Annotated in this window: 57 protein-coding genes and 4 pseudogenes (1 of these 61 running past the window's edge); 27 read left to right on the forward strand and 34 right to left on the reverse strand. The window is 64.3% G+C overall.

The genetic code is table 11. The features are described from left to right. A pseudogene (locus tag IVA82_RS24505) lies at nucleotides 1–325 on the forward strand (hypothetical protein); the annotation flags it as partial. 3 nt (nucleotides 326–328) lie between these two features. On the opposite strand, the pseudogene IVA82_RS24510 reads toward IVA82_RS24505, so the two are convergent. The 3 genes and pseudogenes from IVA82_RS24510 to IVA82_RS24520 all read right to left on the reverse strand — a co-directional run. Next, nucleotides 329–1459, reverse strand: a pseudogene (locus IVA82_RS24510) (MFS transporter); the annotation flags it as partial. 318 nt (nucleotides 1460–1777) lie between these two features. Then, nucleotides 1778–3121, reverse strand: coding sequence for a phosphoglucosamine mutase (gene glmM, locus IVA82_RS24515; protein ID WP_247389623.1), 1344 nt, complete (start codon nucleotides 3119–3121; stop codon nucleotides 1778–1780). A 224-nt stretch (nucleotides 3122–3345) separates the two neighbouring features. Continuing rightward, the gene (locus IVA82_RS24520) at nucleotides 3346–3513 is read right to left on the reverse strand and encodes a hypothetical protein (protein ID WP_247389624.1); all 168 of its coding nucleotides are present in this window, start codon (nucleotides 3511–3513) and stop codon (nucleotides 3346–3348) included. 101 nt (nucleotides 3514–3614) lie between these two features. Between IVA82_RS24520 and IVA82_RS24525 the strand changes: the two genes are divergently transcribed. After that, a complete protein-coding gene (locus tag IVA82_RS24525; RefSeq protein WP_247389625.1) occupies nucleotides 3615–4751 on the forward strand; it encodes an alpha-hydroxy acid oxidase in 1137 nt (378 codons plus the stop codon). A gap of 267 nt (nucleotides 4752–5018) precedes the next feature. On the opposite strand, the gene IVA82_RS24530 is transcribed toward IVA82_RS24525, so the two are convergent. The 5 genes from IVA82_RS24530 to IVA82_RS24550 all read right to left on the reverse strand — a co-directional run bounded on the left by IVA82_RS24530 (nucleotide 5019) and on the right by IVA82_RS24550 (nucleotide 11064). Continuing rightward, nucleotides 5019–5645, reverse strand: a complete 627-nt coding sequence (locus IVA82_RS24530; RefSeq protein ID WP_247389626.1) for a hypothetical protein — start codon at nucleotides 5643–5645, stop codon at nucleotides 5019–5021. A gap of 56 nt (nucleotides 5646–5701) precedes the next feature. Next, nucleotides 5702–6541 (reverse strand): shikimate dehydrogenase, encoded by an 840-nt coding sequence (locus tag IVA82_RS24535; protein WP_247389627.1) that lies wholly within the window; start codon nucleotides 6539–6541, stop codon nucleotides 5702–5704. Between the two features lie 272 nt (nucleotides 6542–6813). Further along, nucleotides 6814–8862 (reverse strand): elongation factor G, encoded by a 2049-nt coding sequence (locus tag IVA82_RS24540; RefSeq protein ID WP_247389628.1) that lies wholly within the window; start codon nucleotides 8860–8862, stop codon nucleotides 6814–6816. Between the two features lie 155 nt (nucleotides 8863–9017). Then, a complete protein-coding gene (locus tag IVA82_RS24545) occupies nucleotides 9018–9497 on the reverse strand; it encodes a DUF992 domain-containing protein (RefSeq protein WP_247389629.1) in 480 nt (159 codons plus the stop codon). A gap of 364 nt (nucleotides 9498–9861) precedes the next feature. Then, nucleotides 9862–11064, reverse strand: coding sequence for a pyridoxal phosphate-dependent aminotransferase (locus IVA82_RS24550; RefSeq protein ID WP_247389630.1), 1203 nt, complete (start codon nucleotides 11062–11064; stop codon nucleotides 9862–9864). A 581-nt stretch (nucleotides 11065–11645) separates the two neighbouring features. Between IVA82_RS24550 and IVA82_RS24555 the strand changes: the two genes are divergently transcribed. The 5 genes from IVA82_RS24555 (at nucleotide 11646) to IVA82_RS24575 (ending at nucleotide 14417) form a co-directional block, all read left to right on the forward strand. Further along, nucleotides 11646–12296, forward strand: a complete 651-nt coding sequence (locus IVA82_RS24555) for a glutathione S-transferase family protein (protein ID WP_247389631.1) — start codon at nucleotides 11646–11648, stop codon at nucleotides 12294–12296. A 156-nt stretch (nucleotides 12297–12452) separates the two neighbouring features. Beyond that, nucleotides 12453–12629, forward strand: a complete 177-nt coding sequence (locus tag IVA82_RS24560; protein WP_187436259.1) for a hypothetical protein — start codon at nucleotides 12453–12455, stop codon at nucleotides 12627–12629. 85 nt (nucleotides 12630–12714) lie between these two features. Beyond that, entirely contained in the window at nucleotides 12715–12858 is a 144-nt protein-coding gene (locus IVA82_RS24565) for a hypothetical protein (RefSeq protein ID WP_247389686.1), read from the forward strand. Nucleotides 12859–12986: 128 nt separating this feature from the next. Then, nucleotides 12987–13799, forward strand: coding sequence for a PAS-domain containing protein (locus IVA82_RS24570; protein WP_247389632.1), 813 nt, complete (start codon nucleotides 12987–12989; stop codon nucleotides 13797–13799). Nucleotides 13800–14009: 210 nt separating this feature from the next. Then, on the forward strand, nucleotides 14010–14417 hold the full coding sequence (locus tag IVA82_RS24575; RefSeq protein WP_247389684.1) for a GNAT family N-acetyltransferase: 408 nt from the start codon (nucleotides 14010–14012) through the stop codon (nucleotides 14415–14417). A 266-nt stretch (nucleotides 14418–14683) separates the two neighbouring features. Here IVA82_RS24575 and IVA82_RS24580 read toward each other — a convergent pair whose 3' ends face one another. The 3 genes from IVA82_RS24580 to IVA82_RS24590 all read right to left on the reverse strand — a co-directional run bounded on the left by IVA82_RS24580 (nucleotide 14684) and on the right by IVA82_RS24590 (nucleotide 17937). After that, nucleotides 14684–15007: an antibiotic biosynthesis monooxygenase gene (locus IVA82_RS24580; protein ID WP_247389633.1), complete on the reverse strand. Its 324-nt coding sequence runs from the start codon at nucleotides 15005–15007 to the stop codon at nucleotides 14684–14686. Between the two features lie 147 nt (nucleotides 15008–15154). After that, the gene (locus IVA82_RS24585; RefSeq protein WP_247389634.1) at nucleotides 15155–16375 is read right to left on the reverse strand and encodes a DUF1501 domain-containing protein; all 1221 of its coding nucleotides are present in this window, start codon (nucleotides 16373–16375) and stop codon (nucleotides 15155–15157) included. Beyond that, the gene (locus IVA82_RS24590; protein WP_247389635.1) at nucleotides 16372–17937 is read right to left on the reverse strand and encodes a DUF1800 family protein; all 1566 of its coding nucleotides are present in this window, start codon (nucleotides 17935–17937) and stop codon (nucleotides 16372–16374) included. The genes IVA82_RS24585 and IVA82_RS24590 overlap by 4 nt, the downstream gene beginning before the upstream one ends. A gap of 114 nt (nucleotides 17938–18051) precedes the next feature. Here IVA82_RS24590 and IVA82_RS24595 point away from each other — a divergent pair, with 114 nt between their 5' ends. Continuing rightward, nucleotides 18052–18282 carry a cysteine-rich CWC family protein gene (locus IVA82_RS24595; RefSeq protein ID WP_247389636.1) on the forward strand — a complete coding sequence of 77 codons (231 nt, stop codon included), beginning with the start codon at nucleotides 18052–18054 and terminating at the stop codon, nucleotides 18280–18282. Nucleotides 18283–18326: 44 nt separating this feature from the next. On the opposite strand, the gene IVA82_RS24600 is transcribed toward IVA82_RS24595, so the two are convergent. The 3 genes from IVA82_RS24600 to IVA82_RS24610 form a co-directional block, all read right to left on the reverse strand. After that, a complete protein-coding gene (locus tag IVA82_RS24600; RefSeq protein WP_247389637.1) occupies nucleotides 18327–19025 on the reverse strand; it encodes a glutathione S-transferase family protein in 699 nt (232 codons plus the stop codon). Nucleotides 19026–19155: 130 nt separating this feature from the next. Then, a complete protein-coding gene (locus IVA82_RS24605; RefSeq protein WP_247389638.1) occupies nucleotides 19156–19386 on the reverse strand; it encodes a hypothetical protein in 231 nt (76 codons plus the stop codon). After that, nucleotides 19383–20162, reverse strand: coding sequence for a sulfite exporter TauE/SafE family protein (locus IVA82_RS24610; RefSeq protein WP_247389639.1), 780 nt, complete (start codon nucleotides 20160–20162; stop codon nucleotides 19383–19385). Before IVA82_RS24610 ends, IVA82_RS24605 begins: the two co-directional genes overlap by 4 nt. A gap of 314 nt (nucleotides 20163–20476) precedes the next feature. On the opposite strand from IVA82_RS24610, the gene IVA82_RS24615 reads away from it, so the two are divergent. The 4 genes from IVA82_RS24615 to uvrB all read left to right on the forward strand — a co-directional run bounded on the left by IVA82_RS24615 (nucleotide 20477) and on the right by uvrB (nucleotide 25169). After that, complete coding sequence (locus IVA82_RS24615) at nucleotides 20477–21394, forward strand: LysR substrate-binding domain-containing protein (protein WP_148743177.1); 918 nt, start codon at nucleotides 20477–20479, stop codon at nucleotides 21392–21394. 122 nt (nucleotides 21395–21516) lie between these two features. After that, nucleotides 21517–21741: a hypothetical protein gene (locus tag IVA82_RS24620; protein WP_247389640.1), complete on the forward strand. Its 225-nt coding sequence runs from the start codon at nucleotides 21517–21519 to the stop codon at nucleotides 21739–21741. A 51-nt stretch (nucleotides 21742–21792) separates the two neighbouring features. Continuing rightward, nucleotides 21793–22023, forward strand: coding sequence for a hypothetical protein (locus IVA82_RS24625; protein WP_247389641.1), 231 nt, complete (start codon nucleotides 21793–21795; stop codon nucleotides 22021–22023). Between the two features lie 104 nt (nucleotides 22024–22127). Further along, the gene (gene uvrB, locus IVA82_RS24630; RefSeq protein WP_247493594.1) at nucleotides 22128–25169 is read left to right on the forward strand and encodes an excinuclease ABC subunit UvrB; all 3042 of its coding nucleotides are present in this window, start codon (nucleotides 22128–22130) and stop codon (nucleotides 25167–25169) included. 79 nt (nucleotides 25170–25248) lie between these two features. On the opposite strand, the gene IVA82_RS24635 is transcribed toward uvrB, so the two are convergent. Further along, complete coding sequence (locus IVA82_RS24635; RefSeq protein WP_247389643.1) at nucleotides 25249–25635, reverse strand: hypothetical protein; 387 nt, start codon at nucleotides 25633–25635, stop codon at nucleotides 25249–25251. Between the two features lie 493 nt (nucleotides 25636–26128). On the opposite strand from IVA82_RS24635, the gene IVA82_RS24640 reads away from it, so the two are divergent. Continuing rightward, nucleotides 26129–26581, forward strand: a complete 453-nt coding sequence (locus tag IVA82_RS24640) for a nuclear transport factor 2 family protein (RefSeq protein ID WP_247389644.1) — start codon at nucleotides 26129–26131, stop codon at nucleotides 26579–26581. A gap of 187 nt (nucleotides 26582–26768) precedes the next feature. After that, nucleotides 26769–27917, forward strand: coding sequence for a M20 family metallopeptidase (locus tag IVA82_RS24645; RefSeq protein WP_247389645.1), 1149 nt, complete (start codon nucleotides 26769–26771; stop codon nucleotides 27915–27917). A gap of 116 nt (nucleotides 27918–28033) precedes the next feature. Here IVA82_RS24645 and IVA82_RS24650 read toward each other — a convergent pair whose 3' ends face one another. The 16 genes and pseudogenes from IVA82_RS24650 to IVA82_RS24730 form a co-directional block, all read right to left on the reverse strand. Further along, complete coding sequence (locus IVA82_RS24650; protein WP_247493595.1) at nucleotides 28034–28192, reverse strand: hypothetical protein; 159 nt, start codon at nucleotides 28190–28192, stop codon at nucleotides 28034–28036. A gap of 97 nt (nucleotides 28193–28289) precedes the next feature. Further along, complete coding sequence (locus IVA82_RS24655; protein ID WP_247389647.1) at nucleotides 28290–28871, reverse strand: flavin reductase family protein; 582 nt, start codon at nucleotides 28869–28871, stop codon at nucleotides 28290–28292. 33 nt (nucleotides 28872–28904) lie between these two features. Next, nucleotides 28905–29741 carry an ATP-binding cassette domain-containing protein gene (locus IVA82_RS24660; protein ID WP_247389648.1) on the reverse strand — a complete coding sequence of 279 codons (837 nt, stop codon included), beginning with the start codon at nucleotides 29739–29741 and terminating at the stop codon, nucleotides 28905–28907. Nucleotides 29742–29748: 7 nt separating this feature from the next. Continuing rightward, complete coding sequence (gene ssuC / locus IVA82_RS24665) at nucleotides 29749–30555, reverse strand: aliphatic sulfonate ABC transporter permease SsuC (RefSeq protein ID WP_247389649.1); 807 nt, start codon at nucleotides 30553–30555, stop codon at nucleotides 29749–29751. Further along, the gene (ssuD, locus tag IVA82_RS24670; RefSeq protein ID WP_247389650.1) at nucleotides 30552–31730 is read right to left on the reverse strand and encodes an FMNH2-dependent alkanesulfonate monooxygenase; all 1179 of its coding nucleotides are present in this window, start codon (nucleotides 31728–31730) and stop codon (nucleotides 30552–30554) included. Before ssuD ends, ssuC begins: the two co-directional genes overlap by 4 nt. Then, nucleotides 31727–32680: a sulfonate ABC transporter substrate-binding protein gene (locus tag IVA82_RS24675; RefSeq protein ID WP_247389651.1), complete on the reverse strand. Its 954-nt coding sequence runs from the start codon at nucleotides 32678–32680 to the stop codon at nucleotides 31727–31729. The genes ssuD and IVA82_RS24675 overlap by 4 nt, the downstream gene beginning before the upstream one ends. Nucleotides 32681–32718: 38 nt before the next feature. Then, nucleotides 32719–33669, reverse strand: coding sequence for a sulfonate ABC transporter substrate-binding protein (locus IVA82_RS24680; protein ID WP_247389652.1), 951 nt, complete (start codon nucleotides 33667–33669; stop codon nucleotides 32719–32721). A gap of 458 nt (nucleotides 33670–34127) precedes the next feature. Continuing rightward, entirely contained in the window at nucleotides 34128–35291 is a 1164-nt protein-coding gene (locus IVA82_RS24685; RefSeq protein WP_247389653.1) for a cytochrome P450, read from the reverse strand. A 118-nt stretch (nucleotides 35292–35409) separates the two neighbouring features. Continuing rightward, nucleotides 35410–36264 carry a L,D-transpeptidase gene (locus tag IVA82_RS24690; RefSeq protein WP_247389685.1) on the reverse strand — a complete coding sequence of 285 codons (855 nt, stop codon included), beginning with the start codon at nucleotides 36262–36264 and terminating at the stop codon, nucleotides 35410–35412. An 803-nt stretch (nucleotides 36265–37067) separates the two neighbouring features. Beyond that, nucleotides 37068–37856, reverse strand: a complete 789-nt coding sequence (locus IVA82_RS24695; protein WP_247389654.1) for a helix-turn-helix transcriptional regulator — start codon at nucleotides 37854–37856, stop codon at nucleotides 37068–37070. A 117-nt stretch (nucleotides 37857–37973) separates the two neighbouring features. Next, nucleotides 37974–38333 carry a DUF2200 domain-containing protein gene (locus IVA82_RS24700; protein ID WP_247389655.1) on the reverse strand — a complete coding sequence of 120 codons (360 nt, stop codon included), beginning with the start codon at nucleotides 38331–38333 and terminating at the stop codon, nucleotides 37974–37976. Between the two features lie 130 nt (nucleotides 38334–38463). Further along, the gene (locus IVA82_RS24705) at nucleotides 38464–39555 is read right to left on the reverse strand and encodes an ABC transporter substrate-binding protein (protein ID WP_247389656.1); all 1092 of its coding nucleotides are present in this window, start codon (nucleotides 39553–39555) and stop codon (nucleotides 38464–38466) included. Between the two features lie 660 nt (nucleotides 39556–40215). Next, nucleotides 40216–40707, reverse strand: coding sequence for a septal ring lytic transglycosylase RlpA family protein (locus IVA82_RS24715; RefSeq protein WP_247389657.1), 492 nt, complete (start codon nucleotides 40705–40707; stop codon nucleotides 40216–40218). A gap of 389 nt (nucleotides 40708–41096) precedes the next feature. Continuing rightward, nucleotides 41097–41362, reverse strand: a pseudogene (locus IVA82_RS49060) (LLM class flavin-dependent oxidoreductase); the annotation flags it as partial. 105 nt (nucleotides 41363–41467) lie between these two features. Next, nucleotides 41468–42715: an acyltransferase family protein gene (locus tag IVA82_RS24725; protein ID WP_247389659.1), complete on the reverse strand. Its 1248-nt coding sequence runs from the start codon at nucleotides 42713–42715 to the stop codon at nucleotides 41468–41470. Between the two features lie 86 nt (nucleotides 42716–42801). Continuing rightward, nucleotides 42802–43907: pseudogene (locus IVA82_RS24730) on the reverse strand (helix-turn-helix domain-containing protein). Between the two features lie 228 nt (nucleotides 43908–44135). Here IVA82_RS24730 and napE point away from each other — a divergent pair. The 10 genes from napE (at nucleotide 44136) to IVA82_RS24780 (ending at nucleotide 51855) form a co-directional block, all read left to right on the forward strand. Then, nucleotides 44136–44318: a periplasmic nitrate reductase, NapE protein gene (napE, locus tag IVA82_RS24735; RefSeq protein ID WP_247389660.1), complete on the forward strand. Its 183-nt coding sequence runs from the start codon at nucleotides 44136–44138 to the stop codon at nucleotides 44316–44318. A 26-nt stretch (nucleotides 44319–44344) separates the two neighbouring features. Next, the gene (locus IVA82_RS24740) at nucleotides 44345–44674 is read left to right on the forward strand and encodes a chaperone NapD (protein ID WP_247389661.1); all 330 of its coding nucleotides are present in this window, start codon (nucleotides 44345–44347) and stop codon (nucleotides 44672–44674) included. Between the two features lie 16 nt (nucleotides 44675–44690). After that, the gene (gene napA, locus IVA82_RS24745; protein ID WP_247389662.1) at nucleotides 44691–47204 is read left to right on the forward strand and encodes a nitrate reductase catalytic subunit NapA; all 2514 of its coding nucleotides are present in this window, start codon (nucleotides 44691–44693) and stop codon (nucleotides 47202–47204) included. Then, complete coding sequence (locus IVA82_RS24750; RefSeq protein WP_247389663.1) at nucleotides 47201–47671, forward strand: nitrate reductase cytochrome c-type subunit; 471 nt, start codon at nucleotides 47201–47203, stop codon at nucleotides 47669–47671. The genes napA and IVA82_RS24750 overlap by 4 nt, the downstream gene beginning before the upstream one ends. Then, nucleotides 47668–48321, forward strand: coding sequence for a NapC/NirT family cytochrome c (locus IVA82_RS24755; protein WP_247389664.1), 654 nt, complete (start codon nucleotides 47668–47670; stop codon nucleotides 48319–48321). Before IVA82_RS24750 ends, IVA82_RS24755 begins: the two co-directional genes overlap by 4 nt. A 304-nt stretch (nucleotides 48322–48625) precedes the next feature. Further along, on the forward strand, nucleotides 48626–49741 hold the full coding sequence (locus tag IVA82_RS24760) for an ATP-dependent RecD-like DNA helicase (protein WP_247389665.1): 1116 nt from the start codon (nucleotides 48626–48628) through the stop codon (nucleotides 49739–49741). A gap of 181 nt (nucleotides 49742–49922) precedes the next feature. Then, the gene (gene msrA / locus IVA82_RS24765; RefSeq protein ID WP_247389666.1) at nucleotides 49923–50627 is read left to right on the forward strand and encodes a peptide-methionine (S)-S-oxide reductase MsrA; all 705 of its coding nucleotides are present in this window, start codon (nucleotides 49923–49925) and stop codon (nucleotides 50625–50627) included. Nucleotides 50628–50656: 29 nt separating this feature from the next. After that, nucleotides 50657–51076: a peptide-methionine (R)-S-oxide reductase MsrB gene (gene msrB, locus IVA82_RS24770; RefSeq protein ID WP_247389667.1), complete on the forward strand. Its 420-nt coding sequence runs from the start codon at nucleotides 50657–50659 to the stop codon at nucleotides 51074–51076. A 109-nt stretch (nucleotides 51077–51185) separates the two neighbouring features. Continuing rightward, nucleotides 51186–51350 carry a DUF3309 family protein gene (locus IVA82_RS24775; RefSeq protein ID WP_187436214.1) on the forward strand — a complete coding sequence of 55 codons (165 nt, stop codon included), beginning with the start codon at nucleotides 51186–51188 and terminating at the stop codon, nucleotides 51348–51350. 214 nt (nucleotides 51351–51564) lie between these two features. Continuing rightward, nucleotides 51565–51855, forward strand: coding sequence for a hypothetical protein (locus IVA82_RS24780; protein ID WP_247389668.1), 291 nt, complete (start codon nucleotides 51565–51567; stop codon nucleotides 51853–51855). Nucleotides 51856–52116: 261 nt separating this feature from the next. Here the strand turns inward: IVA82_RS24780 and IVA82_RS24785 are convergent, their stop codons facing one another. Beyond that, nucleotides 52117–52659, reverse strand: a complete 543-nt coding sequence (locus IVA82_RS24785) for a DUF4112 domain-containing protein (RefSeq protein WP_247389669.1) — start codon at nucleotides 52657–52659, stop codon at nucleotides 52117–52119. Nucleotides 52660–52720: 61 nt separating this feature from the next. Then, on the reverse strand, nucleotides 52721–53146 hold the full coding sequence (locus IVA82_RS24790; RefSeq protein ID WP_247389670.1) for a DUF5413 family protein: 426 nt from the start codon (nucleotides 53144–53146) through the stop codon (nucleotides 52721–52723). A 140-nt stretch (nucleotides 53147–53286) separates the two neighbouring features. Here IVA82_RS24790 and IVA82_RS24795 point away from each other — a divergent pair, with 140 nt between their 5' ends. From IVA82_RS24795 to IVA82_RS24805, 3 genes are all read left to right on the forward strand, one after another. Then, nucleotides 53287–53532, forward strand: coding sequence for a hypothetical protein (locus IVA82_RS24795; protein WP_247389671.1), 246 nt, complete (start codon nucleotides 53287–53289; stop codon nucleotides 53530–53532). 52 nt (nucleotides 53533–53584) lie between these two features. Next, nucleotides 53585–53806: a hypothetical protein gene (locus tag IVA82_RS24800; RefSeq protein WP_247389672.1), complete on the forward strand. Its 222-nt coding sequence runs from the start codon at nucleotides 53585–53587 to the stop codon at nucleotides 53804–53806. A gap of 256 nt (nucleotides 53807–54062) precedes the next feature. Further along, complete coding sequence (locus IVA82_RS24805) at nucleotides 54063–54329, forward strand: hypothetical protein (protein WP_247389673.1); 267 nt, start codon at nucleotides 54063–54065, stop codon at nucleotides 54327–54329. Nucleotides 54330–54401: 72 nt separating this feature from the next. Here the strand turns inward: IVA82_RS24805 and IVA82_RS24810 are convergent, their stop codons facing one another. Next, a protein-coding gene (locus tag IVA82_RS24810) for a hypothetical protein (RefSeq protein ID WP_247389674.1) crosses the window boundary here: on the reverse strand, nucleotides 54402–55331 show its 3' portion. The gene runs 672 nt beyond the window's last position; 930 of the gene's 1602 nt are visible here — the last part of the coding sequence; its start codon lies beyond the right edge, outside the window — the gene reads right to left on this strand; the stop codon is at nucleotides 54402–54404.

Raw genomic sequence — 55331 nt, forward strand, 5'->3', positions numbered from 1 at the left:
GCTCGGCCACTTCGAAGGGCGCGGTTGGCGCGGCTTCCACCACCATGCCACACTATGCATAGCGGCTTACGGATTCCTCATCTCCGAAAGGGAGACGATTCCCCCCTCAGCGCCTCGTTCAGCCGGGCTGTTCCAAACGCCTGCCCTTCCCGAAGGTTACAAACCCAGAGGCTCCGCCGCTGCGCACCGAACGGCACATTCCAAACTCGATTGCGACGATGCGTCGACGGCTCGTTCTCGCCCTCGTCAGAAGTCTGTCGCGATGTCCATGTTGCGCAAGAGCGATCCTGCGTCCGCGATCGCGCAAAAATTTATGACGCAGTAAGACTAAGCCCCCGATGCCGAACGCGACGCCGAAGAACACGCCGGAGATCATGCCGAAGCGATGCGGCACCAGTTCCTGCGCGAACACGATGATCGACGACGTGGTCGAGGAGATGATCAGGCCGACGATCACGGACAGCACCGCACTGCCGGCAAGCCCGGCATAGGGCAGCGCCAGCGTGAACGGCAGCGCGCCGAGAATCGAGATCCAGATCACGATCTTGCGGCCGAAACGGTCGCCCAAGGGCCCCCCGAGAAACGCGCCGACCGCGTTCGCCGCGAGGAAGATGAAGAGATAGATCTGGGCGGTCTGTGTCGACACGCCGAAGCGGTCGATCAGGTAGAAGATGTAGTAGCTCGACAAGCTGGACACGTAGAGCTGTTTTGAGAACAGCAGCGCCACCAGCACGGCCAGCGCGACCGCGACGCGGCGCGAGCTCGGCCCGCCCGGCTGGGTGTGAACCGGTGCCGCCTTCCTTGTCGTGATCTGCGGCGCGTACCAGCGGCCGATGCGCCAGAGGATGACAATTGCGAGGAACGCAATCGAGGAGAACCAGGCGATGCTGCCCTGCCCGAATGGCACGACGATGAGCGCGGCCAGCAACGGCCCCATCGACGTGCCGAAGCTGCCGCCGAGCTGGAACACCGACTGCGCAAAACCGTAGCGGCCGCCCGACGCAAGCCGCGCGATGCGCGCGGATTCGGGGTGAAACACCGCCGAGCCGAGGCCGACCAACGCGGCTGCAACGAGGATGACGAGATATTGGTGCGCGGCGCTGAGCAGCAGCAGGCCGAAGAAGGTCGAGGCCATGCCGATCGCCAGCGAATAAGGCTGCGCCTTCTTGTCGGTGTAGTGCCCGACCACCGGCTGGAGCAGCGAAGCCGTGAACTGAAACGCCAGCGTGATCATGCCGATTTGCGCGAAGTCGAGCGCGTAGGTGTCCTTCAGGATCGGATACACCGAAGCGATCAGCGACTGCATGGTGTCGTTGAGGAAGTGCGAGAAGCTGATGCCGGCGAGCACGACATAGGCCGGCCCCGCGCCCGGCTTGGCAGCGGCCGTCTTGGTCGCGGCCGGCACGACGACGACCGGCTCGGTCAGCGTTTCCTCGGAGACCACCACAGGCTTGTTCAAAGGCTCGATCCCGGCAGACGCGGCGAACCGCCGCATCCGGCTAGTTACGATGCAAGCTGTGGCCGAACCACCGCCAATCGTCGATGGCTGGGATGCGAGAGTGTCTTCGTCTTCCCCTCTCCCCCTGTGGGAGAGGGTGGATCGCCGCGCAGCGGCGAGACGGGTGAGGGGTTCTCTCCGCGCATCGCCTGCTAGTTGTGTACGCGGAGACAACCCCTCATCCGGCGCCATAGCCGAAGCTCCGCTTCGGCGTTCTTAAGAACGGCGGCCAAAGGCCCGCCTATGCCACCTTCTCCCACAAGGGGAGAAGGAAAGAGCTCAGGCCGCCGCGTGGCCGAGCGCGGAGACGATGGTGTCGACGACGTCCTCGACCAGGACGCGATCCTCGCCCTCGCCCATAACGCGGATCACGGGCTCGGTGCCGGAGGAGCGGATCAAGAGCCGGCCGTGGCCGTTGAGCCGGTTCTCGCCGTCGGAGATCGCCGATTTGACGTCCTTATCGTCGAGCGGCTTGCCGCCCTTGTGGCGGACGTTCTTGAGGATCTGCGGTAGCGGATCGAAGCGGTGGCAGACCTCGGATACGGGCCGGCGCAGCCTCTGCACCACTGCCAGCACCTGCAAGGCAGCAACGAAGCCATCGCCGGTGGTGGCATAATCGGACAGGATGATGTGGCCGGACTGCTCGCCGCCGAGATTGTAGCCGCCGTTCAGCATCTGCTCGAGCACGTAGCGGTCGCCGACCGGCGTGCGCACGAGTTCGAGCCCCTGCCCGTTCAGGAAGCGCTCCAGCCCGAGATTCGACATCACGGTCGCAACGATGCCGGGCCGCGACAGCCGGCCGTCTTCCTTCCAGCTCTGCGCGATCACCGCGAGCAACTGGTCGCCGTCGACGAGATGGCCGCGCTCGTCGACCAGGATGACGCGGTCGGCATCGCCATCCAGCGCGATGCCAATATCGGCGCGCATCTCGCGCACCTTCTTGGCTAGCGCTTCCGGCGAGGTCGAGCCGCATTCCTTGTTGATGTTGAAGCCGTCCGGCTCCACCCCGATCGGCACCACGTCGGCGCCGAGCTCCCACAGCGCCTCCGGCACCACCTTGTAGGCGGCGCCGTTGGCGCAATCGACCACGACGCGCAGGCCGTCGAGCGACAGATCGCGCGGCAGCGTGCGCTTGGCGAATTCGATGTAGCGGTCGTGGACGCCGTCGATGCGGCGGGCGCGCCCCAGGCTGGCGCTCTGCGCCAGCCGCTTGTCCAGCGATTCGTCGAGCAGCAGCTCGATCTGCTTCTCGACGTCGTCGGAGAGCTTGAAGCCTTGCGGGCCGAACAGCTTGATGCCGTTATCCTCGAACAGATTGTGCGAGGCCGAGATCATCACGCCGAGATCGGCGCGCATCGATTTGGTCAACATCGCAACCGCCGGCGTCGGCATCGGGCCGACCAGCAGCACGTCCATGCCGACCGAGGTGAAGCCCGCCACCATGGCATATTCGATCATGTAGCCGGACAGGCGCGTGTCCTTGCCGATCACGACCCGATGGCGATGATCACCGCGCTGAAACGCCAGGCCTGCGGCCTGGCCGACCTTGAGCGCGAGCTCCGGCGTGATCAGTCCGTTGGCGCGGCCCCGAATCCCGTCCGTCCCGAAATATTTGCGGCTCATCTCGTCCCCCAGGCAACAACCAGGGAATCCCCTTGTACAACCAGCGGGTGCCCAAACGGGCCCGCATCCCTGATTTGCTGAGGTCTTATAAGGCCATTGCGGCTAACTTGGCTTCAAAAAATATGATGAATCATTACGGAACCAGGGTCGCCGAGGCCCCTGATAACCTATTGTTAATGTTAAATTTACGGCTCGCCGGCCGGGAACGGAGCGGAACCCGCCGCCTAGTCGGTGCGCTTGATGTGGCTGTCCCCAAGGCTTGGCGGCGGCTGGATGACGCTGACGGGATCGGAGCCGGGGAAGGTCTCTTCCAGTCCCTCTTCCAGCGCTTCTTCGAGCCGGAGCTTCTCCTTGATCTCTTCCGGCGTCGGCTGGCTGTGCGGTCTGGTCATGGCGCCCTCCCTGCAGAGGATCTGCAAACGATTTGGCTGTGCGTCCAACCATGGTAGATGACCCCTAAATCTTCCGATGCAAGACGGGCGGGGAAACGTTCATGAAGCACATCACCTGTATCGACGATCTCCGTACGCTGCATCGGCGCCGCGTGCCGAAGGCGTTCTTCGATTATTGCGACCGCGGCTCCTATGCCGAGGAAACGCTGCGCGCCAACCGCGAGGACATGCAGGCCATCAAGTTTCGCCAGCGCATCCTGGTCGATGTCTCCAAGCGCGATACCGCGACCACCATTCTCGGCGAGCCCTCGACCATGCCGCTGATACTCGCGCCCGTGGGCCTGCTGGGCATGCAGCACGGCGACGGCGAGATCCACGCCTGCCGCGCCGCGCAGGCCGCCGGCATCCCGTTCACGCAATCGACGATGTCGATCTGCTCGATCGAGGACATCGCGGCCAGTGTCGAGAAGCCGTTCTGGTTCCAGCTCTACGTGATGAAGGACCGCGGCTTCATCAGGGAGCTGATCGAGCGCGCCATCGCGACCAAGTGCAGCGCGCTCGTGCTCACCGTCGACCTCCAGGTGATCGGCCAGCGCCATGCCGACATCAAGAACGGCATGACGGTGCCGCCGGAATGGTCGCTGTCGAAGCTGATCGATTTCGCGACCAAGCCGGCCTGGGTCTCCGGCGTGCTGCAGGGCAAGCGCCGCACCTTCGGCAATCTCGCCGGTCATCTGAAGATCAGCGACGACATCACGTCGCTGTCGACCTGGATCAACTCGCAGTTCGACACCTCGCTGAACTGGAAGGACATCGACTGGATCCGCAGCATCTGGCCGGGCAAGCTGATTCTGAAGGGCATCCTCGACGTCGAGGACGCCGAGCTTGCCGCCAAGACCGGCGCGCAGGCCCTCGTTGTGTCCAATCATGGCGGCCGCCAGCTCGACGGCGCGCCGTCCTCGATCGAAATGCTGCCCGAGATCGTCGACGCCGTCGGTGAGAGGATGGAGATCATGTTCGACGGCGGCATCCGCTCCGGCCAGGACGTGATGCGCGCGCTCGCGCTCGGCGCAAAGTCCTGCATGATCGGCCGCGCCTATGCCTATGGCCTGGGTGCCGCCGGCCAGGCCGGCGTCGCCAAAGCGATCGACATCATCCAGAAGGAACTGCTCACGACCATGGGCCTGTGCGGCGTCAACCGGATCGACGAGATCGACGATCACATCATTGCGGAGTGATGAACGCCTGAGTTTATACACAGGCGCCCGCGACATTCTCCGCTGTCGTCCCGGACAAGCGCAGCTCTTGGCAACGCGCAGCGTTGTCCAGGGGCGAAGCGCCGATCCGGGACCCATAACCACAGACGGACGTGGTTATGGGGACTCGGAGCTGCTTGCTTCGCGCAACAACTTCACCCTGTGGTTATGGCTCCCGGATCTGCGCTGGCGCTTGTCCGGGACGACGAGTGAAATTGTTGCGACAGTTGCACACTAAATTCGCCCGCCTCACATCGGCGGCGTCAGGCCGTCGCGGCCGACGCTGACGCGATTGGCTTCGAGTGAGCCGTCCGGCAGCGGCTTGACGAAAGCGATGACCTTGGCGCCGGCTTTGAGGTCGGATTTCTCGCCGGGCACGAAGGTCACCACTGGCGTGTTGTCGGCGACGAACACCTTCTTCTCGCCGTCCTTGTACTTGACGAGCAGCGTGTGGCCGTCATTGCCGACGACGCTCTCGGCCACCGTCGCGTTGGTCATGCTGGAGTTGGGCTTGAGGTCCCAGGGCCGCGAGCCTTCGCCGGTGCCCCGCATGCTCTCCGGAAATACGTGGACCTCGACGGCGTTCTCGCCGCCGCCCGGGCCCGGCACGGTGGTCGCACCGATGAACGAACCCGGCTTGATGTCGGCAAGCGAAGTCTTCGCGATACCGGACACGCTTATGTCGGGTGCGATGCGGAGCTTGACGTCTTCACCGCTGCGCGACTTGACCTGCATAGTGTCGCTATCGACGGTTTCGATCGTGCCGCGCACGCGCGTCGGCACCGGGGCCCTTTGCGCGAAGGCATAGAGGGTCGAGATGGCCACCATCGCGACGGCGATGAGTGGACGTGTGAAAGTTGCACGTTGAACAGACATGACGGTCTCCGATTGTCCCCACGGATGGAGAACTCCGGAAGACCGCCGCTATTCGCTCAAGTCTTTGTGAGATCGGCCTCGACCAGCGCGCGCAGTTCCGCCGTCACCTCGGGGCGCTCCCCGAACCACAGCTCGAAGCCGCGCACGGCCTGATGCAAGAGCATGCCGAGCCCATCGGCGATCTGCAGTCCGCGCGCCGTTGCGGCTGCAAGGAGCGGCGTGACCAGGGGAACATAAACGAGATCGGCGACGACGGACGCTTGCGGCAGGTGCGCCACATCGACATCGAGTGGAGGCTGGCCGTGCATGCCAAGCGAGGTCGTGTTCACGAGAAGTTTTGCGCGCGGCAGCACGTCATTGATCCCGTCCCACGTCATGGGCTGCACGTTCGGCCCGAACTGTCGTGCGAGGGCCTCGGCCCGCGCGATGGTACGATTGGCGAGATGCACGCGTCCAATGCCGCGATCGAGTAGGCCGAACACGACCGCGCGCGAGGAGCCGCCCGCCCCCAGCACCAGCGCCTCTTCGGCCCGGTCCCAGCCGGGCGCGCTGGCGTCGAGATTGTTGATGAAGCCCTCGACGTCGGTGTTGGTCGAGCGCAGCTCACCAGCCTCGAACCACAGCGTATTGGCGGCGCCCACGGCCTGTGCGCGCGCATCGGGCGTCGACAGCGCGAGCACGGCTTCCTTGTGCGGGATGGTGACATTGGCACCGACGAAGCCGCGCAGCGACAGCCGCAGCACGAAGTCTCGCAGATCCTCGGGCGGGACCGCCTCGATGACATAGCCGCCGGCGATGCCAAGCGTGCGCAGCCAGTAATGATGGATCAATGGCGAGCGCGAATGCGCCGCCGGCCATCCGATCAGGCAGGCTGCGGGAGCCTTGGTCACGGTCATGCTTGCCTCGGGGTGTTGTCGAGGCGATCCATTTCGCGTCCAGTCGGCTCTGTCAAGCGCGCGAGCGCCGCATCGCGACGGCGACGCTGGACGGCGGGCGACGCCCCGGTGATGAACACGCTATTGCTTGGAGCGGCGAACCAACCGACTCGTAAGCCCGTCGAGCGCATTCGACTCACAAATCAGACCGCATTCGCGGAGACGGCCCTCACTCCACCCTCTCCCCGTGAGAACGGGGCGAGGGAGCGAGAGAGTGGCGCCTCCTTTACAGCTCAGGCCGCGACGCGATGCGCGGCGATGATCTGGTCGGCGGCGCGGCCGGTCACTTCGGCCATGTGGTCGAACTGGCGGGTGAAGCTGCCGCTGCCGGCCGTGGCCGAACGCAGCTCGACGATGAGTTCGCCGATCTCGGCTTCCGGCATCAAGGCGCGGACGCAATCCCAGCCGCTCCAGCCGTCGCGGGTGTCGAAGCCGAGGATCTGGCCGCGCCGCGCCGACAGGATCGCGTTGACCTTGGCCGTGGCATCGGTCGGGCAGACGATCTCGACCACATGGATCGGCTCCAGCAGCACCGGCTGGCATTGTGGCAGGCCTTCGTTGAGCCCGATCCGCGCGGCCGTACGGAAGGCGAGGTCGGAGGAATCGACACTGTGATAGGAGCCGTCGGTCAGCGTCACCTGCACATCGGTGACGGGGAAACCGAGCGGACCGCGCGTCAATCCGTCGACGACCCCCTCCTCCACCGCGCCGATGTAGTTGCGCGGCACCGCGCCGCCGACCACCTTTTCGGCGAACTTGAAGCCGTCGCCGCGCGGCAGCGGCCTGATGTCGAGCACGACGTCGCCGAACTGCCCGTGACCGCCGGACTGCTTCTTGTGACGGCCGCGCTGGGTGATCGGCTTGCGTATGGTCTCCTGATAGCCGATCGCGGGCGGATGCGAGGTGACCTTGACGCCGAAACGGTCGCGCAACCGCTCGCTGGCCACGCGCAAATGCATCTCGCCCTGCCCCCACAGCACGATGTCGTGGGTCTGCGCGTTCTGCACCATCATCAGCGAGGGATCCTCCTCGTGCAGGCGCGCCAGCGCCTGGCCGAGCTTGACGTCGTCCTTGCGATCGGGGGCCGCGATCGAGATCGCGAGCACCGGCGGCGTCGCCTCGAGCGCGGCGAGCGCGGCCGGCGGGGTCTTGCCGCTCGACACCGTGTCGCCGGTCTTGATCGGATCGAGCTTGCCGAGCGCCACCGTGTCGCCGGCTTCCGCCGAAGCACGCTTGCTGTCGTAGGCGCCGTTGACGGCGAGGATGCCGGAGATGCGGCTGGTGCCGCCGGACGATGATAGCAGCGTCGCGCCGTCGTCGAGATGGCCGGCGAGCAGCCGCGTCAGCGATAGCTTTCCGCCGTGCTGCGAATGCAGTGTCTTGAAGACGAAGCCAAGCGCGTCCTTGCTTTTGGGTACGCCGAGGCGCTTTGCGGTCTCGGCAATGCCGGGCGCCTCGTGACGCAGCGCCTTCATCAGGCGCAGCACGCCGTTTTCGCGCGCGGCCGCGCCGAGCAGCACCGGACAGATCAGCCCTTCGCGCAACTCGCGGGCAAGGTCGTCGAACACGGCATCGCGCGGCGGCTGGATGTCTTCGAGCAATTGCTCCATCAGCGCGTCGTCGTGGTCGGCGAGCTTCTCCAGCATCGAGAAGCGGGCCTCCTTCTCGCGGTCGAGATCGCCGCCTTGGAGCGCGATCACCTCGGAGGCCTTGTGCTCGCGATAGACAAAGGCGCGCTCCAGCGCGAGATCGACAAAGCCCTCGATCAACTCGTCCTTCCAGATCGGAATCTGGCGCAGCACCAGCGGCACGCGCGAGGCCGGCTGGAGCGTTGCGAGCGTCTCGCGGATGCGCTTGTTGGCGCGGTCGATCTTGTTGAGGAACAGGAAACGCGGGATCTTCAGCTCCTCCAGCTCGCGCAGGATGATCTGAAGCTGCGGCAGCTTCTTCTCGTCGGCCTCGCAGACCACGACCGCGGCATCGATCGCGGGCAGCGCGGCACGCATGTCGTGGGCGAACTCGACGGAACCCGGACAATCGAGGAAGGTGTAGCTGTCACCCATGAAACTCGTGGTGGCGGCGGTCAGCCCGACGGTCATCTTGTGATCACGGGCCTCTGGCGTGGCGTCGCCGACCGAGGTTCCGGCGTCGACGCTGCCGGCGCGCGGGATTGCGCCCGTTCGCGCCAGTATCGCTTCAAGAAGTGTGGTTTTACCGCTTTGGAAAGGGCCCACCAGCGCAATGCACCGTGGACCTCGGGGACTTCTGACGTCTTGTCCCATTCGCCGCCTCCTTGGTATGGAGCTCGGCCCATGATTGGGTCGGCAGCAACGGATGCTCTGCCCGTCCCCAAGATTTGGCAAGCGCGAAACGTCGCTGCGGTGCGTCGTCGCCGAAATCGCGCCGGTCGAGCGGCGCGATCGCTCACGCGAAATTGCTAACGGCCCGGGCGGAGTTCCAGGCTCTCCAGACCGGCAGCGACGTTGAGGCCAACCTGGCCTTGCACGCTGAGCGGCTGGAGCGCGATCGAATTGTTGGAGCCGCCGACCAGCACGTTGCCGCCGAGGCCGACGCCGACCGAGGCGCTGCCTTGCGCGCCCGCATAGGTGCCGGAGAGGTCGCCCGGTCCGAACCGGTCGACCGGCGCGAACACGCCCCAAGCCAGCGCGGTCTCCTGGGTGATGCCGATGTCGAGACCCACTTTGCGAATCGTCGCGACATAACGGTCATCGGGTACGCCGTTGACGCGCAGCACGCAGCCGAGATTGGTCACCGAGCCCACCACGAAGCCGACGCTGGCACCGCCGCGGCATTCGAGCACGCCGACCTGGACACTCCGCTGCTGTGCGCTGCCGCCGGCAACCGAGGCAACAAGACTCGCAACGGTGAGTCCGGCGAGGAGGAATGAACGGCGCATGAATGTCTCCGGCGATGAAAGCGATGCGAAGCATGGAGGCACGCCCTACCCGTGGCGGCCGATGGTCTATGCCACAAGAGGGTGGGGGGCACCAGATCGCGCGCAGCAAATTGGTGCGTTGTCTTCCCTTCTCCCCTTGTGGGAGAAGGTGGCATAGGCGGCCTTCGGCCGCCGTTCTTAAGAACGCCGAAGCGGAGCTTCGGCTATGGCGCCGGATGAGGGGTTCTCTCCGCAACTTGACTGGCGGAAGGACTCGCGGAGACAACCCCTCACCCGTCTCACCGCTTCGCGGCGATCCACCCTCTCCCACAAGGGGAGAGGGGTGCATCGTGTGCGGTGCTAGGACAGGTTCGTTGTTACGCGCTCAGCGCAGATTGCCGCAGAAGCGCTGGATACGCTTGCAGGCTTCTTCGAGGTCGGAGGTCGCGGTGGCATAGGAGATGCGGAAGGCCGGCCCGAGGCCGAAGGCCGAACCCTGCACGACGGCGACGCCTTCGGTCTCCAGCAGCTCGGTGACGAACTCCTCATCGTTGCTGATGACCTTGCCCGATGGCGCGGTCTTGCCGATCGTGCCGGCGCAGGACGGATAGACGTAGAACGCGCCTTCTGGCCGCGGGCACTCGATGCCCTTGGCCTGGTTGAGCATGGAGACGACGAGATCGCGGCGCTCCTTGAACACCTTGTTGTTGGCAGGGATGAAGTCCTGCGGGCCGTTCAGCGCTTCCACCGCCGCCCATTGCGCGATCGAGCTCGGGTTCGAGGTCGACTGCGACTGGATTGTCGCCATCGCCTTGATCAGCTGGGCCGGGCCGCCGGCATAGCCGATGCGCCAGCCGGTCATGCAATAGGCCTTGGAGACGCCGTTCACGGTGAGCGTGCGGTCGTAGAGTTTCGGCTCGACCTGCGCCACCGTGGTGAACTGGAAATCGTCATAGACGAGGTGCTCGTACATGTCGTCGGTCATGACCCAGACGTGCGGATGCCTGACCAAGACGTCGGTGAGCGCCTTCAGCTCGGCGCGCGTATAGGCCGCGCCGGTCGGGTTCGACGGCGAGCACAGGATCACCCATTTGGTCTTGGGCGTGATCGCGCGCTCGAGTGCTTCGGCCTGGAGCTTGAAGCCGGTCGCGGCGGTGCAGACCACCGGCACCGGCTCGCCGCCGGCGAGGGCCACCATCTCGGGATAGCTGACCCAGTAGGGCGCGGGGATGATCACCTCGTCGCCCGGATTGATGGTCGCCATCAGCGCGTTGTAAAGCACCTGCTTGCCGCCGGTGCCGACGATGATCTGGTTCGGCTTGTAGGCGACGCCGTTCTCGCGCTGAAACTTCGCGATGATCGCTTCCTTCAGCTCGGGGATGCCGTCGACCGCGGTGTACTTGGTCTTGCCGGCCTCGATGGCGTGGATCGCTGCGAGCTTGATGTTGGCGGGCGTGTCGAAGTCCGGCTCGCCGGCGCCGAGGCCGATGACGTTGCGGCCCGCCGCTTTCAGCGCGCGTGCTTTATCCGTGACCGCGATGGTCGCGGACGGCTTCACACGGTCGAGCGCAGCAGCAAGGAAGGACATCATCATCTCCTGGCGAGCGTCGTGAACCCTTGAGGCCTTCACGACTCTGATTGTGGGAATAAGCCACCCTAAAACGTGCGCCGCTGCATCGCAAGAAACTTCGGCCCGATCCCGGAAAAGTTTACGAAAACGAGCGTTTCGCGGTACGATTCCACGCAATATTCCGAAACTTTGCCGACGGAATCCCTCATATCCGGCATGGCCTGTCCTCGGAGCAATTTTGCGTGCGTCTCGCCTCAAGACCAGAGCGTCGTCATGCCCGGGCTTGTCCCGGCCATCCACGTTCTTCGGGCCACGGAGCAAGGCGTGGATGGCCGGGACAAGCCCGGCCATGACGTGCGGAAGCTTTATCGCCCTACCTTGCGCATGATCGAGCGGAGCGACATCCGCATGTTGACGCAAGCGTGATCTGAATTGCATCGCGCTACGAAAATGATCTTCCGCGGCGTTGCAGCGCGGTAGGGTTTTCGAGTTTTTCTTTGGACCGGCTCTTGCGGCGGATTCGCAACCGCATCATTGTTTAGCCGCGTTGCGGGGCAACAAGCACCGCGCCTTTCCCGTCGTTCGGAATCATCCTCAGAATGTACAAGCTCTATTCGATGCAACGCTCCGGCAACAGCTACAAGGTCCGCCTGGCGCTGGCGCTGCTGAACTTGCCTTACGAAGCGGTCGAGGTGGACATTCTGCGCGGCGAGAGCCGCACGCCGGATTTTCTGGCGAAGAACCCGTCCGGCCAGGTGCCGTTGCTCGAGGTCGGCGCTGACCGCTACCTCGCGGAATCCAACGCCATCCTCTGGTATGTCGCCGTCGGCACACCGCTTGCGCCGGAGAACCGGATCGAACGCGCCGAGGCGCTGCAATGGATGTTCTTCGAGCAGCACGCGCTCGAGCCGAACATCGGCGCGGCCTATTTCTGGTTGTCGCTGGTGAGGGGGGGCCGCGACCTCCAGACCCATTCGCTGGAGGACTGGATGGAGCGCGGTTATGGCGCACTCCAGGTGATGGAAAATCACCTCAAGGCCAACGCCTATTTCGCCGCGCGCCAGCTCACGGTCGCCGACATCGCGCTCTACGGCTACACCCATCTCGCCGAGCGCTGCGACTTCGACCTTTCGACTTTCCCAGCGATCCGGGACTGGCTGAAGCGCGTCGAAGCAGCGCCCGGGTACGTGGCGATGGACTGGCGGCCGGCCGACGTCGACGATCCCGCCAGCATCGCGGCGGGCGCCTGACTGCCAAACGCCGCTCCGGCGGACAGCGGGCATAACGCCGGTCTTTGCCGCAATCCCGCCTTTTTTGGCGCGACAGCCGCCGCAATATTGCCGGTTGAAACTGGGAAATTGTGGAAAGTCGCGGGTGATTCGCCCGCACGCTGAAGGATTTAGACCATGATTCGGGCGTCCGGCACGGCAGGCTTTCAGGGCCGACCCGCCACCGTCGCGTCTTCCCGGTTGACCCATGCGGTCGCGGCCTCGCTCGCCGTCGCTGCGCTGTCGTTATGTCTGATCGTCACCCTCACGGTGCTGTCGACCAAGGCGACCATGGCGATGGGCCTGCCGGTCTGATCCCCGTTTCATCCTTGACCAGCCTTCAAGGCGCCGTGCGGCCCGTGCCGGCCGGCATCGCGACAGGACGTCGATGAAATCGCCTGTGGTAGTCGTTGCAATCACCCTGACTGCGGCCATCCTGGTCGCGGCGTCGCTGTTGATTTTCACCGGGATGCGCAAGAGCCCGGGGACGTCGACGCTGAACGCGCCCCTGCAACAACGCGTGAAGCACGCGCACTTGGTCTAAAATCATCCGAAAGCTTTGCGAGCCTGCGCAAGTCCGCCTTAAGCGCATCGCACGAAATCGCGTCGCATTGGCGCAACAATCAGTCAATGTTGCGTCGTTACCTCGTTCGGGAGCAGCGAGACAGGCCCATGCGGCTCGGATGGCGTGCCATCTCCGGTCCGGCGCTGACGGCAGCGATCGCGCTGCTGGCGGTCCTGCTCGACCGCCATCTGCCCGTCCCCTCGCCCGCGCCGCTATTCGTATGCATCGTCGCCGTTGCAGGCTCGCTGTCGGGCTTCGCCTCCGCGATGACCAGCGCGGCCATAGCGGTGATCGTTGCGGCGGTGTTCTTCCTCAGCCATCGCGCCGGTCCCGGCTACGCCGCGGCCGACCTGGCCCCGCTCGCCCTGCTTGCGATCACGGCCGCCGCCACCGCCGCCACCACGGGGCTGATGCGCGAGCGCCTGATCGGCGCATTTGCTTCCGAGCGCCGCAACCACGCCACCGCCGCGCGACTGTCGGCCGCGCTCGACCAGGTCGATATCGGCATTGTGCTGCTCGATGCCGAGACGCGCGCCGAATTCATCAACCGTGCGTTCCGCGACTATTTTGCGCTGCCGGACGAAGTAGCCGATAGCAAGCCGCCCTTCATCGCGCTGATGTATCACGGCCGCGACACCGGCGCGTTCGAACTGCCGGAGGACGAGCTCGGCACCTTCATCGCGCAGCGCATGGAGATGGTGCGGATCGGCGATGCCACGCCGATCAACATCAACTTGCGCAATGGCGAGGTGCTGCGCTTCGTCTGCGCCGCGCTGCCCGATGGCGGCCGCATGCTGAGCTACACGCCGGTCACCGACCTCGTCCGCCACACCGATGCGCCGTCCCGCGCCGACTACTACCGCTCGCTGCGCGATCCCACCGGCCGCAGGCTGATGCGCTATCTGCGTGTTGCGGAGTGATGCGACGGCGGTGTGCGCGCTTACATAACTTGTTGCCGCGATCCGGGTGAGGGGCAGGGCGCGCCATTGCCATGATTGAATGTCCATCCGCGTCGCAAGACAAATTGATCTAAGCGCCCTTCATCACGTATGAAGGACGCTTCATCAATCGCGGAAATTCACATGTCGCTCACAGTTCGCGTCGTCACCAAGCAGGATTACGAACAATGACTGCCGCTATGGGACGGCTATAACGCCTTCTACGGCCGCTCCGGCCCGACAGCGCTTGCGCCCGAAATCACGCGCGTGACCTGGCAGCGCTTCTTCGATGCCTATGAGCCGGTGCATGCGCTGGTAGCAGAAAGCGAGGGCCGCCTGCTTGGACTGACGCACTATCTGTTCCATCGCAGCACCACGGCGATCGAACCGTCATGCTATCTGCAAGACCTGTTCACCGCCGAGGCGGCACGCGGCAAGGGCGTTGGCTCGGCGCTGATCCATGGCGTGTACGAGCGAGCCAGGAGCGTCGGCGCGCCGCGCGTCTATTGGCAGACGCACGAGACCAACGTCACCGCGCAGGCCCTTTACGACAAGGTCGCGGAACGCTCCGGCTTCATCGTCTACCGCAAGATCTTCTGATCCCCGGCTGATGTGCCTGTGGATAAGTTCGGCTGTCACCAGCGCGTAACACTCCAGGGCTAGGTTGCGGCTGCGTCTGATCAGGCCCCCCGTCACCGATCAAGCGCCCCAAAGCGGTCCCCGTCAGTCGCCGCGTCTGACAGGGGCCGCATTTTTTTGCCCGCAGCTTCCTTGTCAGCGACCGCTGCGTTACGCCGCACAACGAGGACGTGGTCGAGAAGCTCCAGTCCGGATCACCAAAGGCTGATGTTTTGGAGCGCAGCGCACTACTTCGCGCCGCGTCCCACGGTCTGCATCACCTCAAAACCTTCGAACTGGGGATGGCCGAGATAGAGCGGCTTGTTGTCGCCGGCCTTGTGATGCGCCGCGCGAAATGCCTCGGACTTGGTCCAGGCCTCGAACGCAGCGTGGTTCGCCCACACGGTATGGGAGGCATACAGCGTGTGATCCTCGAGCTCGGGCCCCCGCAGCAGGTGGAATTCGACGAAGCCCGGCACCTTGTCCAGATGCGTGTCGCGCGACAGCCAGACCTGCTCGAAGGCGGCTTCAAAGCCCTTGGCGACGCGAAAACGGTTCATGGCGATGTACATGCGGGTGGTCTCCTGCGGCTGCGCTCATCATGTCGTCATTCCGGGGCGCGCCGCAAGGCGCGAGCCCGAAATCCATTTCGCTACAGAACCAGCGGAGAGATGGATTCCGGACTCGCGCTGACGCGCGCCCCGGAATGACAGCTTTGGTTAAGCAACCAGCCCCTTCATCGGCCGCGCGCTGGCGCTGTCGGGGAACACCGTTTCCGCCAGCACGCGATCGGACAGACCGAACTGAGCCTGCAGCACGCCCTTGATCACGGAACGCAGATCGGTGGTGGGCTTGAGGTCGCGGCCCTCATAGAGATTGGCGGGCTTGAGGCCCGGCCAATCGGAAATGACGCGGCCGCCCTTCACAGCGCCGCCGGTGAGCAGCGCGACGGTGGCTGTGCCGTGATCGGTGCCGTCGGTGCCGTTGATGCGCGCGGTGCGGCCGAACTCGGTGGCGGCGACGACGACGGTATCGCGCCAGCGGTCGCCGAGACCGCTTTCGAATTCGGCGAGCGCGCCGTCGAGACCGCTGAGCAAAAACGCCAGGCGCCCGACCGGGCCGCCCTCATTGGCGTGCGTATCCCAGCCGTCGAACGCAAGCGCCGCGATGCGCGGGCCGTCGTCGGCCGCCATCAGCTTGGCGGCGCCGCGCGCCACCTGCCGCATCTGCGCGACCGCATTGCCGGCCTTCGGCTTCATGTCGTCGCCGCTCGCGGCCTTCTCGAGCTGAAGGCCCTGCGACAACGCCGACGCCAGCGCGGGATCGCGATGGCGGTAGAGATCGGACAGCCGCATCGCGGTATCGTCATCGGCCTGCGGCAGTGCGACCGGCGCCCAGCCGACAGTCGGCGCCGCGCCGCGCAGCACCAGCGGCGTGGTCGGGCCGACGGCAAGAGCACTCGACACGCGCTCGCCGCGCGGCAGCGCTTCGAGCGCGCGGTTGAGCCAGCCGGACTGCACGCGGCCCGGGCCGGCATAGCCGCTTTCGAGCACGTCCTGGCCGTCGAAATGCGAGCGGTCGCGATAGGGCGTCGCGACCGCGTGGATCACCGCGGCATGCCTGTCGCGGTACATGCGCGCAAATTCCGGCATCGCTGGATGCAGTGCAAAGAAAGAGTCGAGCATGATCGCGGGATGCGCGCCGTCCGCCGCGAGCGCGATCGATCCGTGCAGGCCGGCATAATCGGGGTCACTGAGCGGCGCGACGGTGGAGAGCCCGTCGAGCGCGCCGCGCAGGATCACCACGATCAATCGGGGATCGCGCCCGTCCGCCGCGCGCGCGAATTTCGGCAAGTACGCCCACGCCGCGAAGGAGACGCCGCCGAGCAGGAGGCCGCGGCGCGAGGTGAGGAGCCGGTTCTCGCAGCAATCCATCGTCATCTCCTCTGCATTTCCGGCGACATCAACAGCAGCGCCAGCGCCTGCTGGCGCGACTCCGCGCGCTCGATGGTCCGCCGCGTTTCGATCGAGGCCGCGTCGGCAGCGGCGAATTCCAAGAGGTCGAGCGGATCGATGTTGTTGCCGAGCCGCGCCCCCATTTGTGCCGCGATGTCGAGCCGGAGCTTGATGCCTTCGGGCGCGGCCCAGGCGGCGTTGGTATCGGGAAAACCGTTGGGTCCGGCCGGGGACCACAGGGGCTGGCCGAGCAGATTGAGATTGTTGAGATAGAAGCCGGGATCCTCTGGCACGCGCGCCAGCAGCCGGCCGCTGGCGACCAGGAAATCGTAAGGCGAGCGCATCTTGGTCAGCGGCGCCTGCCACGCCTCGTTGGAATCGACCAGCGCGGTTGCGAGCGCCTTGAGATCGCCGTCGGTCTTGACGAAGACCTCGCGCAGCCGCGCCACCAGGGCCTGAGGCGGATCGTCGGCGACGAAGTGACGAACGAATTTGGTGGCGATGAAGTTCGCCGTCGAGGGATGGCGCGCAATGTCGGCGAGCGCGGCCTCGCCCTGCGCCAAGCCGGTCGCCGCATAGGTCTTGCCGAGCAGCAGCTGCGGCCCGGGCTGGTGCGCATTGGCGTTGAACACGAAGGAGCCAGGTACCCCTAACTGCCCCTGCCGGCCGGCAAAGCTCCAGCCCGTGATGATGCGCGCGAGCGAGGTGACGTCCTCCTGAGTGTAGCCGCCGCCGACGCCGAGCGTATGCAACTCCATGATCTCGCGCGCGAGATTCTCGTTAAGCCCGCGCTTGCGATTCTGGCCAGCGCGCGAATCCGGCCCGAGCGATTGCTGGTTGTCGAGAAAGAACAGCATCGCCGGATGCTGCTCCACTGCTTTCAGCATGTCGGCGAATCGCCCGAGCACATGCGGCCTGATCGCCTCGCGCTCGAACGCACCAGCCCACATCCGCGCCAGCTCGCCCTTGCTGGCGGAGATGCAGAAATGGTTGGACCAGAACACGACGAGGCGTTCGGTGAAGCCGCACTCGACCAGCGTCGCGCGCTGCAACCGCGCCAGCGCTTCGGCACGGAAGGTTTTCTGGATCACGTTCAGCGGCTGCGGTGCGGGTTTTGCGGCGGGCGGCGCGGAGGCGCTCGGTTGCATGCTCTCCGGCTTCATCACATTGTCGGCCGGTTTCGCCTCGGCCATTTGGCCGGCGATCTCGGTCGTCACCATGTTGAGCGAGAGATTGCGACGCAATCTGTTGTCGGGCTTCGAATCGCTAGGTGTCTGCGGCGGCGCTTCTGCGGGCGTGCCGGCTTTCGCCGCGGCCTCGCGCGACTGCTTGACCTGCTCCTGATAGGCGAAGGCGGCCTGTCCGAGCTGCGGCGTCGATTGCAGGCCGGGCGCTTCCAGCAGCACGCCGCTCGGACGGTTCAGTTCCGCCTTGACGAAACCGCGCGGATCGGAGGACGCGTTGATGAGATCGCCGGACGCGCCGCCGCGGGCGCCAAAGCCGAAGCGGTTCAGCGCAACCAGGGCGGCTTGCGAATCGCGGGCCATCGATTTGTCCTTCGCACCGTCGTGAGCGCTTTGCGTGGCTACGCACGTCGCATAATATACCGCAGCGGGGGATGAACCCGACATGAAAATGACGGCAAAGCTTTTGCGCAAATCATGACAATTTCGAAAGACTCTCCGTTGCAGGAACCGGGCCCGCGCCGCCTCGCCTGCCCCCGCTGTGGCGCCGAGTTCAGCTGCGACCTCTCAGGCTCCTGCTGGTGCGCGGAAGAAACCGCGCGCCTGCCGATGCCGGTCAAGGGCGAGGATTGCCTGTGCCGGGAGTGTTTGCGCAAGGCGGCGGCGGCGTCGCGTAGATCCTATGGGGTGGCAGGTGGTCAGGGGTAAATTGAGTTTGTGACCACTAACTCACCCTGGAGGATCTACGAAACTCACACCGCATGCCCCGGCGACTTTCGCGCCATTCCGTCGAACGCATCGAGCAGCTTTTCGCGCCAGGCATAAACCGGATCGTCCGCTTCGAGCAGCTTGAACGGGCTCACCACCCGCGCCCATTGGAAGCCGCCGAACACGATGTAGTCGGCATAATTCGGCGCGTGGCCGCCGAGATAGGGCTGCTGCTTCAAGGTCTGGCGCATCACCTCGAGCGACTTGCGGAACGCGATCACGCCGGTGTCGCGGCTCGCCATGATCTCTTCCAGAGGCTTGCCGCCGAAGCGCGCCTCGCGCGACTTGCGGAAGTAGGCGGCATCGACTTCAGCGAGATTCTTGGGGATGTCGGCGATGATCAGCGGAGAGATGCCGCCGACAATGACGATGTCGCCCCAGGCGTTGAGCATGCGCGCCATCGCGCGCCCGCCCTCGCCGCCGAACAGCGACGGGCGGTCCGGAAAATTGTCTTCGAGATAGGTCGCGATCGCCCAGGAATCCACGACCGGCTTGTCATGATGCAACAGCACCGGGACCCTCTCTGAGCCGTACGGCGCAATCGCGCTTTTCTCGGTGAAGCGCCAGGGCAGCGATTCCGCCGACAGCCCCTTGTGCGCAAGCGCCATCCGCGTGCGCCAGCAATACGGGCTGAAGGGACGCGAGGCGTCGGTGCCGACGAGTTCGAACAGTTTGAGTGACATGATTGCGGACTCCTCATGCTCCGTCATTGCGAGGAGCCCTTGCGACGAAGCAATCCAGACTGCCGCCGCGGAAGCATTTTGGATTGCTTCGCTCGTGCTCGCAATGACGATGTGGAGGCAGAGGCGCGCATCACCGCCCGTGCGTTCGCAAAAATCTCTCGCCGTCCTCCGTCACCGCGATGATCAGCCCGAGGCCCGGCCGGGTCTCGCGCGCGACATAGCCGCGGTCGGCGGCGTCTTCCCAGATGGTGAGGCGGGGGCACGAGGTCTTCCAGGTCGCGATCACCTCGGCATAGGCGCGCGGTTCGCGTGCAACCCACTCCACGAAATCCAGCACCAGCGGATCGGCGGTCTCGCTCATTGCAAACCTCCCTTGTCGAAGGCAGCCAGCACCGGCGTGCGGACCACGAGCCAGCTGCCATAGGCGATGTAGTAGCAGGCGATGGTGGTGATCAGCCGCGTTGCCCAGACGCGGTATTGCCGGTCGCTCATCGCTTCCAAGAGGCGGCGCGCAAGGCTGGTGCCGAGCATGGAGGCTGTGATCGCAATGCCGGCCAGCACCGGATCGAGCGCGGCGGCCTGATCGATGATGCCGCCGAAATAGACCAGCTTGGCGAAATGGCTCGCGACCTGGCAGGCTGCCTTGGTCGCCACGATCTCGCGCCGGCCGAATTGGCCGCCGAGGAAGAACGTGTCCATCAGCGGGCCGGAGACACCGGTCATCAGCATCAGGCCCATGCAGACCGAGCCGTAGAACGTGCCCTGCCAGATGCTGTCGGGATTGGGCTTGATGCCCGCCGGCATCATCCGCGCCATGAACGGGGTGACGCCGAGCATCAACAAAGCAACCGGCTTGTCCGGCACGTAGCGCGTGATCGACCACAGCGCGAGCGCCAGCGCGCAGCCGATCAGATAGACGAACACCGGCCGCCAGCGGATATGCGCCCGCCACAGCAAGGCGCGCCAGCCGTTCGAGGCCATCTGCGTGATCGCATGCAGCACCATCGCGGCCGGCAGCGGCATCAGGGCGAGCAGCACGCCGATCAGGATCAGCCCGCCCGCCATCCCGAACAGCCCCGACAGGAACGCGGTGCCGACCATCAGCAATCCAAGGGCAGCGATCATGATTGATGTCACGAGGGGTCTCCGGTGATGGCACGGCGAAAGTCAGGGACGCAAGATGCTTCACTCCCTCGCCACGCCTGCGGGGAGAGGGTGGGGTGAGGGGGAGCCTCCGCGAGGAAAGTAGCAGTTGGAGCCGCGGAAGCTCCCCCTCACCCGGAATTTGCTTCGCAAATTCCGGCCTCTCCCCGCCCGCGGGGAGAGGCGAAGGGCAGCCTCTCTGCCTCAGCAAATCGCCACGAATTACGCCGATGTTTGTGTCCCGCTTGCTCCTCCCCTGCAAACTGAGTTATCTTGCCCTGGCATCAGCTTTTCTGAGGGTCGGGCATTTGCGGCGGCTGCTCTTTCTCAACGGCATCAAGGCATTCGAGGCGGCGGCGCGTACCGGCAGCTTTGCTGCGGCGGGCGTCGAGCTGAACGTGTCGGCCGCCGCCGTCAGCCGCATGGTGCACCTTTTGGAAGAGCGGCTCGGCGTCGCGTTGTTCGAGCGCAAGGCCAACCGTCTGGTGCTGACGCAGGCGGGACGCGCCTATCAGAGCGGGCTGACGCCGATCTTCGATGCGCTGGCGAGCCTCACCGCGCAGGTGACGGCGCCCTCCGGCGTCCGCGTGCTGACCATCGGCGTCGGGCACACTTTTGCGATGCGCTGGCTGATCCCGCGGCTGTCGGAATTTCGCGCCGAGGAGCCCGACATCGAGGTGCGCTTCACCACCGGCGGCGCGTCGGTGCCGTTCGGCGAGGACTGGAGCTGCGGCATCAAGCTCGGCACCGGCGACTGGCCGGGGCTGGTGGCCGAGCCGCTGTTCGCCGGCGACCTCACGCCGGTCTGCGTGCCCCGCCTCGCCGCAACGCTGAAGCGGCCGGCCGATCTGAAGGGGCCGAGCCTGATCCACGTCGCGCATTCGCCCGAGGACTGGCCGATCTGGCTCAAGTCCGCCGGCCTCACCAGGATCACCGCGCGCGGGCCCGAGTTCCAGTTCTACGGCCAAGCGCTTCAAGCCGCCGCCGACGGGCTCGGCATCGCCATGGGCATCCGGCCCTACATCGACGACGATCTCGCCGCCGGACGCCTGGTCGCGCCGTTCGACCTTTCGGTGCCCAAGGGCATGCGCTGGTATCTGCTCTATCGCAGTTTTCAGACCGAGCAGCGTGACTTTGCCGCCTTCCGGCGCTGGATCATGCGTGCGGCGGCCGGGCCTGCAGCCCGCCCCGTCAGGCGGACCGGCCGTACTGCGGCGCGGAACTGACGCTCTCAACTCGCCCCTGGGCAAAAAAGCCCGCGGCTTGTGAATGGCTTCACACACGCAAAACTGGAAACATGGTCCCCTGACCCTCTAACAACACGGTTACAAGATAATTGGGGACACCAATGACGACCCTTTACGACGGCTTTGACATCGAATCCTTCGAGGCGGGCAAGGGGCTGTGGCACGCCCGTATCCGGCGCGCCGATTTCAGCCCGCTTGCCATCGACGGCGTGCTGTTCCCGGCCATGGAAGTCGGCTTTGCCTGGCCCGATCCCGACGCCGCAATCGCCGATGCCAAGAGCCACATCGATCGCTTCCGCCGGCGGGCCGACAGCGACGACGAATAGACGCGCGCGATTTCAAACGAGACAGGGACAGCGGCGCAAAAGGGGAACCTGATGTCAGTTATCGACATCGAAAACGCACAGCGGCCGACGATCTACGCCCGCAATGTGCTGTCACATTGCCCGGAATGCGACGGCGATCTCACGGTGCTCCGTGTGATCGGCGGCCGCGCCGGATGCGAGTACTGGACCATGCGTTGCACCGATTGCGGCGGCATCCATCTCGACATCCTCGAGCCGAATCTGGCGGCCGGGGACGACGAGGGACCGCCGCCGGCGGCGTGATCGCAAGATCCGCTGCTGCCCTGCTGCCAACCTGCTGTCAGCAGCCTGCGCGTGAGCGGGCATTCGCCCTTTCCCGAACGACGGACTCGTCCCATATTCGGGGCATGGCGAAGAAACCTGCATCCCCCACAAAGTCCCCCAAATCCAAGGCGCCGAACTCCAAAGCACACCGGCCGGACGCGCAGCCGATCGGGCCGGCGCTGGCCGAACTGCTCAATCCCGCGATCAATCGCGGCGATGCCGGGCTTGGCTCGGGGACCGGCCTGCGGCCGCCGCCGGACAATTCGCGCGACCGCCGCTCCGGAGGCGAGGCTGCCGCGCATCGGGCGCGGGCCTCGACGCCGAAGGAGTTTCCGCAGGACACCGCATCGGGCAGCGCGACTCGTGGTTTACCCCCGGCCCTCCCCCGCACGGGGGGAGAGAGCGGAGAGGCCGCAGGCTTCGACGAGGCACCGCAGGCCAATTACGGAACTGCCGCCACGATCCCGACGCTCGATCCGGAACTGGCCCGGCAGCTTGGCCTCCCAACCGAAGAGGACGACGCCGAGGCGCTGGCCCGGCCGCCGCGCAACAAGATGGAGGCACTCGGCGTCAAGGCGACCGCGGAGGCGCTGGAGGCGCTAATCCGCGAGGGCCGGCCGGAGTTCCGCGGCAACGACGGCTCGATGCAGGTGTGGACCCCGCACCGGCCGCCGCGCCCGGAGAAGTCCGAAGGCGGCGTGCGCTTTGTCATCAAGTCCGAATACGAACCGAAGGGCGACCAGCCGACCGCGATCAAGGAGCTGGTCGAGGGCATCCAGCGCAACGACCGTTCGCAAGTGCTGCTCGGCGTCACCGGCTCGGGCAAGACCTACACCATGGCCAAGGTGATCGAGGCGACGCAGCGCCCGGCCATCATCCTGGCGCCGAACAAGACGCTCGCCGCCCAGCTCTATGGCGAGTTCAAGAACTTCTTCCCGGACAACGCGGTCGAGTATTTCGTCAGCTATTACGACTACTACCAGCCCGAAGCCTACGTCCCGCGCACCGACACCTACATCGAGAAGGATTCCTCCATCAACGAGCAGATCGACCGCATGCGCCATTCGGCGACGCGCGCGCTGCTCGAACGCGACGACGTCATCATCGTCGCCTCGGTGTCCTGCATCTACGGTATCGGCTCGGTCGAGACCTATACCGCGATGACGTTTGCGCTCAAGAAAGGCGAGCGCATCGACCAGCGCCAGCTGATCGCCGATCTCGTCGCGCTGCAATACAAGCGCACGCAGGCCGATTTCACCCGCGGCACCTTTCGCGTGCGCGGTGACGTCATCGACATCTTTCCGGCGCACTATGAGGACCGCGCCTGGCGCGTGAATTTGTTCGGCGACACCGTCGAGAACATCGAGGAGTTCGATCCGCTCACCGGCCACAAGCATGACGAGCTCGAATTCATCAAGATCTACGCCAACTCGCACTATGTGACGCCGCGCCCGACGCTGGTGCAGGCGATCAAGTCGATCAAATCAGAATTGAAGATGCGGTTGGATCAGTTGCATGATCAGGGCCGCCTGCTGGAAGCGCAGCGGCTGGAGCAGCGCACCACCTTCGACCTCGAGATGATGGAGGCGACAGGAAGCTGCGCCGGCATCGAGAACTATTCGCGCTATCTCACCGGACGCCGCCCCGGCGAGCCGCCTCCGACGCTGTTCGAATACGTCCCCGACAACGCGTTGGTGTTCGCCGACGAAAGCCACGTCACCGTGCCGCAGATCGGCGCCATGTTCAAAGGCGACTTCCGCCGCAAGGCAACGCTGGCCGAATACGGCTTCCGCCTGCCCTCCTGCATGGACAACCGCCCGCTGCGCTTCGAGGAATGGGACATGATGCGGCCGCAGACGGTCGCGGTGTCGGCCACGCCCAGCAGCTGGGAGCTGAACGAGAGCGGCGGCGTGTTCGTCGAGCAGGTCATTCGCCCCACGGGCCTGATCGATCCGCCTGTCGACATCCGCCCGGCCCGCACCCAGGTCGACGATCTCGTCGGCGAGGTCCGCGCCACCGCGAATGCGGGTTATCGCTCTCTGATCACCGTGCTGACCAAGCGCATGGCTGAGGACCTCACCGAATATCTGCATGAGCAGGGCATTCGCGTCCGCTACATGCACAGCGACATCGACACCATCGAGCGCATCGAGATCATCCGCGATCTCAGGCTCGGCGCGTTCGACGCGCTGGTCGGCATCAATCTGCTGCGCGAGGGCCTCGATATTCCCGAGTGCGCGCTGGTCGCGATCCTCGACGCCGACAAGGAAGGCTTTCTGCGCAGCGAGACCTCGCTGATTCAGACCATCGGCCGCGCCGCGCGCAATGTCGACGGCAAGGTGATCCTCTATGCCGACCAGATAACGGGGTCGATGGAGCGCGCCATCGCCGAAACCGACCGCCGCCGCGAAAAGCAGGTGGAGTACAATACGGCGCATGGCATCACGCCGGAGAGCATCAAGAAGTCGATCGGCGACATCATGAACAGCGTCTACGAGCGCGACCACGTGCTGGTCGAGATCGGCGGCCACGACATGACCGACGACGTCATCTCGATCGGCCACAATTTCGAGGCCGTGCTCGGCGATCTCGAAACCCGCATGCGCGAGGCCGCCGCCGATTTGAACTTCGAGGAAGCCGCGCGGCTGCGCGACGAGGTCAAGCGCCTACGCGCCACCGAGCTCGCCGTGGTCGACGATCCCACCGCCAAACAGCGCACCGTGCAGGGCAAGGCCGGCGCCTATGCGGGCGCGAAGAAATACGGCGACGCCGCCAATTTGCCCGTCAGCGCGATGAAGAAAAAAGGCGTCTCTGCTGCCCTCAAGGCCAGCGGCGCGGCCTCCTCTCCCTCTCCCCGTCCTTCACGGGGAGGGGGTCTGGGTGAGGGGCGCCCCGCGGCTGGTGCCAGCGGCGGCTCCAAAGTGCACAAGCCGCATCTCGACGAAATGCACGGCCCGGAATCGCTACCCTACCGCGAGAACCGCTCGCCGCCGTCAAAGCCGTTCGGCGGCGATAGCCGGATCATCCAGCCGACGGACTCAAGGCAATCGGGGCCGGAGTTCGGGCCGGCGCCGAAGTCGACGGGCGGGATGCCGGGGCACCGGGGTGGGTGGAAGAAGAGGTAGGCCCCGCAGCCGACAGCGCCGGTGTGGTGATGGATTCCGGCTCTCGCTTCGCGTGCCCCGGAACGACGAGAGGTAGCCCTCACCCCACGCTCGCCGTCACCACGGCCATCACCGACAGCAGCAACACGATCGTGACAAACTGGAGCGAGGCGACCGGCTGGGTACGCCATTCGGTGATTTTTTCGGCGAGCGACAAATGGGCCTCGAAGAACTTTGGTTCATAGATGGTCTTGAAGAACCCTGGAAAACTCGGCCCGAACGCCACCGCGAGCAGCGCGTGGGCGAGCGAGGCGACGGCGACGAAGATGGCGACGCCGGGGTCGCCGACAAGGTCGTGGTTGCCGAACAGTTTTAGCAGCATCGCCGCAGTGGCGAAGGTCGGGAAGCTCTGCAGCGTCGCGGTCAGCGCAAGACCTTCGAGCGCGTTGTGCAGGCGGGACTTTCTTGCAGCGGCGATGGTGGCCATGGCACGTCTCTCTGATAACATGCGGATGAATTTAGCCGCGGTGTCAGAGGGGTGATATGAGGTGGTCACGCGGTTGTTTACCTCGCCCAGCTCTTGTCCGCCGAAGCTTCAGCGAAGGCGGATGCGGGGAGAGGTCGATCGCGAAGCGGTCGGGTGAGGGGCTCTACGCGAGTCCAACTCTCACCGTCCCCGGGGAAACTCCCCCTCACCCCGCCCTCTCCCCGCAAGAGCGGGGCGAGGGAGCCTACCGCCGGTGCGGCGGGTTCGCCCTTCCCGCGCTCACCTCTGCGCTTCGCGCGCCATGCCGCCGAGATGCTGCACGAATTCGTGCAGGCGCGCGTCTGCTCAACCGATAATTGTAGCCATGAACCTGGCATTGCGCTGGCGCGTCATATCGTCTGCAACATCCCTGTGGTTTTGCGGATTGCCCGCGCGCGCAAAACCGCGCGTTAGCTTTGCGCAAAACACCACGCGGCCAATGAGGACGGGCGGAATGACGGTCGAGAAGCTCAATCGCCAGCGCGTGCTGCATCTGCTCGACGCCATTGCGCGCAGCGATCTCGAGGCCGCGCTGTCGTGCTGCAGCGACGACGTCGACTTTCTCACCCACGCGCCGATCGACGTGCTGCCGCACATGGGCCCCCGCCACGGCAAGAACGAGCTGGGCGAGTTCTGGCGCACTGTGCAGGCGCGCTACTCTGAGATCCGCTACCAGGTGCCGCAGATCGTCGCCGAGGGCGACACGGTCGCGGCCTATCTGCACGTGTTCTTCAGGAAGCGCAGCAACGACCGCATCATTCAGGTCGACATGGCCGTGTTCTACACCTTCCGCAACGGCCAGGTGGCGCAGATCCGCGAGATCATCGATTCCTACGATCTGGTGCAGCAGGTGCTGGAACGCGAGATCGGCCCGCTGATCGTAGCCGAGCGGGCGGACGGCGTGTAGGACATTTCCCCATCCTTAGGAGGCTCGCGCGAGCCGGGACTGGAGAATCCACATTCCCTGAGGAGCCGCGGCGTACTGGATCGCCCGCCTACCCGGTATCAACCTCGACATGGCCGCACCGCAGCAGGCGACTAGGTCGCGAGTGCGCAAAGCCCTATAAGCGCGCTGAAAACCACGCGAGGTGACAATGTCTGAAGCTCAAATCACGGACTGGCTGGCGGCGCAGCGGCAGGCGATGATCGATCTGTTGCGCGACGTCGTGAACATCGATTCCGGGTCCTATGACAAGGAAGGCGTCGATGCGGTCGGTGCGCGATTCGAGCGGCATTTTGCCGAGCACGGCATTCCGTTCCGGCGCGAACATCACGATAGCTTTGGCGATGCGATCCATGCGGACGTCGCAAAACCCGGCAGCAACGAGAAGCCGGTGCTGTTGATGGGGCATCGCGACACCGTGTTCGGCAAGGGCGAGGCCACCCGCCGTCCGTTCACGATTCGGGACAATCGCGCCTATGGGCCCGGCGTCGCCGACATGAAGTCCGGCCTCGTCATGAACGTGTTCGTGGCGACCGCCTTCCACAAATTCGGCGGCAGCCCGCATCCGATCAAGTTGCTGATCACCTCGGACGAGGAGATCGGCTCGCCGTCGTCGCGCCTGGTGATCGAGCGTGAAGGACGCGCGGCGCGCGCCGTGTTCAATTCCGAGCCGGGCCGTCCGACCGGCAACATCGTCACCGGCCGCAAGGGCGGCATCTTCATGCATTTGGCCATCACCGGCAAGGCCGCGCATTCCGGCGCCAATTTCGCCGCGGGCGTCAGTGCGATCGGCGAGCTCGCCCACAAGATCGTCCAGATCCACGCCTTGACCGATCTTGCCAAAGGCATCACGCTGAATGTCGGCCTGGTCGCGGGCGGCCAGTCCGTCAACACCACGGCGCCCTATGCGGAAGGCCAGATCGACCTGCGCTACATCGATCCAGCGGATCGCGCCACGGTGATGGCGGCGATCGAGGCAATCGTCGCGACCTCTTACGTGCCGGGCACCAGCGCAACGCTGACGATCAAGGGCGAGTTCGTGCCGGTGGTGCAAAGCGAAGCCTCGAAGGCGCTGTTCGAAAATTATCGGGCGGCCGCAAAGCAGGCCGGCCTCACCACGCTGCAGGGCGAGTTCTCCGGCGGCTGTGCCGATTCCGGCTTCACCGCCGCGGTCGGCACGCCGACCATCTGCGGCCTCGGTCCCGTGGGCGGGCTTGCGCATACGCCGGAGGAATATCTCGAGCTCGACAGCATCGTGCCGCGCGCGCAGGCGCTGGCGCTGGCGATCTTGCGGGGTTAAGTCGCCACCCACTCCGTCGTCATGCCCGGGCTTGACCCGGGCATCCACGTCTTTCGGACATCGCGGCTGCACGTGGATGGCCGGGACAAGCCCGGCCATGACGAGCCGAGAGAGCGTTACGAATAGTTCGGCGCGTCGGGCTTGCGGAAGATGTGAATGGGATCGCCGGGGACGATCGGCTGGCCGCGAAACATCGCATAGGCATAGAGCGCGAGATAGGCGATCGCGAGCGCGCCGACGGCGTAGAAGGCCCAGGTCGCGACGCGTTTCATCATGGCGCTCCACCGCCTTCCCGGTTTGGGAGGCTCAGGCAGCGCTTCTAGAGCGATGACGGGGAAAAGGCCAGCCGGCGTATCGATGGTTTTGCGGCGATCAAATGCCGCGCCGGCCGCGCGCGGGAACGCTGACGTCTGCGAGCTTTGCCGCGTCTTCGTCCTGGTCGACCGCCACATATTGGCCGTGCCAATAGGCCAGCGCGGCCGTCCGGCTTGAGCTCCTGATGTCCCTGACGCGGCCGATGACGATGGCGTGCGAATGCCGCTCGACGATCTCCTCGACCTCGCAATCGACAGCCGACAATGCACCGACCAACAGCGGAACGCCCGAGGCAGAAGTCACCCAGCTCGCGCCGGCAAAGCGATCGGCGCCCTTCAGCCCGCCCTTGCCGGCAAAGCGTTCGGCGATGTCGAGCTGGTCGGCATTGAGGATGTTCACGCCGAAGGCGCCATAGCGCCTAATCAGCGGAAAGGAGGAGGCGTCGCGGTTGATGCTGACCAGTAGCGTCGGCGGCTCGACCGACAGCGAAGAGACTGACGTCACCGTCATGCCGGTGATGTCCCTGCCCCGCCCGGCGGTGATGACGCTGACGCCGCCGGTGAGGTGGCGCATAGCGCCGCGAAAAGCGGCGGACGAGACGGGGATTTCGGTCATGAGATCGCGGGGGACTACATTCATGGCATACTCCCCCGAAGCGGGGTCCCTCTCTATTTAGGTACGATCGTCCGCCGACAAAAGGTGGCTCAGGATCGAGCCTTCGAGGCTCGCAAGCTCGGCCGAGCCGCGCTCGCGCGGCCGGGCCGCGTTAACCGTAACATCGTGGGCAATGCGGCCCTCCTCGATCACCAGCACCCGGTCCGCCAGTGCGACCGCCTCGGAGACGTCGTGGGTCACCAGGATCGCGGTGAAGCCCTGGTCGCGCCAGACGCGCTCCAGAAGCCGCTGCATCGAGATCCGCGTCAACGCATCCAGTGCACCGAGCGGCTCGTCGAAGGCAAGCACGCGGGGACGCGAGACCAGCGCACGGGCCAGCGCTACGCGCTGCTTCTGGCCGCCCGACAGCACCGAGGGCCACTGCTCGCGCTTGTCGGCGAGCCCGACCTCGGTCAGTGCCTTCTCGGCGCGTGAATGTGCGTCGGACGAGGCACGGTCGCGCCCGAGACCAACCTCGACGTTGGAGAGAACGCGGGCCCAGGGCAGCAGCCGCGGCTCCTGGAACATCACCCGGATGTCCTCGGGCTTCACCGCGTCGCCGAAGCTGACGCTGCCGGCGTCAATCTCTTCGAGGCCTGCGATCAGGCGCAGCAGCGTGCTCTTGCCGCAGCCGCTTTTGCCGACGATGGCGACGAACTGGCCGGCGGGGATGTGCAGGTCGATGCCGCGCAGCACCTCGTTGTCGCCATAGGATTTGCGTAAAGCCCGAATGCTGAGCGGCAGGCCGCAGGTCTGCGCCGGCCGCTCCTCGCGTAGCACGCGGGCCGCCGGTGCGAAATTGGCGCGGCTGGTGCGCTCGGTTTCAGGAAGGGACGTCCGAAGGGCTGTCTGCATGTCACTCTCAACGTTTCTGGAAGGCGGGGTGCCAGGACAGCGTCAGGCGCTCCAGCACGCGGGAAGCGCTGTCGGCGAGCTTGCCGAGCAGGGCGTAGATCAGGATCGAGAGCACGACGACGTCGATCAGCATGAACTCGCGCGCCTGCATCGCCATGTAGCCGAGGCCGGACGAGGCCGCGATGGTCTCGGCGACGATCAGGGTCAGCCACATGATGCCGAGCGCGAAGCGGATGCCGACGAAGATCGAGGGCAGCGCGCCCGGGAAGATCACCCGGCGGAACAGTTCGCCGTCGCTCATGCCGTAGATCCGGCCCATCTCGATGAGCTGGGGATCGACGGTGCGGATGCCGTGCAGCGTGTTGAGATAGATCGGGAAGAACACACCAAGCGCTACCAGGAACAGCTTCGCGCTCTCGTCGATGCCGAACCACAGAATGACCAGCGGGATCAGCGCCAGATGCGGCACGTTGCGCACCATCTGGAGCGTGGTGTCGGTGAGCCTGGCCGAGAGCTGCGACAGGCCGTTGGCCAGCCCGAATGCGAAGCCGATGCTGCCGCCGATCAGGAAGCCGGTCGAGGCGCGCCAGAACGAGACCCAGATGTTGCGCACGAGCTCGCCGGAGAGCAGCAGCTTCCAGCCCGCGAGCGCCACGTCGCTCGGCGCCGGCAGCACCCGCGTCGGCACGAAGCCGGTGATGCTTGCCAGCTGCCAGATCGCGATGATGGCAAGTGGCACGACCCACTGGACCAGGCCATCGACACGCGGCAGGCGAATGCTGCGCGGAAGCGAAACGCTGTCGATCAGACTCATGACTGCGACACCTTGTGCTGCGGACGGAAATCGCTGCCGACGGTCTCGCCGAACGGACCATTGTTGGGATGCAGCCGCGTCACGTTGCTGCCGTGCTCGAGCGAGAGCAGCGGGAAGACCAGCTCAGCGAAGCGATAGGCCTCCTCGAGATGCGGATAGCCCGACATGATGAAGGTGTCGATGCCGATATCCTGATACTCCTTGATGCGGGCCGCGACGGTCTGGGCATCGCCGACCAGCGCCGTGCCGGCGCCGCCGCGCACGAGGCCGACGCCGGCCCACAGGTTCGGAGCGATCTCGAGCTTGTCGCGCTTGCCGCCATGGAGCTGCGCCATGCGCTGCTGGCCGACCGAGTCCATCCGCGCAAAATTCTTCTGCGCGCTCGCTATGGTCTCGTCGCTGACATGCTTGATCAGCTCGCCCGCGGCCTGCCAGGCCGCTTCATTGGTCTCGCGGACAATCACATGAAGCCGGATGCCGAAGGAAAGCTTGCGACCGCGCGCGCTGGCGACCTCTCTCACCTTCGCGATCTTTTCGGCAACTAAAGCCGGCGGCTCGCCCCAGGTGAGATATTTATCGACGGCGTCGACCGCGACATCGATGCCGGCATCCGACGAGCCGCCGAAATAGAGCGGCGGGCGCGGCGACTGGACGGGGTGAAACAGCAGCTTGCCGTCCTCGATGCGGATGTGCTTGCCCTCAACATTCACAGTCTTGCCCACGAGCAGATCGCTATAGACGTTGAGGAATTCGCGGGTGACCTCGTAGCGCTCGTCATGGCCAAGGAAAATGCCGTCGCCCTTGTTCTCGACGGGATCGCCGCCGGTGACGACGTTGACGAGGAGCCGGCCTCCTGTGATCCGGTCGAGCGTCGCGGTCATACGCGCAGCAACGCTTGGGGATTGCAGGCCGGGCCTGACCGCCACGAGATAGCGAAGCCGTTCGGTGAACGGCGCGACGCTGGAGGCGACGATCCAGGAATCCTCGCAAGATCGCCCCGTCGGCAGCAGCACGCCGTAATAGCCGAGCTGATCGGCGGCCTGTGCGATCTGGCGCAGATAGTTGAAGTTGACCTCACGGCCGCCGATGCCGGTGCCGAGATAGCGTCCGTCACCGTGGGTCGGCAGGAACCACAGAATGTTGGCGTTAGCTTGATTGCTGATGGTCCTGCTCATGATCCTGGCCTCCGCGCCACGTCGGAAATCTTGATTGCTTTGGGGATCAGGCCCAGCGCCAAGAACGCGTCCGCAACCTGCTGCTGATCGGCGATCACGGCGTCGGTGATCGGCTTGATGCCGTAGGCCTGCCGCTTCAGCGCCACCTCGACCACCGGGACCGACAGGCCGATCGCCGGCGCCAATTGCTCGGCCACCGCATGGATGTCGCCCTTCGCCCAACCGTCGACTGCGCCGAGTTCGGCGAGCACGGCATGGACGATCTTAGGATTGGCTTCGAGGAATTTCTTCGAGGAGAAATAGAATTGGTAGTTCGAGACAAGGTTGGTGCCGTCGGTGAGCGTGCGGGCGCCGGTGGCCGCTTCCGCGGCGGCCTGGAACGGATCCCAGATCACCCAAGCATCGACCGCGCCGCGCTCGAAGGCGGCGCGCGCATCGGCCGGAGCTAGGAATACCGGCTCGATCTCGGCGTATTTGACGCCCGCCTTCTCCAGCGCCTTGACCAGGAGATAGTGAACGTTTGAGCCCTTGTTCAGCGCGACCTTCTTGCCCCTGAGATCGGCGACCGATTTCAGTGGGCTGTCTTTGGGCACCAGGATCGCCTCGCCCTTCGGCGCCGGTGGCTCATAGGCGACATACTGGATCGGCGCGCCGGCGGCCTGCGCGAAGATCGGCGGCGCTTCGCCGGTATTGCCGAAATCGATGGCGCCGACATTGAGCGCCTCGAGCAGCGGCGGACCGGAGGGGAATTCGGTCCACACCACCTTGTAGCCGTCGGCTGCGAGCTTCGGCTCCAACGTGCCCTTGCTCTTGAGCAGCACCAGCTTGCCGTATTTCTGGTAGCCGATGCGAACGACCTTGTCCTGGCCGTAGGACGTGCCGACCGCGGCGGCGACGATGCCGATCGACAGCACGATCGCCGCGATCAGACGCTGAATGATACGCCTCATGTTCAGACCCTTATGAATGGGAAGACGGGTCGGCACGATCAGGTCGCCGTGCTGCGCCAGACGATGTCGCGAATGACGATCGGCTTCGGGATCAGGCCGAGCTTGTGGAAGCGATCGGCGACGCCCTGCTGGGTCGCGATGATGTCGTCGGTGACGGGGCCGACCGCGAAGTTCGAGCGGTTGGCGGCGATGGTCTGGATATCGAGCGGAATGCCGGTCACAGCGGCCAGCGAGTTCGCAACCTCGTCGCGATGCTGCTCGGCCCATTTGGCGGTCGCGGTGGTGACGTCGACGATCTGTTGCAGGATGGCGCCGTGGTTTTTGGCGAATTCGCGGTTGGCGATGTAGAAGGAGTTGGTCTTGGTGATCTCGCGCGAACTGATCAGGATGCGGCCGTTTTGCTTGGTCTCGCCGATCGCAAAATACGGATCCCAGATCGCCCAGGCCTCGATGCTGCCATTGGCGAAGGCAGGGCCGGCGTCCGGCGGCGTCAGATAGACCGGAGTGATGTCAGCATAGGTCAGCCCGGCTTTCTCCAGCGCCTGCACCACAATGTTATGGGCGCTGGAACCCTTGGTGAAGCCGACGCGCTTGCCCTTCAGTTCAGTGATGACGCGGATCGGCGAATCCTTCGGCACCAGGATGCCCGAGCCGTTGGTGATGGGCTGGCCGGCGGCGTAGACGATCGCGGCGCCCGCGGCCTGGGCGAACACCGGCGGTGAATCGCCGACCGCGCCGTAATCGACGCCGCCGACATTCATCGCCTCCATCATCGGCGGGCCCGACGAGAACTCGACCCATTTCACCTCGACGCCCTGCGGGGTGAAATGTTTTTCCAAGGCGGCTTGCTGGCGCGTGATGACCAGCACGCCGTTCTTCTGATAGCCGACACGAATTTCCTTCACTGCGCCCTGCGCGTTGGCGCGCGCGGCAAACGCAGCTGCGGCTGCCGTTCCAGCGGATAATTTGAGGAAGTCTCGACGCTGCATTCAACACTCCCGGCCGCGCGCGGCCGCCCTTCATTCGCGTTGGGGAATGATGGTGCGGGTTATCGGAGGTGTCGAGACGCCCCGGAAAATAGCGATGCGCGCACTGCCGCGCGCCCGGCGCGCATGATTAATCTTTCAATCGGCGGAGTGAATAAGGATGGAATTTTTCTGCACGCGAATGTGAAGCCGCGACAAATCGCGGCAGCGTGAACGAACTAGCGCTGATGAAGTCAAATTCGGACGGCCGTGCGAGGTTCACCTCTCCCCAGCGGGGAGAGGTCGGATTGCACCGGGCGATGCGAAGCATCGTCCGGTGCAATCCGGGTGAGGGGCCGCGGCACCCAGTGAGACCTCAACCCCTCACCCGGATCGCATCTTCGATGCGACCCGACCTCTCCCTACGGGAGATGTGATCCGAGTTCTGGGCTCATATCGATTGAACCAAGACTTACTCCGCTTCAGTGCCAGCGAACCGGCAGATTGAGTAGGCCGCGGAAGGCCCAGCCGCCGATCCGCACGGGCTCGTCATCTGCGAGTTCGAGTTGTTTTGCGCGTGCAAACACGGTCGGCAGTGCGACGTCCGCGATCATGGCGCGCGAAGCCCAGGCGCCGGCGCAGAAATGCGGGCCGGCACCAAAGGCGACGCTCTTTGAGGTATCGCGCCGCACGTCGAACTGATCGGCGCGCTCAAAATGCTTCTCGTCGCGATTGGCCGAGCCGAACATCAGGAATACGCGCTCGTCGGTTTCGAACGACACGTCACGAATGCTCCACGGTTTTGCGATCCGCCGCGGCGACATGCCGATCGGCGAGATCCAGCGGGCATATTCCTCGAACGCCTGGAGCCAGGACACCTCGCCTTTGCGCACGAGATCGAGCTGATCGGGGTGGCTCAGCAGCGCCCACATTGTGCCGGCGATGGCCTTGCGCGGCTCGTTCTGGCCGCCGGAGATCGCAAGCTTGACGTTGGCGCGCACGCTTTCCGTTGGCATGCCGGAGGCAACGAGCACGCCGAGGATGCTCTGGTCGGGATGCTTGCTGATCACCGGCAGCATGTCGTCGATCGCCGCATCGATGCCCGACGTCGCCGCATGGCATCGCGCCTCGACCACGGGATCGCCGGTGTAATTGGCGATGCCCTCGATCATGCCTTGCGACCACGCATCCATGTCCCCAAAGCCGATGTTGGTGAGGCCGGTGATCGACTTCAGGCATTCGCCGGAGAACGGCAGCGCGAAGTCGCGCATGAAATCGACCCGTCCCGGCTCGATCGCGTCGATGATGCGATCGGCATGAGCCTGGAACAGCGCAGTCCAGTGCGCCTTCACCGTCTTCGGCGACACCGTTGGAAACATCGCGCGCCGCTCGACCTGATGCGCTTCGCCGTCCTTGCGCATCATGTTGTGGCCCATCAGCCGGTTCATCAGGCCGGCAGGCTGGTGCGAGGAGAACACGTCGATCTGCTTCTCGGAGATCGAGATGTCGTCGCGGCAGGTGAGCAGCGTCGAGCCGAGCTGCGGCACGAAAGCGATCGGCGCTTCCTTGCGCATTCGAGCGAGCATCGGGTAGGGATCGGCCCAGAACGAGGCCGGATCGATGTCGATGCGCGGCGCAGTGCTCAAGGCGGCCTCCCCTGGATTCGTGTGCTTCAGGACAGACTAGCGAACTCCGCTGCCGGCGTCTGTCCCTAGCGATAGGGACCGATGGAATTGGGGCGCAGACCGAGGACGGAGGACTGAGTTACTGGGCCTCGGCGATCTTCGGTCCGGATGACGGCATCTGTGCGTTGGCCGCCGAGGGCCGCTTCGACGGCGATGCCGGGTCCGGCAATCGGAAAGCGGCGTCGGTCGGCGCTCCGGGAGAGGGTCGACGGGCAGCGGTTGCCGGAAGCACGATCACCTTCGCTCCGATTTTCACCCGCTCATAAAGGTCCACGACGTCGTCATTGGTCAGCCGGATACAGCCGGACGAGACCCGCTTCCCGATCGTATCGGGATTGTTGGTGCCGTGAATTCGATATTCCGTCTCGCCTAGATACATCGCCCGGGCGCCGAGCGGGTTGCCGGGACCGCCCGCCATGAACCGCGGCAGATAAGGCTGACGCGAGACCATCTCCGCAGGCGGATGCCAATCCGGCCATTCTGCTTTACGGGCCACGGCCTGCTCACCGGACCATGTGAAACCTTCGCGGCCGACACCGATACCGTAGCGCATCGCTTGCCTGTCGTTCAGAACGAAATAAAGGAATGTGTTTCCGGTATCGATGATCACGGTGCCCGGCGTCTGGCGGCTGGCGTAGTCAATCACCTGCCGGACGAATGCTCCGGGACCATCAGCGGCTTTTGGCGGTTCGACCAGAGGCGCCGCGGCCGGAATCGGAACTGGCGCTGATGCATGAACCGGAGTTGCCACATAAACCGGAGTTGACGACGCCTGGGCTTGGGGCGCGGACGGCTTCCGTATCGGTTGCACGCTCGCCGGGCGAGACAGCAAACTGTACCCCACTACGGCGACGGCTACGGCGCCAATTGCAACTCTCGCGACCATTGGCAGTGCGAGCGTCTCTGCCTTTCCACGCTTGGCCGGCTTACTCATATCTTTCCCCAGGTCACCATGCCCAAGAGAGGTACCCAGCAAAATTTAAGAAACTTCGAAGCGATGTTGCTCAGACTGAAACCGTTAGCTGTGGTTAACGCCGAACTGTTGTTCGGGCGGAGCGGAGACGCTCCGCCCTTTCGTCAACGGCGGCGAAATGCGAAGAACTCAACCTGAGCAGATCTCGTCCGCCGTGCCTCACTGAGCGAACCTCAACGAGAGGCGCCGCTACTTCGCTGAAGGGCCAATAGGCGACTGTTGCTGGTAATCAGCACGATTTGAGTTAAGCGATTGAGCGACGTGAATGAGCGCTTCGCCTATAGGTTGTCATCGTGGCGTCCCAGATTGCGTGCTATAAGCAGGACGGAGCGAGGGGGCAATGCATAATGCGCGTAGAATATTTTCCGCTCTTCGGGGCTATTGCTATCCCATGGAGTTTCCCGATCCTTCTGCCGCGACCAAAACTCGGGCTGACACACTGTCATGAGTTGGCCCCTGCCGTATCTGAAGCGCGGCGATGTGATGGGTATTCTATTCGTCGTCGTTCTGCTTTGCCTTATTGCTTTCAGCTTCTATTGGTTTCCGACTTCTAAGCCGAATAACGGCTTCGGTCCGGGTTGGGCTTGCACCCCTGTATCTAATGGCCAACCGATTTGCATCAAAAAGCTAGGTCAGTGAACGCGGATCGCTGACGGTACCAGACATCGAGATTTCCGCAATGGGTCACAACGCGACGGTCCCGGAGCGCGGGCCGTGTGTCCACTTTGGTCTCGGAAGCAGAGATCGCGGGCTTAGAGTACACCTCAGTTAAGGTGGCCAGGTCCCGCGAGCAGGCGCAGCACGATCGCAAACAGTTCGCTCTGCGAGGAGATGCCGAGCCGCTGATAGGCGCGCTTGCGATAGGTCAGCGTCGAATGGAGGCTGATACCGAGCGCGCGGGAGATCGCCTCGGAGCTGAAGCCTGAGAGAATGCGGCGGCAGACCTCCTGTTCACGTGGCGTGAGATCGGCCAGCGGCGCGGACGTGGCGAACAGCGCGGCGAGAGTCTGGTCCGTCGTCGCGATCGAACCTTGCTGGAAGTGGCGTGCCACGCTCGCACTGATCGCCGGTGCGATGGCCCAAAGCCGCGCGCGCTGGGCATCGGTGAAGCGGCCCTGGGCGGCGATGCGATAGAAATTGACGTAGAAGCAGGTGTCGTCGACCCAGATCGCAGTCGCGCATTTGTCGACGATGCCGGAATCGATGAAGAACATCTTGCGGTAGCGCGCGCCGTACATACGCGGCGCGAAGGTGGGCAGCACGATCGGCGCAGCCCCCTCGCCTTCGAACAATGCATCGCGGTTCGGATCGGCTTCGTGGAACTGCCCGGCATAGGCGGCACCGAGATCGCCGCCGATCGGGATGTTGCCGGCATCAAGCAGGCAGTGCGCCGCGCCCGTGCGGCTCAGCGCGAACACCATGCAATGGCCAACCCCGGCTTGGCCGCGCAGCGTGTCGATCAGGACATTGGGGAAATCCGGCCGGCCGATGGCGAGCACCGCGGGCGCGATATCGCAAGCCGCCGGATTTGCGGGCATCCCGCGAGGGCGCATCGTTTTCTCTCCCTGCCGCCTTTTGATGAAAGTTACCAGCAATGTCCATGCGGCGGAAGACGGGTGTCTCGGCACTGCGCAAGGTCGCCGAGCCGAAGGGGCTGGCGGGTGGCTGGGTCAGGACTCACTCTTTCGCAAGATCTTATCCATTGCTTTGCCCTTGGCCAGCTCATCGATCAGCTTGTCCAGATAGCGGATCTCCCGCATCGTTGGTTCTTTGATGTCCTCCACGCGGACGCCACAAACCACGCCTGTGATCAGGGCTCGCGACGGATTGATTTTCGGAGCCTTCGCAAAGAAGGTTTCAAAGTCCGTCCGTTTTTCCAGTTCGGCTTCCAGCTCTTTCTGACAATAGCCTGTCAACCAGGAGATGACCTGATCGACCTCGGCCTTGGTGTGTCCTTTCTTCTCGGCCTTCGCAACGTAAAGCGGATAAACGCTTGCGAAGCTCGTCGTATAGATCCGGTGTTTTGCCATGAGCGCTCCGGGGGATCGCTGGTTACGAACGTGAAGACTCGCGATCATACCACCCCTCCGCCGCTCGTGCAGCGCACGGCTTACATCACGGAACGGGGTCGGCATGGCACCGACCAATAACGCAAATGGATTACTGCGCGGGGCGGTCTGCCCGCTTCAAAATCTCGGGCGGAATGGTGACGCCGATCGCCTGGGCCGTCTGAAGATTGAATATCAATTCTCGTCTTGTGATGACGTCCACCGGCAAGTCCGCCGGTTTCGTTCCCTTGAAAATCCTGTCCGCAAAGACGGCAAATTTCCGCCAGCTATCGGCGACGCTAGTACCGTAGGTTATCAAACCGGCCGCATCCGCGGTGCCGCCTGGAAACATTGCCGGCAGGCGGTTTTTGATCGCGAGTTCGCCAATCTGCTTCCGGGCCGCCAGTGCCACCGGCACTTCCAGGACCAGCAAGGCCTCGGCGCGCTCCGTCGCAATTGCCGCAAAAGCCGCATCCAGATCGGCCGCGCTCTTGATCTTTACTATTTGAGGTTCCAGACCCAGGGCTCGCGCTGCGGCATCGTTGGCGCGATCGATGGGTGCGAACCCGCGCTCATCGGCGCCGGGAATGGTCTGGTCGCTCAGGATCGCGATGCGCTGGATTCCCGGAAACGTCTCTTTCAGAATTTCGAATTGCTTGGTGGCTTGCTGGGGATCGAGACTGGTGATGCCGGTGATATTGCTTCCCGGCCTGTCCATCGACGCAACAAGCTTCAAGGCAACTGGATCGGTCACGATCGAAAAGATCACGGGGATCGTCGACGTGGCTTTCTGGGCCGCAACTGCTGCCGGCCCACCGAGCGCCAGGATCAGGTCCACCTTCGAGTCTGTCAGCTCCAAGGCGAGCCCCGGAAGACGCTCAAGCTTCAATTCGGCAAATCGCGGCTCGATAACAATGTCGCGCCCTTCAACATATCCGACTCCTGCAAAGTCACTCAAAAGGCTCTTCTTTATCGAATTGAATAAAGGCGTATCACCGCCATTTATCAAAATGCCAACCCGCCTGGGACTCTGCTGAGCATTGGACAGGCCGCAGATCAAGCTGAGTGCGAATGCGGCGGCTGATACTCTTCCTATCGACTTCATGGCGTTCCCCCTGTCGACGTCGAGTTTACGTGCAATTACCGAAACGCTCGCCGAATCTGATGGCGCAGCTTGCGGCGCCGTCGAGGCGAGTTCCGCCAAGCTAGCACGGCGGTGAGGATCATGTGTGGGTATTAGCGTAGGATGGGTCGAGCGAAGCGATACCCATCATCGTCTCTCACCATATTCGCGGGTGTTCTCGGAATGGTCGCCCGCCCAATCGAGGGGGTAATTTCCGAGTCTCACATGGCGATGAAATGAGGACAATGCCCAGTCGCGCACCCGTGGTACGAGCCCATGCTTGACGGGATTGATATGAACGTAGTCGACGTGCCGAACGAAATCGCCTTCGTCCCGAATGGTGTGCTCCCAATAACGGCGCTGCCAGATGCCACGTTCGCCCTTTGCGGCTCGGCTTGAGGATATCCGCTCACCGCGCGCGATGCCGCGGGAAAAATGCCGATTTAATCAATCGCTAGCGGGTTGCAAAGTCTGCGTCCCCTTCCGGCAGCGTCCACACCGTGTGAAGATGATCGGGCAGCACAACGACGGCATCAATCGTGAATGGATGACGCTGATGCGTTTCGCGAAACGCCCCGCGTGTCATGCAAATGACGTTAGCGCAAGCGGCAGACGTCTCCAATGGCTCAACGTCAGATTACCCTAAGGCAATCTCTTCCGGTACGCTCCTTTGCTGCCCGGCGCAAACTGGAGCGGCGGGCCACGATGGGACATGCGGCCAGGCTCATACGCCTGCGATGTTCAGCCGACCGGTCCGGGAATCCAATAGTCCCCTAAAAGCGGCTTGACTGTTACCTCCTTAATCACTCCGAGCTGCAGGCTTGGATCGAAATGGCGCATCGTCCGCTCATTGAGGTCAATGATGCGACCAGGCGTCAGGGGCCCGACGTCATTGATCTTGACGATGACCTTCTTGCCGACAGCCTCGACGAGGGCATATTTCGGCCTGGCGCCAAATTGGACCCCACCAAATTTCTGGCGCAAGCTTGTCCTGATGGCAGCCGCCCAGACAGAGGGATCATAGTGCTCACCTGAGGCTGTGTTCGAGCCGCCCTCTCGCCATCCGGGCCGGAACGGATTGTACATGGATGCTGCGCCAACTATCGCATCCCCAGAAGCGGCATTGACGACGGCGCTTGAGTGAATCGCAACGATTTCACTTCGAGCAACGGTAACAGACATGGCAAGCGCAAGCACGGCGCCGCAAATTGCGGCGCTCGATCGGAACAGCATTCTAAGTCCTTGATTGGATTTCTTTCGATCGTTCGGTTCCTGATGCCGCAAGCCTTGCGACGGAACCTGTGGGAACCGGGGAAGTCCCCGCACAATGTTCTAGTTTTCGCCGACTAAGATGGAGATTGCGTCAGCAGCATGACTGAATCGAGCTTCTTCGACAGCGCGTGAGTAGGAGCAGGCGATGTGACCGATATCCGGCAAGAACCAAAGCGCAGTTTCTGCTTCAGCTCCCGAAGTCAACATCTCCCATTCCATGCGTACATGCCCTTCCCCGCCGCCGCTTTCGCCGGCGCGACGGTGATTGCGAGCTTGCCGTAGCTGTCGCTGAACGCCGGGAGTTGGTCTTGCCGCTCATCAGGCTCCTCTTGGAGATCGCTGTGCAACGCGCGCGCCGGATGGTTGGTGGTGAGTTGGAGAATGCCGTGGCCGAGCCGGATGTTTTTCGTGCGCTGGCTGGCGGCGGCGAGGAAGGATTCCGGCGAGGGCGAGTGCGAATATTCCTCGAGGAAATGATGCTCGACGACCAGGCGTGATCGTAACCGAGCTTGTCGGCGAATTCGAGCTGCGAGAGCGCGTTCCGGTAGAGCCTGAGCTCGTCTCCGGCCATCCAGGGCCGTGGCAGTTGCAGCTCGTAGAAAATGCCGAACTCCATGACGCCTCTCCCGCATTATTTTTCTTGCGCTCATCTTGGTGGGTGAGGCGGCGCTGTCTACGGAAGCGCAATTCAATCGCGCGGGAGGACGCTGTGCATCTGGCGCTATGACGCAACGGGGCCTGCGACCTCGGCGGCGGGCACCGCTTCGCGTGGCGCGCGGCGGCCGTTCAGCACCGCGCCGACAACGGTGAAGCGCACCAGCAGGTGATAGCTCGCCAGCATCGGAGGAAGCGCAACCACGAGAATGGTTGCGAAGTTGATCGGCCAGGACCAGTCAAGCTGCGACACCGCGACCTGGAGCGCCATCACGACCGGCATGTGGATCAGATAGAGCCAGTAGGACGCATCGGCGAGATAGCGGCAGGTCGGGCTGAAGCCGGACACGAAGCGGAGCGCGAGGCCGATGACCGCGAAGGTCGAAATCCATATCGCCGATGCATACAGAACCACCGAGACATGCTTGAGTGTGGCGAAGCTGAACGGCAGTTTTGGCGCGGCCGGTGCGGACAACATCACACCTGATAGCACGAAGCTGATCAGGATCAGGACGACCGCAAGCAGGAGGTGCGGGAGCCAGCGTCGCTCGAGGAGGCGCAGCAGATCGACCTTCCGATGCAGGAGCCAACCGACGCCGAATGCGGTGCCGAAACCGATCCAGGCCTGCGCGTTGGTGACGAGCGACTGATCCGGCGTCCTCACGCCCATCGCGTTGACCCATCGTTGGTCGAGGCTGAAAGCGATGCCGATCGGGATCGCCAGAACCAGAGGCGCCAGCGGATTACGCATGATCCCCGCGAAGAGACGATCGAGGACCGCCCGCCAGGTGCCGGACGCATCAAACCAGACGATCGCGCCGCGCAGCAGCAGCATGGCGACATAGAGCTCCAGCAACACATAGAGAAACCAGAGATGGGTCAGGGGAAAATTCGGCAGCACCGGCGGCCAATTGCGCACGCCATGGATCGGCCCGCCATTCGGCAAATAGGCTGCCCAGATCACCATCAGGCTGATCGGCGTGAATATGATCGGCCAGCCGATCACGAGCGGCAGTCCGATCCTCTGCAGCCTGTCCCGGACGAAGTCCTGGGTGCCGCGGCGATGAAAGCTCATGCGGGCGAAGAAGCCGGCCATCAGGAAGAAGGTCGTCATCCGGAAGACGTGGATGGTGAAGGACAGCAGGCCCAGGAGCAGGCTTGGATGGGTGTCCCGGACGAACCAGAACTGCGCCGAGGCGGGCACAAATGACAATGTCGCGTGCAGGACGATGCCAAGCAGCAGGGCGCCACCCCTGAGCGCATCGAGAGCGTGGAGCCGTTGAGAAGGAGCGGCGGCAGCGGTCGAATGGGGCATGGATGGACTCGTTCCGGCTGGACAGGGTTTCTGCCGGACAGTCTGCCCAATCGGGGATTGGCCCTCTCGCCCGATCCAGAAATCGGCTAACCGATTTCTCGGTGCGGTTGGCTGATTTCAGCCATGTCGGGCCGGTTCAAGGCCTCGCGCCGAAATTCGGTCGGGGTTACGCCGGTCTCGGCCTTGAAGGCCCGATTGAAAGGCCCGATCGACTGGAAGCCGGCATCCATGGCGATGGTCAGCACCGGGACCTCCCTTTGCGCCACGTCGGACAGCGCCAGCTTGGCATCGTCGATGCGGTAGTGATTCAGGAACGCATTGAAGTTGCGATAGCCCAGCCCTTCGTTGATCGCCTGGCGCAGCCGACGTTCGGGAACGTCGAGCCGGGCCGCCAACGTCCCGATCGCAAGACCTTCCTGGCGGTAGGTTCGCCCCACGGTCATCAGATGGTCGAGACGCCGCAGCAGGATCGGATCGACGACGACCCGTCCCGTGGGAGCACGAGCGGCACCGCGCGCGTTCGCTGGATGCGATTGCCGCCGTGGCGTCGACGGGCACGGCCGGCTGCGTGGCGAAAGCACCCAGTCCGGCGAGCATGGCCACCACGAACAGGCCAAGCGCGGTCGGGAGACTGCCAGGCGCGCCCGGGACCGCGACGGGAATTGCGGCGAAGCCGGCACCAGCGACGACCGCGATGAGCCCAACATTGATCGCAAGCATCGCCAGCCGCAGCCGGCGACGCCGCGACCAGATCGGCACGCCAGGTCTTGACCGTCTGCACCGCGGCCGCGAGAGCCAGCGCCAGGGCGACCATCGCCAGGACTCGACCGCCGGCCCCGGCCAAAGCAGGCCAGTGCGCCCAGCCCAGCGTGATCGCAAACCCGAAGGCCACGATGCTCAGCCACAGGGCGCCGTGCCATCGCCTGAGTACGAAATCGTCGTCGAACGCCGCGCGCGCCCACACCCAGAAGACGGCGGATTGCGCTGACAGGATCGGCAGCACCCACCACCATGAGGATTTTGGAAAGAACGGCGCGGTCGCGATGGCGTAGAACACGCCGCCAGCAGACATGGCCATGCCCAGCAAAGCCTGCTGGCTGGTCACACGGCGCAGCAGCGCCACGAGAATGATCATCAGGAACACGCCGCTCGCTCCGCCGCGAAGCCCGAGATCGATGGCCGTGAGCCCCATCCCCTTCACAATCTGCATTCCCCCGTTCGATATCCAACTCTCGCATCGCCCCCGCGCGGGCACAATCTAAAATTGTACTTGTACTCCTCGCGGCAACCATCATCGCAAGTCGACCACTTGATCCAAATCAACGCGGTCGGCCGCCAGCTTTCTATGGTGCATCAAGGCAGCGGCCCGGATGCCGTCTCGATTCCAAATCGATTCCCAAACATTTCAGCGAGACCGAATATGTCGGTGCCTGACGACACGCATGGGCGCGTGCGCCGTAAGCGCATGGAGATTTTTGCGTTTCTGTTCCTGACCGCGGTCGTGATGCCCGTCCTCGCGGTCGGAACGGTCGGCTCCTACGGCCTTGCCGTCTGGGTCTACCAGATGGTCGCGGGCCCGCCCGGCCCGCCTCCCTCGCATTGATCTCCGAACAGCGAAGGACAGGCATCATGGCCCAAGGCTTACTCAACAAAGCCACACTCAATCGCCGCGCATTGATCACCGGCCGTGTGCTTAGCGCCGAGCGCATCGTTCCGCCGCCGGGCTGCGAGATCGCCAGCATGATCGTGCAGGCGCGTCCCGAGCGCCTCGCCGAGGTCGAAGCCGAGATCGTCGCGCTTGCCGGCTGCGAAATCCACGGCCGCGATCCACGCGGAAAGCTCGTCGTCGTGACCGAAGCGCCGGACGCCGGCAGCCTCGGCACCCTGCTCAACACCATCCAATCGCTGGGCTACGTCTATTCCGCAGTGCTGGTCTTTCACGCCATCGAAACGGCTTAAGGCCGGGAGAGCCGTCATGACATCGCCAAAACTCGACCGCCGCCAGATCCTGAAGCTCGAGGCCGCCGCGATCGCGGCTGCCGCCGCTGGGCTCCCGGCGCCGGCGCTTGCCGCCAATCTCGTCGCCGAGCGCGGGACATCCGAACTGAAATGGGACAAGGCCGCCTGCCGCTTCTGCGGCACCGGCTGTTCGGTGATGGTCGCGACCAAGGACAATCGCGTGGTCGCAACCCACGGCGACATCAAGGCCGAGGTCAATCGCGGCCTCAACTGCGTCAAGGGCTATTTCCTCTCCAAGATCATGTACGGCCATGACCGCCTGACTCAGCCGATGCTGCGCAAGAGCGGCGGCAAGTACGACAAGAACGGCGAGTTCACGCCGGTGTCGTGGACGGAAGCCTTCGACATCATGGAGGTGAAGTGGAAGGAGGCGATCAAGAAGCGCGGCCCCAACGGCGTCGCCATGTTCGGCTCCGGCCAGTGGACGATCTGGGAAGGCTATGCCGCCTCAAAACTGTTCAAGGCCGGCTTCCGCACCAATAACATCGACCCCAATGCGCGGCACTGCATGGCGTCCGCGGTCGCCGGCATGATGCGCACCTTCGGCATCGACGAGCCGCCCGGTTGCTATGACGACATCGAAGCGGCCGATGCCTTCGTGCTGTGGGGCTCCAACATGGCGGAGATGCATCCCATCCTGTGGTCGCGGCTGACCGACCGCCGGCTCTCCGCACCGCATGTCCGCGTCGCCGTGCTCTCGACCTTCGAGCACCGCTCGTTCGACCTTGCCGACATTGGCATGGTGTTCAAGCCGCAGACCGACCTCTACCTGCTCAACGCCATCGCCAACCACATCATCAAGACCGGCCGCGTCAACAAGGACTTCGTCGCCGCGCACACCGTGTTCAAGCGCGGCCAGACCGACATCGGCTATGGCCTGCGGCCGGACCACCCGCTGCAGAAGAAGGCGACGGGCGCGGCGAAGGCCAACGATTCCACCGACATGAGCTACGACGAGTTCGTCAAGTTCGTCTCGGAGTACACGCTGGAGAAGGCGGCCGAGATGTCCGGCGTGCCGCTGAACCGGCTGGAGGCGCTCGCCGAGCTCTATGCCGATCCGAAGACCAAGGTGGTCTCGTTCTGGACCATGGGCTTCAACCAGCACACCCGCGGCGTCTGGTGCAACAACCTCATCTACAACATCCACCTTTTGACCGGTAAAATCTCCTCGCCTGGCAACAGCCCGTTCTCGCTGACCGGCCAGCCCTCGGCCTGCGGCACCGCGCGCGAGGTCGGCACCTTCTCGCACCGCCTGCCGGCCGACATGGTCGTGACCAACAAGGCGCATCGCGAGCATGCCGAGCACATCTGGAAGCTTCCCGAGGGCACCATCCCCGACAAGCCCGGCGCTCATGCCGTGCTGCAAAGCCGGATGCTGAAGGACGGCCTGATCAACGCCTATTGGGTCCAGGTCAACAACAATTTGCAGGCCGGTGCCAACGCCAGCGAGGAGACCTACCCGGGCTTCCGCAATCCTGACAATTTCATCGTGGTCTCGGATGCCTATCCGTCGGTGACCGCGCTCGCCGCCGATTTGATCCTGCCGACCGCGATGTGGGTGGAGAAGGAAGGCGCCTATGGCAATGCCGAGCGGCGGACGCAGTTCTGGCATCAGCTCGTCGCTGCGCCGGGCGAGGCCAAGTCTGATCTCTGGCAGCTCATGGAATTCTCGAAGCGCTTTGAGATCGAGGAAGTCTGGCCCGAGGAGCTGATCGGCAAGATGCCGCAAGTTCGCGGCAAGACGCTATTCGACGTGCTCTACAGGAACGGCCAGGTCGACAAATTTCCGGTCTCCGACATCGAGCCGGGTTATCTCAACGACGAATCCAGGGCATTCGGCTTCTACGTGCACAAGGGCCTGTTCGAGGAATATGCCACGTTCGGCCGCGGTCATGGCCACGACCTTGCGCCGTTCGACACCTATCACCGCGAGCGCGGACTGCGCTGGCCCGTCGTCAACGGCCAGGAGACGAAGTGGCGTTTCCGCGAGGGCAGCGATCCCTACGTCAAGCAGGGCACTGAAGTGCAGTTCTACGGCCATCCCGACGGCAAGGCGCGCATCTTCGCGCTTCCCTATGAACCGCCGGCGGAATCGCCCGACAACGAATATCCATACTGGCTCTCGACCGGCCGCGTGCTGGAGCACTGGCATTCCGGGACCATGACGCGCCGCGTGCCCGAACTCTACAAGGCGTTTCCCGAAGCCGTCTGCTTCATGCACCCCGACGACGCGCAGGACATGAAGCTACGCCGCGGCGACGAGGTGAAGGTGACGTCGCGCCGCGGCTTCATCCGGGCCCGCGTCGAGACGCGCGGCCGCGACCGGCCGCCGCGCGGGCTGGTGTTCGTGCCCTGGTTCGACGAATCCAAGCTGATCAACAAGGTGACGCTGGACGCCACCGATCCGATCTCGCTTCAGACCGATTTCAAGAAATGCGCCGTGCGCATCGAGCGGGTGGGCCTGTCATGATGAAACGATCCGCAATCGCCCTGCTCGCCTTCGCGATCGCCGCCGGCGCGAGCTCCCTGACCGCGCAGACTGTTACATCGGGCCTGCGCGGCCCGGCCCCGCTCAATGAGGAGGGGCCGGCGCCGCCGATGCTGCCGAATCGCAACACCTCCGAGCGGGAGGTGCGCAACTATCCGGAGCAGCCGCCGGTGATCCCGCACAGCATCGACGGCTACCAGGTCGATCTCAACGGCAACAAGTGCCTGTCCTGCCATGCGCGGGCGCGCATCGCGGAATCGCAGGCGCCGATGGTCTCGATCACGCATTTCATGGATCGCGACGGACAGTTCCTGGGCTCGATCTCGCCGCGGCGCTTCTTCTGCACGGAGTGCCATGTGCCGCAGAACACCGCCACGCCGCCGGTCAGCAACGACTTCACCGACATCGACACGCTGCTCTCGCGCGCAAGCCCCGGTGGCCGCCGATGACGACGACCGCTGACGAGCCCCATGACAAGCTGAAGGCGAAGCGCGGATTCATCGCGCGAGGCTGGGATTTTGCGCGCGAGCTCTGGCTGGTGCTGATCCGGCCGAGCTCGGTGTTCGGGCTCGGCGTGCTGGTGCTGGCGGGCTTTGCAGCCGGCGTGATCTTCTGGGGCGGCTTCAACACCGCGCTGGAATTGACCAACACCGAAAAATTCTGCACCGGCTGCCACGAGATGAAGGATAACGTCTACGCCGAGCTGAAGTCGACCATCCACTTCTCCAACCGTTCCGGCGTGCGCGCCACCTGTCCGGATTGCCACGTGCCGCACAACTGGACCGACAAGATCGCGCGCAAGATGCAGGCCTCCAAGGAGGTCTGGGGCAAGCTGTTCGGCACGATCGACACCCGCGAGAAATTCCTTGATCACCGGCTCGAGCTCGCGGCGCACGAATGGGCGCGCTTCAAGGCCAATGATTCGCTGGAATGCCGCAACTGCCACAGCGCCGATTCCATGGATATCACAAAGCAGTCGCCGCGGGCCTCGGTGGCGCACCAGCGCTTCCTGTTCACGGGCGAGAAGACCTGCATCGACTGCCACAAGGGCATTGCCCACCATCTGCCCGACATGCGCGGCGTTCCCGGCTGGCAATAGGTCAGTCTCGGCCGCTTGCATGCAGGGCTATCGCAAATCATGGCGGGGCCTGAGCGAGCGCCTCGTCCTTCGAGACGACCGCTTTGCGGTCTCCTCAGGATGAGGCTAAGCGGCATCTTTGCCTGTGGAATTGCAGCCGCGCACTCTGTCCTCATCCTGAGGGCCCGCCAAAGGCGGGCGTCTCGAAGGATAGGCCGCAGAGAAAGGGGCTTGAATGCGATTGTGCTGCGCTTGAACCGGCGGGACGAATGGTTAGTTTGGGGCGTGGCGAATCGCTTCGATTTCGCCCTTCCTCAAGACAGACATGCCGACTTTCACCCCGCATCAGGATGCCGCCCTCAAAGCCGTCGGCGACTGGCTCAAGGCCAAACCCGGACGCAACGGTGCACCGCCGGTGTTCCGCCTGTTCGGCTATGCCGGAACCGGCAAGACCACGCTGGCGCGGCACATTGCCGACAGCGTCGACGGCGAGGTGAAGTTCGCAGCCTTCACCGGCAAGGCGGCGCTGGTGATGCGCAACAAGGGTTGCGACGGCGCCTCCACCATCCATTCGCTGATCTATCGCGCCCGCGAATCCGGCGAGGAGCAGCCGAGCTTCGAGCTCTGGGACGACGCGCCGGCCTCCAAGGCCAAGCTGATCGTGATCGACGAGTGCTCGATGGTCGATGCGGAGCTTGGGCGCGATCTGATGTCGTTCGACTGCCCGCTGCTGGTGCTCGGCGACCCCGCACAGCTGCCGCCGATCCAGGGCGGAGGCTTCTTCACCAACACCGAGCCCGACGCGATGCTCACGGAAGTGCATCGCCAGGCCCAGGACGATCCGATCGTGCGGATGTCGATGGACGTCCGCGAAGGCCGCGAGCTCGACATCGGCCGTTACGGCAAGAGCGAGGTGGTGTCGCGCAAGGAGCTCGATCCCGACCGCGTCATGGCCGCCGATCAGGTCCTGGTCGGCCGCAACAACACGCGACGCGCGTACAATATGCGGGTGCGGCAGCGGCAGAACATCGAGGACATCTTCCCGGTCGCCGGCGACAAGCTGGTGTGCCTGCGCAACAACCGCAAGAAGGGCCTGTTCAACGGCGGCCTGTGGCGCGTGAAGTCGCGCAACACCTCGCGCTCGAAATCGCGCATCCTCAGCATGCGGCTGTCGCCGGACGAGGATCTTGGCCACAAGGTGACCAAGGTCTCGGTGCGCGCCGATTGCTTCGAAGGCGGCGTCGAGCAGATCGCCTGGGAGCAGCGCAAACCCTATGACGAGTTCGACTACGGCTACGTGCTGACCGTGCACAAATCGCAGGGCTCGCAGTGGGACGACGTGGTGCTGTTCGACGAGAGCTTTGCGTTTGGGGAGAGCCGGGCGCGGTGGCTGTACACGGGCATCACGCGCGCGGCGAAGCGGCTGAGCATTGTGGTGTAGTCGGCGAGGCGTGGCGACGTCGTAGCCCGGGCTCCCGCGTGTTTCACGGACTCGTGTCCGTGGCGGCGTAACGACCGCCTGCAACTGGCGTATCTCAGGGGAACGAAAAACGCTCGCCGGGCAGGCTGTTCGCCTGGCCGCAACCGCCCTAGACTGTCACATTCCGGAAAGAGGATCCGCCATGCGCCGACCCGCCCTCCTGACCCTGCTCGCTGCCACCACCGCTTTGACGGTGGCCTTTGCCGTGCCGTCACGGGCCGCGGAGGATGCGGTCGTGATCCCTGCCCCCGCCGTGGATGCGGCGCCGGCGAGCGGGATCCAGACTGCCGTGATCGCCGGCGGCTGCTTCTGGGGCGTGCAGGGCGTGTTCCAGCACACCGCAGGCGTCGTCAATGCGGTCTCCGGCTATGCCGGCGGCACCAAGGCGACCGCGGACTACCGCAGCGTCTCGTCCGGCACGACGGGCCACGCGGAATCGGTCGAGATCAAATACGATCCGAAGAAGATCTCCTACGGCAAAATCCTCCAGATCTACTTCTCGGTGGCGCACGATCCGACCCAGCTCAACCGCCAGGGCCCCGACACCGGCACGCAGTATCGCTCGGCGATCTTCACCACCTCCGACGAGCAGAAGAAGGTCGCGGAGGCCTATATCGCCCAGCTCAACGGCGCCAAGGTCTTCAACAAGCCGATCGTGACCAAGGTCGGCGCGCTCGAGGCGTTCTATCCGGCGGAGGCCTATCATCAGGACTATCTGACGCTGCACCCGAGCCAGCCCTATATCGCCTACAACGATATCCCGAAGGTCGAGAACCTGAAAAAGCTGTTCGCGGATAACTACATCGAGAAGCCGACGCTGGTGAGCGCCAGCAAAGCCACCAACTGATCGCAAGGTCACCAACAGACGGGAGACCCATGCCCGACACCAAGACCAAAACCACGGACGAGAAGATCATCAAGAGCGAAGAGCAATGGCGGCAGGACTTGTCGCCGATGCAGTACGCCGTGCTGCGGCAAAAGGCGACCGAGCGTCCCTTCTCGGGCGAATATGAGCACGACCACCGCGCCGGCACCTACGTCTGCGCCGGCTGCGGCAATGTGCTGTTCGAGTCCGACGCCAAGTTCGATTCCGGCTGCGGCTGGCCGAGTTTCACCGCGCCTGCGGTCGAGAGCCATGTCGACGAGGAGCGGGATGTCAGCCACGGCATGATCCGCACCGAGGTGCTCTGCGCCAAGTGCAGCGGCCATCTCGGCCATGTCTTCGCCGACGGCCCCGGGCCGACCGGTCTGCGCTACTGCATCAATTCGGCGGCGCTGAAGCTCGAGCCGAAATAAAACCCTGCCAGCCGCATGGTTCCGTCATGGAACCCGGCGGCGCGATGTGCTTTTCTCTTCTGGCGGTGCGCCCTACCCTCGCAATTCGGCGGCCGCCAGGGAGGATGCCATGACCCTCGGGACCGTCCTGATCATCCTGGTGATCATTTATCTGGTCGGCGGCCTGTCGGGCCGCATCGGCGGCTACGGCTATGGGATGGGCCATTCCGGCATGGGGATCGGCGGCGTCGTGCTCGTGGTGCTGCTCGTCCTGCTGCTGCTTGGCAAGCTGTAAACCATACAAGTCATTGGAATTGCGTTGCTTATTGCAGATGCGGGGCTGCCATGCGCGGATTCATCATCTCTCATCGCAGGGGTCGCAATTTTGTCAAAACAGCCTATATTAGAGAACGAAAATGACATGTGCGGCGGGCCCACTCGATTGTGGCCTCTGCCCTCTCAAACCCCACGCGCTTAAAGCCCCAGAGAAGATCACGAGGTCTTTGACCATGCGTCCACTGCGTCCGTTCAACTTCAACACCTCCGCCGAACTGTTTCCCGCCGCGATCCGCAAGAAGAAGCGCGCGGGCTTCACCTATCGGCGGTTCGGCACCGCGGCCGAAGCCGTCCAGTTCGCGATGGAGCAGTTGCCGACGGATTCGTTGAACGGCGCCTATCTGCAGGTCGAGGAAGCGCGCTTCGACCAGAACGGCATCCGCTCGCTCTACGAGAGCGAAGCTTTCCCGCTGCCCCGTCACCGCAAGCCGGCAGAAGCCAACGCCGACGCCGACGCGGCGTAAGCTTTTCCGCAAGCCTTTCGATGTGCGCTGAAGCGCGATGGCCAAAAATAAGGCCATCGCGCTCTTTGCGTTTTTTAGTTCTCCCTCTCCCGCTTGCGGGAGAGGGCTGGGGTGAGGGTGTTTCCGCGATCAAGAACCCCCAAGAGGCGAAAGCCCTCACCCGCCGCGCGCAAGCGCGCTACCGCGCGCGTCGACCTCTCCCGCAAGCGGGAGAGGTGCACCGAGCCTGATGCTCGATCGATTTAATTAAGATTCCTTGCGCTAAATGCGCGGCTGCTTGTCGAGCCAGCGCCGAAGCAGGCGGACGTTGCGCATGTTGGCGCGGAACATGACGTCGAAGGCATCGCCCGCGAACGGGACCATGCCGACCACACCGTCGACCGCGACATTGCCGAGCATGCGCGCGGTGAGGTACCAGGGCGCACCCAGCGTGCGGGCCTCGCGCACCAGCCACAGCGAGATCGCGGTGGTGATGATATCGCCGACCACCGGGATCAGCCCGATCAGGCCGTCGATGCCGTAGCGGATATTGGTACCGGGCAGGACGAAGGCGACGTCGAGCAGCTTTGCGATAGCCTCGATCCGTGCGATCCGCTGCTCCCGCGTCAGATTGCCGAACGGACTACCTTGCCCGAACTCGACGCGAAATTCGCGAAACCCCTGCTCCAGCGTTTCAGGACGGATCTCGCGGCCTTCCTGGTCGATGATCGGCCCCTGCGCCTCGGCGCTAGAAGAGGTCGCGCGCGAGCGGCCCCCTGAACGGGGTCGGCGCGGAGCAAGAATGTCGTCGTCGGACATGGTCATGGCCTGTAGGGAACGCGCCAGCGCGGCGGAGGTTGCGGCGGCGCGGTCGAAGGTCGCGCCCTCAGGTCGATGCTGCCGCGGGCTGCGGCTCCGGGACGTATTTGTGCACGAGCCAGGATGACGCCACCGCCGGCACGAAACCGACGAGGCCGTACAGGATGAACTGCACCGCGCCCGAGTCCGGGCCGCGCGAACTGTAAGTCAGCGACGCCAGGATGAAGGCGAACACGCCGACCAGCAGCATCCGCAGCACCGGGCCGATCCGCCTGACGTGGACCAGGATGTCGTCGACCGCGCCGATCATCAGCGAAGGCAAGAAGCCGAACAGATAGCTGTATTGCAGGGTCTTGAAAAACACTGCGAACAGCTTGCCGACCTCGCCGAGACTGGTCTGGGTCCAGTAGCCGGACTGATAGGTCGTCGTCAGCAGCAGCAGGAACCCGCCCACGAACGGGCCCAGGAGCGCAAACACGAAATAGCGTTTCATCGAGCATCCTCATCCTTCGCCGTCGTTATAGCAGTGGCGCGGGAACCTTGAATAGCGGGGCGCCCACTCTCCGGAACAAGTGCCAAGGCGACGAGTTCAAACAAGCACCTGAAATTGACCTGTCCGATTTGGAGCGACCGATGTTCCGCAAGCTGTTCCTTCTGACGACGATCACGCTGACGGCCCTGGGCGGCCTGTCGGGCCCGCCTGCTCTCGCGCAAGGTCGTGGTGGTACGCCGCAGGAACAGCAGGCCTGCTCGCGCGATGCCTCGCGGCTATGCCGCAAGGAGCTCGGCAACGACAATGCGGTGCAGAGCTGCCTGCAAGCCCACCGCGGCAAGCTGTCGAGGTCTTGCAGCAAGGTGTTCGAGAGCCACGGCATGTAAGCATCAAGCCCCGGAGATCTGACAAACCCTTGGAGATCTTGAGATGTCAGACATGCTGCGCGACGAACAGCTCACGATCCTGAGGGACATCAGCCAGTCCGTTGCCTTTGCCGACGACCGCCACGGCAAGATCGGCGAGCTGATCGCCGGCGGCTATGTGGTGAAGGACGGCGATCTGTTCGAGCTCACGGCAAAGGGCATCACCGCCGTCGAAGAACACGCCGCCGCACTGGGAGATCCCGACACGGAACAAGCGAGCGCATCGTCGGTCTGACGCAGCGCGCCGCTTCGACGTGACGAAGCTGCAACAATTGCGAATTCCTTTGCGCGTCCCATTGCAGCCTCGTGACAATGGCGCATACTTCGCCCGGGCGGCGCAGCACCTTCGATTCGAACATCACGAGAGATCGAGCAACCACATGCGGGATTGGGTTCCCTGCGTGATGGCTGCGACATGCGGCAAAGCAAGCTGCGTGCGGCGCCCCAAAATCAAGTGGCTCAAGCCCACATAACTTGGGGATGCATTCCGCATGACACGCTATCAGACCATCGCCACGCTCTTCGCCTTCGCCACCAGCGCCGTCGCATTCCAGACCTCGCCGGGCCTCGCCTTCTCATCCGAAGCGCAGCAGATGTGCTCGGGCGATGCGATGCGGCTCTGCTCGAGCGAAATCCCCGATATCTCGCGCATCACCGCCTGCATGGTGCGGAACAAGGCGCATGTCAGCCCCGGCTGCCGCGCCGTGATGAGTCGCGAGCACGCCGCCTCGCGCAAGCGGGAAGCCGCCGCGCAATAGGTCGACATATCTCGACTGGGTCGATGCGAGCTGAGAGCTTGCCTCACCTCTCCGCAAGGAAAGGTGAGTGCCTCAATCGCCCCACTGCGTGAATGCGTCGTTGAACGCGCGTTCGCCGGGGGCACCCTTTTCGATGGCGATGATGGCGCGGCGCTGGTTGGCGTAGACCAGCGGCACATCGAACCACGAGCGCTCCTTCAGGAGCTGGACGTTGCGGGCGCGATCGGCGTCGACATTGGAGAGGCCGACCAGGAAGAAGCCGTCGGTGACCTTGACCGCGAGCCCCGCGAGCGGCGTTCCGCGCGCCTGCTCGTTCGACTTCATCAGGATGCCGGGCACATTGGAGACGCTGCCGCCGGGAAAATCCTGCGGCAGGATGAAGGTCAATTCCGCGGTATGGCTCGCTGGCAGCGACGAGTCGGTATTACGGCGGAACGACATCGTCATCTTGAACTTGCGGTCGGGGATTTCGATGTCGGCGCGCACGGCGACGTCGGCCTTCTGGTTGCCCGAGGCCTTGATCGGCTCGAGCCGCCACACCACCGAGCCGACATATTGCTTGCCCTTCGGATCGGACGGATCTTCGTCATAGAGAACGACCTTCTGCGCCACCGGCGCGACCGGCTGGTCACTGGCCGAGGGCTGGCCGACGCGATCCGGAATCTTGGGCTTGCTCTGCGGCTGCGAGGCATCCTTCGGGGCTTCCACCACCTGGGTCGGCGAGGACTTGAACAGGCCGCTCGCAGTCTGGACCAGCTGTTTGCCCCAGAGAATGCCGGCGCCAACCAGGATCAGCACGATGCCGACGGCGATCGCGCTCTTGAACGGGAAGATCGAGCGGGAACGGGCGCGCTTCTTGACGTCGCGGTCGGGCGCTATGCGCGGGCGCGGCGCCTGCGGCGCATAGCGCTCGGCCTCCTCGATCGACTCGTCATAGGAATAGGGCGAATCCCCCTCGCCGACGCGGTTTTCCAGGCTCGGCTCGAGCCGGTCGAATTCCGG

Origin of the sequence: Bradyrhizobium sp. 142 (assembly GCF_023074015.1) — a bacterium.
Classification (GTDB): Bacteria; Pseudomonadota; Alphaproteobacteria; order Rhizobiales; family Xanthobacteraceae; genus Bradyrhizobium.

Bases quoted from the DNA above. Each gene is read 5' to 3' on its own strand.
- IVA82_RS24535 (WP_247389627.1), bottom strand. From the start codon at position 6,541: ATGACCGTGACCAAGGCTCCCGCAGCCTGCCTGATCGGATGGCCGGCG.
- IVA82_RS24780 (WP_247389668.1), top strand. From the start codon at position 51,565: ATGCGTCCACTGCGTCCGTTCAACTTCAACACCTCCGCCGAACTGTTT.
- napA (WP_247389662.1), top strand. From the start codon at position 44,691: ATGACATCGCCAAAACTCGACCGCCGCCAGATCCTGAAGCTCGAGGCC.
- IVA82_RS24545 (WP_247389629.1), bottom strand. From the start codon at position 9,497: ATGCGCCGTTCATTCCTCCTCGCCGGACTCACCGTTGCGAGTCTTGTT.
- glmM (WP_247389623.1), bottom strand. From the start codon at position 3,121: ATGAGCCGCAAATATTTCGGGACGGACGGGATTCGGGGCCGCGCCAAC.
- IVA82_RS24580 (WP_247389633.1), bottom strand. From the start codon at position 15,007: ATGTACATCGCCATGAACCGTTTTCGCGTCGCCAAGGGCTTTGAAGCC.
- IVA82_RS24795 (WP_247389671.1), top strand. From the start codon at position 53,287: ATGTTCCGCAAGCTGTTCCTTCTGACGACGATCACGCTGACGGCCCTG.
- IVA82_RS24790 (WP_247389670.1), bottom strand. From the start codon at position 53,146: ATGAAACGCTATTTCGTGTTTGCGCTCCTGGGCCCGTTCGTGGGCGGG.
- IVA82_RS24585 (WP_247389634.1), bottom strand. From the start codon at position 16,375: ATGACGATGGATTGCTGCGAGAACCGGCTCCTCACCTCGCGCCGCGGC.
- IVA82_RS24675 (WP_247389651.1), bottom strand. From the start codon at position 32,680: ATGAGGCGTATCATTCAGCGTCTGATCGCGGCGATCGTGCTGTCGATC.
- IVA82_RS24655 (WP_247389647.1), bottom strand. From the start codon at position 28,871: ATGAATGTAGTCCCCCGCGATCTCATGACCGAAATCCCCGTCTCGTCC.
- IVA82_RS24600 (WP_247389637.1), bottom strand. From the start codon at position 19,025: ATGTCACTCAAACTGTTCGAACTCGTCGGCACCGACGCCTCGCGTCCC.
- IVA82_RS24555 (WP_247389631.1), top strand. From the start codon at position 11,646: ATGTACAAGCTCTATTCGATGCAACGCTCCGGCAACAGCTACAAGGTC.
- IVA82_RS24805 (WP_247389673.1), top strand. From the start codon at position 54,063: ATGACACGCTATCAGACCATCGCCACGCTCTTCGCCTTCGCCACCAGC.
- IVA82_RS24595 (WP_247389636.1), top strand. From the start codon at position 18,052: ATGACAATTTCGAAAGACTCTCCGTTGCAGGAACCGGGCCCGCGCCGC.
- IVA82_RS24760 (WP_247389665.1), top strand. From the start codon at position 48,626: ATGCCGACTTTCACCCCGCATCAGGATGCCGCCCTCAAAGCCGTCGGC.
- IVA82_RS24590 (WP_247389635.1), bottom strand. From the start codon at position 17,937: ATGGCCCGCGATTCGCAAGCCGCCCTGGTTGCGCTGAACCGCTTCGGC.
- IVA82_RS24750 (WP_247389663.1), top strand. From the start codon at position 47,201: ATGATGAAACGATCCGCAATCGCCCTGCTCGCCTTCGCGATCGCCGCC.
- IVA82_RS24605 (WP_247389638.1), bottom strand. From the start codon at position 19,386: ATGAGCGAGACCGCCGATCCGCTGGTGCTGGATTTCGTGGAGTGGGTT.
- IVA82_RS24550 (WP_247389630.1), bottom strand. From the start codon at position 11,064: ATGTCCTTCCTTGCTGCTGCGCTCGACCGTGTGAAGCCGTCCGCGACC.
- IVA82_RS24740 (WP_247389661.1), top strand. From the start codon at position 44,345: ATGGCCCAAGGCTTACTCAACAAAGCCACACTCAATCGCCGCGCATTG.
- IVA82_RS24525 (WP_247389625.1), top strand. From the start codon at position 3,615: ATGAAGCACATCACCTGTATCGACGATCTCCGTACGCTGCATCGGCGC.
- IVA82_RS24785 (WP_247389669.1), bottom strand. From the start codon at position 52,659: ATGACCATGTCCGACGACGACATTCTTGCTCCGCGCCGACCCCGTTCA.
- IVA82_RS24650 (WP_247493595.1), bottom strand. From the start codon at position 28,192: ATGATGAAACGCGTCGCGACCTGGGCCTTCTACGCCGTCGGCGCGCTC.
- IVA82_RS24775 (WP_187436214.1), top strand. From the start codon at position 51,186: ATGACCCTCGGGACCGTCCTGATCATCCTGGTGATCATTTATCTGGTC.
- IVA82_RS24695 (WP_247389654.1), bottom strand. From the start codon at position 37,856: ATGCGCCCTCGCGGGATGCCCGCAAATCCGGCGGCTTGCGATATCGCG.
- IVA82_RS24725 (WP_247389659.1), bottom strand. From the start codon at position 42,715: ATGCCCCATTCGACCGCTGCCGCCGCTCCTTCTCAACGGCTCCACGCT.
- IVA82_RS24520 (WP_247389624.1), bottom strand. From the start codon at position 3,513: ATGACCAGACCGCACAGCCAGCCGACGCCGGAAGAGATCAAGGAGAAG.
- ssuD (WP_247389650.1), bottom strand. From the start codon at position 31,730: ATGAGCAGGACCATCAGCAATCAAGCTAACGCCAACATTCTGTGGTTC.
- ssuC (WP_247389649.1), bottom strand. From the start codon at position 30,555: ATGAGTCTGATCGACAGCGTTTCGCTTCCGCGCAGCATTCGCCTGCCG.
- IVA82_RS24620 (WP_247389640.1), top strand. From the start codon at position 21,517: ATGACGACCCTTTACGACGGCTTTGACATCGAATCCTTCGAGGCGGGC.
- IVA82_RS24530 (WP_247389626.1), bottom strand. From the start codon at position 5,645: ATGTCTGTTCAACGTGCAACTTTCACACGTCCACTCATCGCCGTCGCG.
- IVA82_RS24700 (WP_247389655.1), bottom strand. From the start codon at position 38,333: ATGGCAAAACACCGGATCTATACGACGAGCTTCGCAAGCGTTTATCCG.
- IVA82_RS24690 (WP_247389685.1), bottom strand. From the start codon at position 36,264: ATGAGTAAGCCGGCCAAGCGTGGAAAGGCAGAGACGCTCGCACTGCCA.
- IVA82_RS24715 (WP_247389657.1), bottom strand. From the start codon at position 40,707: ATGCTGTTCCGATCGAGCGCCGCAATTTGCGGCGCCGTGCTTGCGCTT.
- msrB (WP_247389667.1), top strand. From the start codon at position 50,657: ATGCCCGACACCAAGACCAAAACCACGGACGAGAAGATCATCAAGAGC.
- napE (WP_247389660.1), top strand. From the start codon at position 44,136: ATGTCGGTGCCTGACGACACGCATGGGCGCGTGCGCCGTAAGCGCATG.
- IVA82_RS24645 (WP_247389645.1), top strand. From the start codon at position 26,769: ATGTCTGAAGCTCAAATCACGGACTGGCTGGCGGCGCAGCGGCAGGCG.
- IVA82_RS24570 (WP_247389632.1), top strand. From the start codon at position 12,987: ATGCGGCTCGGATGGCGTGCCATCTCCGGTCCGGCGCTGACGGCAGCG.
- IVA82_RS24680 (WP_247389652.1), bottom strand. From the start codon at position 33,669: ATGCAGCGTCGAGACTTCCTCAAATTATCCGCTGGAACGGCAGCCGCA.
- IVA82_RS24625 (WP_247389641.1), top strand. From the start codon at position 21,793: ATGTCAGTTATCGACATCGAAAACGCACAGCGGCCGACGATCTACGCC.
- IVA82_RS24660 (WP_247389648.1), bottom strand. From the start codon at position 29,741: ATGCAGACAGCCCTTCGGACGTCCCTTCCTGAAACCGAGCGCACCAGC.
- uvrB (WP_247493594.1), top strand. From the start codon at position 22,128: ATGGCGAAGAAACCTGCATCCCCCACAAAGTCCCCCAAATCCAAGGCG.
- IVA82_RS24800 (WP_247389672.1), top strand. From the start codon at position 53,585: ATGCTGCGCGACGAACAGCTCACGATCCTGAGGGACATCAGCCAGTCC.
- IVA82_RS24540 (WP_247389628.1), bottom strand. From the start codon at position 8,862: ATGGGACAAGACGTCAGAAGTCCCCGAGGTCCACGGTGCATTGCGCTG.
- IVA82_RS24560 (WP_187436259.1), top strand. From the start codon at position 12,453: ATGATTCGGGCGTCCGGCACGGCAGGCTTTCAGGGCCGACCCGCCACC.
- msrA (WP_247389666.1), top strand. From the start codon at position 49,923: ATGCGCCGACCCGCCCTCCTGACCCTGCTCGCTGCCACCACCGCTTTG.
- IVA82_RS24635 (WP_247389643.1), bottom strand. From the start codon at position 25,635: ATGGCCACCATCGCCGCTGCAAGAAAGTCCCGCCTGCACAACGCGCTC.
- IVA82_RS24755 (WP_247389664.1), top strand. From the start codon at position 47,668: ATGACGACGACCGCTGACGAGCCCCATGACAAGCTGAAGGCGAAGCGC.
- IVA82_RS24640 (WP_247389644.1), top strand. From the start codon at position 26,129: ATGACGGTCGAGAAGCTCAATCGCCAGCGCGTGCTGCATCTGCTCGAC.